This window comes from Hymenobacter sp. M1-2 (assembly GCF_057808495.1).
Window position 1 is genome coordinate 1 of sequence record NZ_JBTYZO010000015.1, and the last position, 56,016, is coordinate 56,016.

Sequence of the window (56,016 nt, forward strand, 5' to 3'; positions counted from 1 at the left end):
GATTTCGTCCAGATTACTCACGAACGCAAAGATAATTGTCCGTACAACCTAGATCCTACTACTAGACAAAAGCTCAGCGGGCAATAGCACGCTGAGCTTTTATTTTTACAAACTAGAGCTAGTCCTCCCTCTCCCGTGGAGAGGGGGCTAGGGGGTGAGGTCACCCGAGGGGCCTTACGCTTGGTTGAAGTGCTTTTTAAGCACTTGCTGCACTTTCTGCCGAGTTAAGGGCTTGTTGAGGAAGCCTTGCATGGGCAACTGGTAGAGGCGGTTGACATCCCGTGGGTTCAGGGGGGTGGTGAGCATGACGACGATTACGGCTTGCGGGTCCGCGAAAGCCGAAGCGGCGTAGGTTTCCAGAAAATCGAAGCCGTTCATGACCGGCATGTTGATGTCGAGCAAAATCAACGGCGGGCAGGCATCTTTTTCGCAGTGCTGGCGAATGAGCTCGATGGCTTCCTGCCCGTTTTCGGCGATGAGCACTTGGTCTGCCACCTGCAACTCTTCCAGCAGCATTCGGTTGAGGAAATTGGTGGTCTTGTCATCGTCTACCAACAGAACACTGGAAAGCTTAGTCATTCAGATACTCAGTACTGGGTTGATAGAGGAGCCGTTTCAGGGCTAAGAAACGTGTTAATCTCAAAATTGGATACAGAAACAGCGCCTGCGCCAACTCATTTTTTGTCGTGAATTTCGGTCACTGGATTCCTGCCAACACTAGCTCAACCAAAGCTGACGCGGCTGTGTACACAAGTCGCTGACCACCAAAACAAAAGCCCACTGGATATTCCAGTGGGCTTTTGTTTTATCATTCCAATCAAGGAGAAGTCTAAGTAAGTCTGTTGAACAAGCTTCACCCAGCCAGGTTCCTCCTGCGTCGGAAGGGCGTGTTACCTTCTCCGACGGGGCTTTTCTTCCTCCTCGTCGTCATCATCTTCGCCGAAGCTGGGCATGGTGAACATCGAGGAGAGTAGGTCCTTGAACTGGGCGCCGGCCGTGAGGCGGTTGCGCGAAATCAGGCTATACTCGGCCAGGCCGTGCAGCAGGAACTCCATCAGGAAGTAAGTGGTGTCGGCGTCCTCGTTGGGGTGCAGCTCCTTTACTACGTCGCGCAGGCCGGGCACTTGGTCGAGGGCAGCGCGGTAGTCTTTGGCGGACGCATCGTGGAGGATGTCGATGGTATTGCCCGCGCCAAACCACTCCTGCACCGTTTTGTAGGGGTTGGGGCGGCTTTTGAGCTTCTTGGCTTTGTCGGGGTCGGGGAAGTAGTTGAGGAAGAGCGTGCGAATGGCTTTGCCCATCAGCTTCTCAGCCACAATGCCAGCTCCCTCCTGCTCACCCTCGTACACCAGCTCCACTTTGCCGGTCACGGCGGGCACGGCCGAGATAAAGTCACCCACGCGGACGTAGGTTTTCTTCTCGCCGTTGATGAGGGCCCGCCGCTCGGCGCCCGCCACCACTTGCTCGTAGGCCGAGATAGTGAGACGCGCCGACACGCCCGACTTAGCATCCACAAACTCCGAAGCGCGGGCCTCTACGGCCACCTGCTCCACGAGGTCGTGAATGATTTCGTTGCTGGTCACGAGGCCCTGCTGCTCCTCGCGGATGCGGGCTTCCTGCTTGGTGATGCGCTTGCCGATTTCGATGCTCTTGGGATAGTGCGTGATAATCTGCGCGTCGATACGGTCCTTGAGCGGCGTCACGATGGAGCCGCGGTTGGTGTAGTCTTCGGGGTTGGCCGTGAACACGAATTGCAAGTCCAGCGGCAGCCGCACCTTGAAGCCGCGAATCTGAATGTCGCCTTCCTGCAAGATGTTGAACAGCGACACCTGAATGCGGGCCTGTAAGTCGGGCAGCTCGTTGATGACGAAAATGCCCCGGTGCGCGCGCGGAATCAGCCCGAAGTGAATCACCCGCTCGTCGGAGTAGGGCAACTTGAGCGTGGCGGCTTTGATGGGGTCGGCGTCGCCAATGAGGTCGGCCACGGATACATCGGGCGTGGCGAGCTTTTCGGTGTAGCGTTCATCGCGGTGCAGCCACGTTACGGGCGTCTCGTCGCCGTGCTCGGCAATGAGGTTCTTGGCGAAAACGGACAGCGGCTGCAACGGGTCGTCGTTCAGCTCGGAGCCGGCTACTACGGGCACATACTCATCGAGCAAGCCTACCAGCAAGCGGGCAATGCGAGTTTTGGCCTGGCCCCGTAGGCCGAGTAAGTTGATGTGATGGCCGGCCAGAATGGCGCGCTGGAGCTCGGGAATAACAGTTTCCTCGTAGCCGAAAATACCAGGAAAGACTTCTTCTTTGCTACGGAGCTTGGTAATTAGATTGTCGCGCAGCTCTTGCTTGACGGAGCGGGGCGTATAGCCACTGGCGCGGAGCTGGCCTAATGTGCGGATGGTTTCGTGCTTCATGGAGAAAAATAGAGGGAAACCGGTTTCCCAACATGCTTAACCGCCCAGGGCGGGTGGAGGTTCAGCCGCGCACTTAGTATGCGCCAGAACCGGCTGGCACTTCAGCTACAGTTGCCGCAGAAAGGCCACCGGGTAAAATCAAAACGGTGCTTGAAAACAGCGGCAGTGCCGCCCGTTTTCAAGCACCGTTTCCTTGAGGCATACGCTTATTGCTCGCTTACCACTAGCTGTGTGGCGCGTCCATCGGCCGTGCGCACTACGTACAGGCCGGCGGCCAGCCCGGTTAGGTCCAGCGTACTGGCACCCGGCTCGTAACGGCGCGCTACCCGTCCTAGCCCGTCAACCAGCTCGGTTGCCATCTTTGGGGCCGCGTTTACCACGCGCACCGACCGGCCGGCCGGATTCGGAAAAACGAGCAGTTTCTGGTCGGCAGCGGCAGTTGCGAGTGCGTCGCTTGTAGTGGATAGAGGCGTGCTGCCAAACTCATACGCACCGGCGTCGGGTTGGCCTACCCGCGGCGCGCCGCGCTGGTCGGTGGCTGGAGCACCCGTCGCCACACCGATATTGATGGCCGGGCTGCCAGCAGGTAGCGCCTGGGTTTGGGTTGGGCCACCGTTGGAAGCCAGTGGCGCCAGGCGCGCATCGGCCACGAGCACGGCGGGGGTCAGCCAATCTTCGCGCTGAGGACCGAATTGGGCATTATAAGTTTCCGGCCACTGGACGTTACCGGCCAGCACGGTCAGGTCAGAACCTTTGTTGATCGTACCGCCGCCATAGGGGTTGGTCTGATTGCCGGTGCCAGTAAGGTTGTTGTGAAAGATGGAGTTGCCAAGCGTCAGCACCCCGCCATTATGGATGGCGCTGGAAAAATCGCCGCCACGGTTACCACTAAACGTGGCGTTCAAAACGGAAGCTCGTTTTTCGTTGCCCCCACTAATGGCCAAGCCACCGCCTAGGCCGACAGTGGCCACGTTGCCCGTAAAGGTGACGTTGCGCACGGTCAGCAGCGTGTTGGTAACCCACACGCCGCCGCCGGCTCCCGGCGTGGTGTTGCGGGCGAAGGTGGAGTTGGTCAGCGTAAGCGGCCCGTTCAGATAATACAAGCCGCCGCCCAGGTCGCCACCGGAGGTCACAGTGTTGTCCTCGAAAGTGCATCGGTCGATGGTGGCGGTGCTGTTTTTGTTGGCGTAGAAGATCAGAGAAGCGGCACCGCCCTGCTTGTTGGCAGTGTTGCGGCGCAGCTGGCAGCCGCACAGGCTCATGGTATTGGTCACGCCGTTCTGATCTATGCCGTCCACGTACACCGCCCCACCAATGCCGCCTTTATCGAAGGTGCCGCCAGTTCCCGTGGCCTTGTTGTCTTCAAACAGACAGTTGATAAAGCGCTGCGCTGAGCCGATGGTACCCACGGCCCCGCCATTGGCGCCGCGGTTGTTGGTGAAGGTGCAGCCCGCAAACACCACGTCGTCGTAGACGATGGTGTGCACCGCCCCGCAACCGTCGGATTGCAAGGCCGGCCCCACGTTGTTGATGAAGCTTACATTAATCACTTGCAGCTTGCCGTGGGCCCGGCCTCGGATGGCCGCCCCGCCGAGGCGGTCTTCGTTGGGGGAGCCGGGCAGAGGGCCGCTGTCCACCGCAAGACCGTCGCGCAGGGTTAGGTTTTGCAGGGCAAACAGGCTGCCATCGGCGGGATTTGCCGCGGCGGCTTTATCGAAGATGCGCACCGTATTGCCACCGCTGATAATGAGCCGGTTCTGCCCGTCAATCGCCACGCGGCGGTTGGGTACCTGCAAAGTGCTAGTCAGCGTGAGCGTGTAAGGCGAAGGGCCGCAGTTGCACGTAATATTGCCGCCCGCATTAATTAAGGTCTGCAAGGCGGCTTGCGTACAACTTGCGGAGGTGCCATTGCCGAAAGTCGCGGCTCCCGTCATATTGATGGGGGCTGGCGCGGGGCACACGGCTGGCTGGGCCTGTGCTACTAATTGGCTACCCAAGGCAGCAAGCAGCAGTAAATAAAACTTTCTCATGATTTCCTTGGAAAGAGGGTGAATGACATGATGCGCTTTCTGGGGCTAAGGTAGAGGTATCTGGCAGATGCAGCGGTTTTCTTCAATAATTCATCAAAGTACATAGCCAGATACCACTTAGTATGAAATAAGATTTTTACAACACAAGCTCCAGCATGCCTAAATCATCTTCTCAGTATAGAAACCCACTGGCCCGATTTGGCTTGCTCTTGCTTTGTGAGAAGCTAGTCGCAGCCACTATAATGTTTCCTATCGGACGGATTGTTGCGGTGGCTTCAGCTGGAAGTTTGGGTTGTGACGGACATAAAAAACCCCTCCAGCCAACTGACCAGAAGGGTTCGAAACTCGCGTAAAGATTATCAGCGACAACGGATACAACGGACTCCGCCCGTCCGCTAGAGAAACCAAGCGCTGTTATAAGGACTTGCGGCGGTTGCGCTTGTAGTCTTCGAAAATTAAGTGGCCGAGGCCTTTCAGGCTGCTGAAGTAGGCTTTGCCCTGATTCACCTCCGTGAACTCGTTGACGAACTGCTGCAAGTACGGGTCCGACGCAATCATAAAGGTGGTGATGGGCACCTTGAGGCGGCGGGCAGCGGCGGCCAGGTTCAGGGTTTTATTTACCACTTTCCGGTCCAGGCCGAAGCTGTTTTTGTAGTAGCCGTTGCCTTCTTTGAGGCAGGTGGGCTTGCCGTCCGTAATCATGAAGATCTGCTTGTTGGGCGTTTTGCGCTTGCGCAGCAGATCGAGGGCCAGTTCCAGGCCGGCCACGGTGTTGGTGTGGTAGGGCCCAACTTGCAGGTAGGGTAGCTCCTTCACCTCAATCTGCCAGGCATCGTTGCCGAACACCAGCACATCGAGAAAATCCTTGGGGTACTTCTGCTTCACGAGCTCAGCCAGCGCCATGGCCACCTTCTTGGCCGGCGTGATACGGTCCTCGCCGTAGAGGATCATGGAGTGCGAAATATCGATCATGAGCACCGTGCTGGTCTGGCTCTTGTGCTCGTTTTCGCGCACTTCCAGGTCGCCTTCGGTCAGCATGAAGTCGTCGCCGCTCAGGCCGTGGTTGAGCTGGGCGTTGCGGATGGACTCGGTCATCGAAATCTGATCCAGCGAGTCGCCGAACCGGAATTCGCGCATGTCGGTGCTTTGCTCGTCGCCCTGGCCAGTGTGTGGCGTGCGGTGGTTGCCCTGCCCCGATTTCTTGAGCTTGCCGAAAATTTCCTCCAGCGCCGATTTGCGAATGTTTTGCTCGCTTTTGGCCGTGATGTTGAAGGCGCCGGCCTCCTGCGGATCTTCATCGATATAGCCCTTCTTTTTGAGGTCTTCGATGAAATTGCCCATGCCGTACTCGTCGCTGGTGAGGCCGTACTGCTTGTCCAGCTCATTCAGCCACGAGAGGGTTTCGCCCACGTCGCCGCTGGTGATGGTGACAAGCTGCATGAATATCTTGAAGAGGGAGTCGAAGCCTTTCTCGGTCGACTCCTCGGGCACGTAATCCCGGAAACGAAAGCCTGCGGACATAAGAAGAAGTAGTGAGCCTGGAAAACAACCGCCGAGGAAAGTTAGTTTTTGGTTTATCGTTTTTGGTTTTTTGTGAGCACGCCGACGTGATGCAATTAGCCTGCGAAAAACGATAAACCAAGGAGGCATCGGGCAAGTAGCCCACGATACACAATAAGCCAAAAACGACCAACGAACAACCAAAAACGACCTATGAAAGCTGTTTGGAAAGATACCGTTGTGGCTGAGAGCGACAACACCGTGGTGGTAGAAAACAACCACTATTTTCCCGCCGACTCCGTGAAGAAGGAATTCTTTGAAGACAGCATCGCGCAGACCACCTGTCCCTGGAAAGGCCGCGCTAGCTACTATTCTTTGCGCGTGGACGGGGAGATAAACAAAGACGCTGCCTGGTACTACCCGGAGCCGAAAGACGCCGCGCAGCAAATCAAAGGGCACGTGGCTTTCTGGAAAGGCGTAAAGATTTTGCCGTAAGCGGCGCTTGCCGTGTAACCTCCTTAGGAGCACAACGGTATGCTTAGCAAGATGCCGGCTGCCAGGTGGCAGCCGGTTTTTTTGCTGTGTTATGAAGAAACTACTCCAGTTTGGGTTTGGCGCGCTGCTTCTGCTGGCCGCCTGCGACGCGCCTCGCTCGGCCACCGAAACATCGGAGCCGGCCACCCTGCGCTCCTCTAATATACCTGGCGCGCCAGCGGCGCGCGTCAGCTTCCGCCGCGAGCTAAGCCAGGGCGACCACCGCTTCGTGCTGCAGACCACCGGCGAAGGCAGCAAGCGCCAGATGCAGCTGCGCGTGGAGAAGGACGGCCGGGAGCTGACCACCACCACCCAAGCCATCGAAGGTACCGTGGCCGATGCTGTGGCGGCCAACCTCAACGACGATAAATTCCCGGAGCTGCTCGTATTCGTGACGGATGCGGGGAGCGGCTCCTACGGGCAAATGCTCGGCTACGAGTTTCTCAATCAGGGTCGCCGCAACCTTTCCCTACCGGAGTTGAATGGCCCCGCCGCGAAAGGCTACCAGGGGCACGACGAATTTCGGGTGGAAGGCCAGCGGGTGGTGCGCACCTTCCCCATTTACCTTGATGCCGACCCTAACTGCTGCCCCACGGGCGGGCGGCGCATTATTCAATACGAGCTTCCCGAGGGCGCGGCTATGTTCCGGCAAGTGGCTTTTACAAGCCAAGTACAATAGGAATTGACCACGAACTGCGTGGCATCGACGCGTACATTGGGTGGCCTTAGCAGCCTTTTGGCTGGAAAATGCAAGACTTGTTTTACTTTATTATTTATATTATTCTTTCCTTAGTTTGTATTCAATCTATAAGACAATGGCTTGCGTAGATATCCCGAATTTCATTTCAGTAGCCTATCCTGAGTGGGCTGCCGTTAGCTTGCTCTCTCCCTTTGAGCTAATAGCGCCGAATCACTCTATCATAGGCTACCTCTTGTCTCACTCTCACACACCCTACATACCAATGAAAGCACCGATTTTCACTCTCCTTGGCGCTTCGCTTCTTGCGGCCACCGCCTGTGACTCCTCGCGCACAGCCGTCGATGATACCTCTACTGCCACTCCTACGGTGGAAAGCACGGCTGCCACGGCGCCGGTCAGTTTCAGCCGGGAAGTAACGCAAGGCAACTCCCGTTTCGAAATTCGCACCACGGGCGAAGGCACCGAGCAGCAACTTACCATCCGCTCCTACCGCGGGGCGGCCCTCACCTCGGACCCAGTGCGCGTAGATGTAACGGGCAGCGTCCGCGACGCCGTATCGGGCGACCTGAACGGCAACGGCAAACCGGAGATATACATTTTCACCGATAATCCGGCGGCCAACGGAGGCTTCTACGGCTACGAGTTCGGGGACCGAGGCTACACGCCCGTCAGCTCCCCCGGCCTGATTACGGGCACTGCCGCCATCGGCTATTCGGGCAAAGACACCTATACGCTGAGCAACGGCATGTTGAGCCGTACCTTCCCCGTGAGCAGCAGCACCGCCGCCGATTCCACCACGCCCGCCACGGCCAGCAGCCGCACTATCACCTACAAGCTAGGTGCCGACGGCAAATGGACCATGGGCCAGGTGATGGACGCCAAATAAGTCGTGAGACCTTAGATAGGAGAAGTGAGACGTACGTGTGAGTATGTACCTCGTACGAGCCGGTTGATGTGCTTGTAGGTGTAGCTCACCACTACCATCCTTCTTTTATCGCTGAAAAGCCCGGCCGTGTGGTTCACGCGGCCGGGCTTTTTTGTGCGGTTGCTAGTGGCTCGTAAGTGCGCAAGTTTCGGGTGGTTGCGGCGGAGCCAAGGCGCTACTTTTGACCTGTTGCCCTACTCACTCGCCATGATCAACTCATCAGCACATTAAGCACACCAACTCATCAGCACATTAGCACATCAAAAAATCAGCACATCACCCGTCGCACTACTCGCCATGACTGACTACCATCGTATTGCCGCCGCCATTGCTTACGTGCAGGCCAACTTCCAAGCCCAGCCCGACCTCGAAGAAATGGCTCGCCAAGCACACTGGAGCCCGTTCCATTTCCAACGCAAGTTTCAGGAGTGGGCGGGCGTGTCGCCAAAGAAGTTTCTTCAGTTTCTCAGCCTCGATTACGCCAAGACCCTGTTACGCCAACATCATTCAGTGGAAGCTGCGGCCTACGAAACCGGCCTCTCCGGCCCCGGCCGTCTCCACGACCTGTTCGTGACGCTCGAAGCCATGACGCCCGGCGAATACCGCCAAGGCGGCGCAGCTCTCACCATTAGCTACAGCTTCGGCGAAAGCCGTTTTGGGCGCTACCTCGTGGCATCTACGGCAAAAGGCATTTGCAAGCTCGATTTCCAGCAGGCCAGTGACGATACCGACGCGGCCGCCGTAGCGGAGTTGCGCCGCGAGTGGCCCCAGGCAACGCTCGTGGCCCAAACAACGCCGTCACACGAGCAAGTAGCCGCCTTCTTCCAGCACGCCGACCCAGTGGGGGCGCCGCTGCACCTGCACTTGAAGGGCACGCCGTTTCAGTTGAAGGTGTGGGAATCGCTGCTGCGGATTCCGGAAGGGCAGCTGGCTACTTACGCTGGTGTGGCGGCCCGGGCCGGGCGGCACAGTGCAGTGCGCGCAGTGGCCAGCGCCGTGGCTAGCAACCCCGCTGGCTACCTCATTCCCTGCCACCGCGTGATTCGGCAAACCGGCGCGCTAGGCGAGTACCGCTGGGGCGCGGGCCGTAAAGTGGCTCTTATTGGCTGGGAAGCTGCTCGCACTTGTGCTACTACCGTGGCCATAAGCTAAAGCTGCGCCGTCGTTGGCAGCTCCAACCATCTGCGTTGGGCACCTCTGTGCTGTGCCCTTTCCTCCCTCTAACCTTTTCTTGTGATGTCAAACTTCAAGATTGTGCCGGTAGACGGCGCCTGGGCAGCGCGCGTGCGCGAAACCCAACAAGATGATTTCGGGCACCAATTGAAGCCCGTAGTAGCCAAAGGCCGCGGGCCGTGCCGGGTGTCGCTGCGGCCGTTCGAGGTGGGCGTGGATACGCGCATTCTGGCGGCTTACTCTCCATTCAGCCAAGCTAGCCCCTACGCTGAAACTGGGCCCATTTTTATTTCTGCGGAAGTCGTGCTGCCTTACCAAGACGTGCACCGGTTCCCACCCGAAATCAAAGCTGACAAGGTTAATTTCCCGCTGTCTCTGCTAGGCTACTCGGCCGCCGAGCACATGGTGTACACGGAGCAAGTAGGCGACCAGGACGTAGACCAGCGCATTGAGCAAGTGTTCAATGCTCACCCAGAAATCGACTTCCTGCACGTGCGCAACTCCGAAGCCTGCTGCTTCATCTGCAAAGTAGAACGCGCGTAAGTTGGTTGGTCGTTTTTGGTTTTTGGTCTGTTCTAATCCAGGTGCCAAAAACGACCAACCAAAATCAGCCTAGTCAATCCACTTGAAGCGGTATTCGAGCTTGGGTACGGGCATCCGGTCGGCGACGCGGCGCAGGCGGTTAGGCAGAGCCATGATATAGTCGCGGGCTTTTTCGGCGGCGCCGCTCAGGTTACTGACCTGGGCAATCTTCCAGTCGTTGATGAGGGTTTCGAGGATGTCGGTGTAATCCTGGCTGGTGTACACGCCCAGGCGCTGAGCGGCGTCGGTGAAGTGACCGAAGGTTTTGCCGACTTCCACGCCTAGCTCGCGCATGTAATGGGCCGGCATCACGATTTTCTTGCGCATCATATCCTCGAAAGCCAGCATCATTTCGGAGGGGTCCACCTCGAAAATCTTGTCGACGAAGGTTTTATAGACGCGGGCGTGGCGGGTTTCGTCGCCGGCTATCATGCCGCAGATTTTGGAGAGCTGGTCGTCGCCGGCTTTGCGGGCCAGGGTGCCAACGCGGCGGTGCGAGAGGTTGGTGGCCGTTTCTTGGTAGCTGGTATAAACGAAAGCGCGGTACGGATCGTGGGCTGTGCCCAGGTCGAAGCCATCGGCAATGAGGTACTGGGTGCTCACCTCAAACTCGCGCATGTTCACGCGGCCCGAGAGGTAGAGGTAGCGATTGAGCAAGTCGCCGTGGCGGTTTTCCTCGGCCGTCCAGCCCCGAATCCACTGCGCCCAACCGTTGTTGGGGTCGCGGTCCAGGTCGTCGAGCTGATGGAACCAGGCTTCGTAGTTGGGCAGGGCTTCTTCCGTGATGGTATCGCCGATGAGCACGGCTACCAGGTCGTAGCTCAGTTCTTTGGCTCGTTCGCGCAACAGCTTCACCTCATCAAAAAAGGTATCGAGGCGGGAATCGGGCAGGAAATCGGACGGTTGCCAGCTGGCTTCCACGCTTTTGAGGAACGAGCCGAGATTTTCGCGTAAAAAGGGTTCGAGGTGCTGAAGGACCTCACCGCGGGAGATGGCAGTGGCGAGCATGGCAATGGGGCAGAAAGAGGGAACGGAAAAAGGGAGGCTCAAAGGTATATACTCACCAACCGGTAATACGTGGATTGCGTGGCGTACCCGACCTATAAAATTTTGGCCTAAAAGCTTATTCTGACGCCGCTACCCGAGGCCGAAACAGCTGCGCTGCCTCGCCGCTGGAATCAACTAGCGCACTAGCGGGCAGGAGCTGAACGCGCGGCTCCGCCAACCGGGCTAGCTCGCGGTTGAGTACGGCGGCTCGGGCGGGCGTCAGTACCCAGACCACCGCCGGCCGCCACGCCAGCCGCCGCAGCGTTTCGGGAAAGTCACGAGTGCCTGTTAGCTGCTGCCGTAGCGCCGCTTGCGAAGGGTGCAGCGTGATCCAGCCAGCCACAGTAAGCCGCCGTGCCTGGCTTCGAGGCCCAGCATCCTGGCTGCGAGTTGCGAGGCCTTTCTCGTTGAAGGGAGATTCGGCTTTGTAAGTGGATTCCCAGGTATCTGACACCACTACTTCAACGGGTGGGTTGTGCTGCCCTACCAACTCTTTCAGCCGCTGCCGTTCCGTGCGGTTATGTTGCTGCTCCTGCGTGAGTGTACTACGGCGGTGCCACGTTTTATAGGTGTACGGTACGGCGGCTACAGCCAAAATTATCAGCAGCACTCGTACCGTTTGGGGCGGCAAGGCGGGCCGCGTGAGCACGAAGGCCAAATTGCTAAGCGCCCATAAATCAAGCAGCGGCAGCGCCAGCCGGGGCGGTAATTTGAGCACGGTGCCGAGGCCCAACAGCAGACTTACCGCTGCAACTTGTACCAGCCAAAACCCTCGGTGTGGTCCGGGCTGGCGCGCAACCAGCGCGGCGCTGGCCGCCAGCAATAGGAGCAGCGCGAAATAGTCGCGGGCTAGCATGCTGACGGTCTGGGCGAGCTTGGCCGGGGCAATGTTCCTGAGAAAATACGTGGGCGAGGGCAGCAGCACGACCCGCTTAAAAAAGGCTTCGTTGACAATAGTCGAATCGGCCAGCATCCAGCGACGAGTGGCGGCCAGGCCCAGACTATCGGTTGAATTCAAAGGTTGAGGAGATGGCGCTGCCAGCTGGAAATCCAAGAGATTGGACTTGAGCACGTCGAGGCGGCGGAAACTGACGGCGGTGGGGTTCCAGGTGAGGTTGAGATATAGTGCCCCTACCAGCGCCCAAACTACTGCCCCACTCAATACCGGCAGGGCCCGACGACCAGCTAGCCACCATGCTCCCGGCGTAGCAGCCAGCAGCCCTAGTACCGCCGCGCTGGGCCGAATCAGCCAGGCCAGTCCGAACGCCAGCAGCCCGACCACGAAGGCGCTCCGTAGTCTGGTTCGTTGCGCGGCGAAGAGCACGCCGGCCCCGGCCAGCAGCACCGGCACGCGCACGTAGTTGAACCACAATCCGTGCTCCAGCCACGTCACGCCCCAGAAAAGCAGCAACACAAGCACCACCGTCCATCGGCCCGCGTGCGGCCGCAGCAGCCGGGCCAGCACCGCGCCGGCAAGCACAGTGGCGGCGTAAAGCAAGCTGTAAAGTGTGAGGCCGTACCAGGGCACCAGCGGGTAGTGCTCGTAAAGCCAATGCCACAGTGCCGCGTATCCGTGGAAGTAGAGATGCAAATCGGCCACCGGTGCGGCGGCCGTTACGCCCCGCAGCAACGCTACAATGGCGAGGTCATCATTTGTTTCGCAGTAAAACCCCAGCAGCACCCCGCTTCCGAGCAGCAAGACCAACGGCATCAGTAGCAGAAATACGCGGCGCATTCAGTTAGGTGACAGGTTTTGGATGACAGGTGACAGGTAACAAGTGACACGTAACAGGTGAAGTGGTAGAAGGTGGTTAGGGGAAAAGGTGAAGTGGAAGATAATAAGGAGCTGGGTGCGGAAGTAAAGGTAGCGGACCGCCTAAGCTTACGATGAACTTGTTTCCTAGAGCGGTAGCCGTTAGCCTTGCAGGCGCATCAAGGTGCTTTGCGAGTTCAAGAAGTGAAGTATCTCCTTACCACTTCGTGTTCAATCACCTCCTACCTATTCCTTCCTTTTATCTGCCACCTTCTTACGTTTCACCTGTTACGTGTCACTTGTTACCTGTCACCTCACAACCTACCACCCCTTTGACTCAACGCTGGCTCTCTCGGCTCCCGACATTGGCCTTGCTGCTAGTGCTGGGCTTTACGGTGGTTTTTTTCGGGCTGACGCACGAAGGGCTGTACGACCTCGACGACTACCTCTACGCCCGCTACGCGCACGCGCTAGCCAGCGGCACTTACCGTCCCCTCCCCGATCCGCAGCACCTACTCCACGACCCACTACAGGAGCGGCTGCTGGTGTTTGGGCCCGTGGCGGGACTGTATCGGCTGCTGGGCATTAATATCATCAGCACCACGCTCTGGCCACTGCTTTGTACGCTGGGCTGCGCCGTGGTTATCTGGGCCTTGTATCGGCGGCGCGAACCGGTGGTGGCGGCCGGCGCTACGCTGCTGTTGGGGCTGCACTACTTCACGCTCAACCTCAGCACTTATCTCTACCCCGACAACGTGCTCATGTTCTGGTGCCTGGCTGGGGCGGCTGCGCTGCTGGTTGGCCGGCGCGCTGGACAAGAGCAGCCAACGGCCTGGGGGGCGGGGTTTGCGGCACTTAGCCTCGCGGCGCTGCTGAGCAAGGAAACCATCGTCTTCTACCTGCCTTTTTATCTAGGGTTGTTGGGGCTGGATGCTTGCAGGCGGCGGCACGGGCGGTTCTGGCGGGCGGCACTGCTCACGGGTGCAGGCCTGTTGGGAGCCTATCTACTCTACTACCAACTGCTGACGGGCGACATCCTGTACCGCTACCACATCATCGAGCAAACTAATGCCTACATGAGCGACGGAAGCTACGTGCAGGGCCGCGCCGGGCAATTACTGAGCCGTGTAACGTGGGCGCCGCTGGGATTTTTTGTGGGGCTGGGCATGGGAGTGATGCTGGTACTGGCCGCCGCAGCTGGGTTGCTCAGTCGACAAGCTGCTTCCTCTTCTTCCGCTCAAAATGAGGCGCACGATGAGGCGCGTTTCTGGCTATGTCTGGCTGCTACCACGCTGGCCTTCTACTGGTGGGGTAGCACGTCGTTACAGGTCTACAACCCAATTTCCTTGCAGCCGCGCATGCTCACGCCGCTGCTGCCGCCGCTGGCGCTAGCGGCTGGTTTCGGACTGCGCAGCCTCTGGCACACCGGACGCGGCGCGGGGCTGCTGGGGGCGCTGCTGCTAGGCTTCGCGGTCTGGATGCGGAGTGGCGTTTCGGTCCTGTACGGGGGCTTGGGACTATTTTTGGTGACGGTTGGCCTCGCGTCTCGCACCAGGTTAGCGGCGCGCTGGTTTAGACCGGGCACCACGCATTTCGCGACGGTGCTGTTAGGTGTGTTAGCGGCGCTGCTGCTCGGGCGGCCGCTACACTTCATGCGAAAGCCCACTGTGTCGTCGCACTTCGCGCAGACGCGGGTGCTGCGAGAGCACCTACAAGCCCCGGCGCGCGGCGTGGTATTTACCGATGACTTTCTGCTGCGCAACCACGATTTCTATTACGGCTTCCAGGTGCCCGCCGGCCTGCGCTTCGAGCGTTTCGCCCGCCGCGACTCGGTGCGAATGGTACCCGGCGAAAAAGCTTGGCTGCTGCTCAATCGCAGCACGCTCAGCAACGAAGAGCTAACCCGTATGCTCATCCACTACTCCGCCGATTCCATGCTCACCTGGTTCCCGCAACGCCGGCTGGTAGCGCGGGACGGCAAGGTGGAGTTGTATGAGGTGAATGAAGAATGAAGATTGAGTAAATGGGTGGAGGGCGTACAGCCGCAGCGCGGCGACATATCGGTAGTATATTTCGGTATTGAAAAATGTAAAGCCCCGGCGGGGCGGCACCAATCGTTAGGTGTCGCCCCGCCGGGGCTTTGCTCCTTTTATATCTGGCAAGGCTACCGATATGTCGCCGCGCTGCGGCTATGCATCGCCATCCGCTCATTTACTCAATCTTCATTCTTCATTTTCCCAGCTGCCGCAGCTTTAGATACGCCCCGATTCCGCGCTCCAGCAGCTGCACTCCTCCTACCTCGCGCAGCAGCTTGTACAATTCGCGGGCCTGGGGGAGGCTGCCGAAGCGGGCGGCTTGGCGTAGCTCCCAGCGCACCCGCATGGCCAGGGCGGCGCGCTCCTGCGGGGTGCGGCAGAGCGCCAAGGCTTTCCGGCAAACGCGGATAGTGGAATCCAGGAGCGGATCGAGAGGACGGTAGCCCTGGGCTGATTTGGAACGGGGATGCAGCCGTTTCTGGGTTAGCACTTCATCCTGGTAGTGAAACTGCCAGTCGCGGGAGGCGCGCACCCAGAAGTCGAAGTCTTCGTAGGCCAGGGTTTCGTCGTAGCCGCCGAGAGCGAGCAGCGTGGCCCGGCGCATCATCATGGACGGCGCACTGATGAAAAAGCGGCTCAGCACGTCCTCAAACACCCAGCCCGACGCGGGCCGGGGCTGCAAGCTCCCGGCGGCATCGGGGCGGTGAAACAGACGTTGGAAGTTACCGGCTTCATCGAGCAGCCCCAGGTTGCCGTAGAGCAAGCCATAACTGGCATCGAGCTGCTGAAACTGCGCCACCTGCTGGGTTACACGCTCGGGCAGTAGGATGTCGTCGGTAGCGAAATCAATCACGTACTCGCCTTCAGATTGAAAAAAAGCCCGGTTGAAGGCGGCGCAATTGCCCACGTTCTGGGGCAGAAACACGGTCTTCCACTCCGGGTGGGCCGCTGCGTATTCGCGCAGCACCGCCAGGCTATCGTCGGTGCTGCCATCATCCACCAAAAACACTTCCAGCCGCGGATACGTCTGAGCCAGAATGGAATCCAGCGCCGGCCGCAGAAACCGCGCGTGGTTGTAGCACAGCGCCACGATGGTAACCAGCGGCAATGGATTGAGGATAGGCGAGGAGGCGGTTGGCAGCATGGCGCGAAGATAGACGCCCCCACCCGACCACGAAAGCCGCGCAATGGCTTCGGTAGCGGTGGGCGCGCGAGGCTCCGGTGGCTGATCTTATAGCGCGGAAATCTGTTCCGCGACGAGCAAAGCGAGTTCCTACGCGGGGGCACGAATGGCGCTCTGCCGGATACTCGCTTCGCTCGTGCGCGAAGCCGGAGCTTCGCGCTACTGTTCACGCAGCCTAGTAGGTGGTGCGGCGGAAGCCCCAGCGTTGCAGCTCGGCTTGGTAAGTGTCGGGGAAGTTGGCTTCGAGCAGCAGCACCAGCGCTTTGAGGGCTTTGCGCACGGTGCGCCCGCTCTCGTTTTTGTTGCCGGTCTGCTTGGCAACGGTACCGGCCAGCTCGCCGGTTTGCTCCATGAGGGTAGCGTATTCGGCGGCGCGCGGCGCCCAGTAGGTGGCGCCGAATGGTCGGCCGACAAAGCTACTGCCCTGCACCTTCGCTACCAGTATCTTGAGGGCTTCCAGCCGCTCGCCCCGGTCGGTAGGCAGGCTGGAACCGCCTTTTTTGCGCCGCTTCAGCCCGTAGCCGGGGTACTGGGCTTCGGCGGCGGCTTTGGTGAGGGTTTCTTCCAGCACGTAGGCTTTGAGAAAGCGCAGTCCCTCGTCCAGTTGGTCGTCGAGTTCTTCCAGCCGCTGCACCTGGGGCGAGCGGTTGGCGGCAGCGGCCCGCTTGCCGGATAGCTGCTGCTCAAACGCGGCTACGGCTTCGGCAAATGCGGCCTGCGGGAGCCAGCGCAACGTGAGCGTCGGCTCCGTGGCCCAGGTGGCGGCGGCAGTCCGCGCCACTTCGAGCAAGGCGGCATCGGTACGGGGAACGAGCAGCTTGCGGGCAGCTACTGGGCTGGGAGCGCCGGGCTCGGCGGCAGAGTTGAGAATGTCAGGCATACGGAAAAAGAGTAAAAAGTAAGTGAAAAAAGTACCACCGGAGCACCCCTAAACGTACGCAATATGGTGCAGCTTCGGAAACGACCCTGGGTTAGTTGTCGCGCGGGAGCCAACGGGCTAGTGCGGGCCGCCCTACCTTGGTGCGCCACGTGCGGGGCCCAGTGGCGCGCCGCCCCGGTTCATCGCGCCAGACGCAGAGGCCTGGAGCGGCGCGCCACTAGGCATTGCACGTGGTACAGCGGCTTGGTGCGCGCCGCCCCGGTCCGCTGTACCAGGTGCAAGGGGGTGGGGCGGCGCGCCGGGGCACGTTGCGTTGGATGCTAGGCGGCGGTGCGGCCCGCCGCTGGGCGCTGCACCAGGCACACCGTGGCACACCTAGACTTAAACACTCGTTGAAACAGGATGTCTTCGACGTGTTGCTACCCGCTACTCATCTTCCTCAAAAATCTTGACCACGGCCTTAGTTAGCGGCACGGTGCGGAAGCCGTTGCTGAGCGTGAGCGTGGCTTTGCTGTAGGCTTTGTCTACCTCCACCCGCAGCGTGAGCGGTTCCTTAGGGTGGTGCTGGCTCACAGTCTGAAAGGCCGCTAGCGTTTCGGCTTCATCGAGCGAATCGATGCGTACCTCGTGCTTTTCGTCGTACTTGTTCCGCACGAACAGGCCAAATTCGCTGGGCACGGCTTTGGGCGTGGGTTGGAGGAGGTGGTCTACATATGCAGCCTTCGCTTCTTTCGTGTTGGCAGCAGGGTAGCTGGTGTGCTCAGCGTTGACGTAGTAAATCCAATGATGGTAGAGCTGTAGCGGCTCGGTCTGCGGCCGGCTCTGTGTACCCACCTGTTCCACCACCTCTATTTTCCAGGGGTATGTTTTCAGGTATTCATCCCATTGCCGAGTACTGAGCGTGCCCGTGCGGATTTCCTCTTGCACGTGTGCCGGCATTTTGGCCCGCTCCTGCCGGATCATCCGCTCCCGATTCGCTGGGCCGTACTGCTGCTCAAACTCGGCACTCGTAAAGGGCACTTCCCGGCCCTGATACCGACCAATAAGCACTTGGTTACTGCCTCCGAGCCACACTACGGCTACTCCCTTGGGCAGCATACATACTGTTAAGTCATTATAAGATTGCTGCTCCTGGTCATCCGCATTATAATAGCCCGTTTTGAGCAGTTCGTAGATGTGGCGTTGGGGCATGGCCCAGCGCCCTTCATAGAGCTTGTTCTCCGGGAAAGAAAACCAGCGCAGGTACAAGCTGTCGGGCGCGGGCTGCGTCACGTCGCCCACCATCGTCATATGCGCCGTACCCCAATCCCCTTCCAAAAAGCCGGGCGAGACGGTGAACGTCTTGCCGGCCGAGGTGCGGAACACGCCGTAGAAGTTTTCCATCGGGTAGCCCTCGGCGGCGGCGGGCGAAGCGCCCAGGTCGAATTCTTCGGTTTGGTACGGCTCCATGCGCGGTTGGCAGCTAAATAAATACAGGCTGATTACCCCAGGGGCCAGCCAACGAATTAAGGAAGTGAACATGGCGGAAAAACAGAAGGCTTACCCCGGCAGCACGAGCCGGGTGGGCAGTGTATGAGTGTCGTCGAGGCGGTACTCGAAGCCAATATCGCTGTTCCAGGACAGGTGCAGGTAATGCTGGCGCAGCCACTTGTACTCAACTGTAGAAACCGGCGCCACGTGCGGCCCGCCCGACGCGTGCGCCAGCGCGAACTGTTCGAGCTTGGTTTTGATGGGGTGCAGCTTCGAGCCGGCATTGATGATGTACTTGATACCCCGGTCCTGCTCGGCGTTGGGGTTCTGGAACACCATGCCGCCCTGCTGGGCAAATTTGAGCATGATGGACAGGGCCACGTACTGGTATGAGTTGGGCACGGTGCGCACCCCCTGGCCCTGGAAGTGCAGGACGCCGTCGCGGTCGGTCCAGTGCTTATACTTCGATTGCCCCGGGCCGTACCACCCCCGGTCCTGGAAGAACCGGAATACGCTTTCGACGGTGTAGTACCGCTCTTCCTCCACCTCAAAAGCATAGCCGCCGCCCACGTCGGAGTGCGCGCCGGGCAGCAAGATTTCCACGCCCGCTCCCCGGCGCAGAGCCGAGGCAATATCGGTACGCGAAAAGTTGAGGCGGTATTCGTCGGCGGCGGCCAGGTGGGCTACTTTCAGCACCCGCGGGTCGTCCAGAGCCATGTGTAGCTCGGGCTGGTCGTTACGGAACTCCCGGTCCGAATGCACCGCGTGGCTGGCGGCCTTCGCGGCCCAGTCCTCGTCGCCGGGCTCGTCGCCGGTTTCATCAAACGACGACACGCAGTCGAACAGGCCGACGAACTTCACGGTTACAACCGAAGATGGGATGCCCAGGCGTGCGCATAGGTTGCTGGCCCGGCCCCGCGAATCGGACAAGCGGGCCAAGAAGTGTCGCGCGGCGGCAGCGCCCCGGCTGAATCCAGAAGCGTAAACTGTCAGTTCTTCGATGTACTCTTTATCAGGCTTCATGAGCCCCCCTTCATTATTTTATCTGCCAACCGCTGAATACCATCCGTCACCCGGTCTACTATGCCGGAGGGGCCAGCGCCAAACGCGCCGCCGTTCGTGTCGTCGTCGTCGTCGTTGTTGGTGCCGATGCCTTCGATGTAGATGGACGCAATACGTGCCCCCGGCTCCTTCTTCTTGTGCATGAGGTAGAGCAGCGCCACGTTGGAGTAGTACTGGACGTAGCTGTCGCGGGTGCTGTCCGATTTGAAAAAGCCCGGCTGCATATACTCAGGGTCTTTCAGGCGCTTGGTGATGTTGTTTTCGTTATTGCCCGTCCCATCGAAGAAGATGGCCGCCGTAATCTTGACGCCGGTTTTCTTCTCCCGTTCTTTTTCCTTTTGGCTCTTGCCCACCACGGCCTTGCCCTTACCGGGCTGCTGGCTGGCGGCTATGCGGTGAAATGTAGTGCTCATAGCTGTTCGTCGGTTTCACTGTTGAAATCAGGCGCGGCGGGCGGGGGCAGGAGCAGCACGGGGGCCAGCTCCATAAACGTGGTGCGGCTTTCCTCGAACTCGGCGGCCGACGGCGGCGCGGGCACGGCCACTTGCAGCGTGTTGAGGATGCTCACTACCCCGCCCACGGCGCAGCGGATGGTGCTTTTTTCGAGCAACGGCTGTCCCTCGGCGGCACCTATCGCCACGCGCTCATGCACGTTCTCCCAGAGCAGCAGGGCCGGCACGCAGGGCTGGTTGTTTTTGAGGGCGCAGGTGCCGAAGGGCACGAACAGCTTGTCAAGATGGGTAGCCCAAAGCTGGCCGTGCAGGTACACGGTTTGCTGGCTCGTCACTTGTAAAGGGCTGGGCACGGTGCCCTTGTCGCAGCGGCAGGGCGCGCCGTGGCATACATATTCCTGACCTTCCTGATTCTGGCTCATAATGCTGGTGATGATGGGATGGAGTAAATAGTGAGGTAGTATTCTTTGTGGTACTGGTCGTGGTAGGAGCAGCGCACCGTCAGCTCCACGGCCAGCGGCTGGCCCGTGCTCTTCTGGAAGCGGTGCGTAGCTTCGTACTCGAATCGTACGGCGGCGGGGTCGGGAGCCGTTTCGGCGCCGAGCTTACCCCGGATGTAGTCAGCCACGGCGGCCAGGTTGGTAGCCACGGGGTCGATAGTGCTGGTGAGGCGCAGCTCGGCTTGTTGGGCGCTCGGCTCGGCGGGCAGCAGGCGCAGCGTTTCGGTGAAGCGCAGATCGAGCCCATCGAAGAACTGCGGAAACGAGCGGGGCCGCGCGTAGAGGCTGTTCGTCTCGAAAGGCTGCTGATAGAAACTGCCTGGTAAGGCAGCGTAGAAATACGTGTAGCCCAACGACGGCCACAGGCCCGCCGGCTGGGTAAGCTGCTGCTCCACGCCCGCTACCAACGCGTCCAAAATGTCGGATGACTCAGGATACTCCCGCGCCAGTTCCTCCCGGATGCGTGCCCACTGCTGCCGGATGGCCGCAGGGTTGAGCAGCCGTAGCCACTCACCCGTAGGCGCGGCTTCCAGCCTCAGATCAGCATAGAGCTCTGCCAGCAGCAGTCCTATCTCATCAAAAGAAGTGATATCAGGCTTTTTTAAGCGTGGGGGCTCGGCCCGCACTATTATTAGCCAGTTAGGGCCGTGTTCAGCTGCGCGTAGCCAGACGGTTCTTTCCAGCCCTGAGCGCCGGTCCGTTCCAGCCACAGTTTCTGTCCAGCCCGAATGCACGGTATACCGCGCTTCGTCCAGCCACGGTTGCAGTTCCAATAAGACCCGTTGGGTGATTAATACTGGCTGCGGATTGGGCTTAATGGCCCAGCCGCTGAGCGTAGTTATTGAAATACCCTCCACGAAATGAATAATTAAAGTACTATCCCTTGAAAAAACAGCTTCCTAACTGACCAGCATATTACATCTTAACTCTGTGCAAAACAAAACAATATTCTAATAAACTGATTCTTCTCACCGCCACCATTGCCGGAAGTACCAGCCGCACCAGAGCAGCAGCACGCCGTGGCGCAGGGCTGAAGCCCACACCGCGCCCAGCAGCCCCAGGCGCGGCAGCAGCAAGGCCAACACCCCGGCATACAGCACCGCCGAAGCCGCCTGCACCGCCACGTAGCGCCCCACGCGGGCTTGCGCCGTGAACACCAGCACTAGCGGCCAGGCCACGAACCGCAGTCCGTCGCCGAATAACTGAGGGCCGAGCAGGTAAGCGGCGGCACCGAAACGAGCCTCGAAAAACAACGGCAGCAGCCAGTGACGCAGTAAGTAGAGTACACTTAGCCCTACCGCTAGCAGCGGCACCAGCAGGCGTAGCACCGTGCGTACCCAGGCCCGCTGAGCGGCGGGCTGGGCCGCCAGCGCCGCCAGCCGCGGATAGTACACGCTGCTCATCACGGCTGCCATCACCATCGTGTAGTTTTCGGAAAGCTTAGCAACGGCTTGCCAGAGGTCGGTTTGGGCGAGGCTGAACTGGCGAATCAGCGCCTCCCGCACCACGAAATCCACAGCCTTGCCGAAGAGTAGCAGCCCCACGGCCATCAGTAGAAACCGGCTCAGGCCTCGCAGGGCCGAGTAGCTGAGTCGGCCCTGCAGCGGCGGCAACAACCCCGCTCGGCGCGCCAGCACCCACGCCGGCAGCAGCGTAACGCCCTGCGCCAGCAGATAGGCCAGCAGCGCGTTCGTGGCTAAGCCGCCCGTCAGTAATACGGCTCCCACAGCCGCTGGCCCGAGCAGGCTTAGCCCAACCGTGAGGCCGATATAGGCCCGCAACCGGCCCGCTGCCAACAGTACCGTACTCAGCAGCGCGTAGGCAATGAGCAGCCCAATGCCTAGCCCAAACAGCATCACCCAAACTGCGGTAGGCGCGAATATGCTTACCAGCGGGCCGGGCGCGAGCAGCAACGCGGCCAGCCCGAGCAGCAACGCGGCGCCATTCAGAGCTATGGAGGCGCCCAGCCAAGCCCGGTAGCGCCCCGTGCCCGGCCGTAGGGGAGCCAGATATTTCACCACGCCCACGTGCGTGCCGTCGTTGGGCAGCGTGGTGAACAGGGCCATTAGGTTCTGGAAATGGGCCAGCAGCGTGAGGCCACCCGGCCCGCCGTAGACGGCCAGCAGCTTGCCCAGCAGCAACGCCCCCACCGCCCGCGCGCCTACCGCCACCCCCGAGCCCAAGGAGCCGCGCACGAAACGCCCCCACCCCGGCGCGGACGCGGGTTCGGTAGGAAGAGGTGTTTCGATGGGCTGCATGGCCGTAAAAGTAAGCCCCAACCAGTTCTGCAGAACTGGTTGGTTTTCGACGCGGGTAGCCACCAACTCGCGCATACGTTAGGGTCGGTTCAGGAGCAGAGATTACCAACCCCACGCAGTCGAACTAGCCACAGTCCGGCTTCTACCGTACATTGGTCTGGCTTACTTCTGACTATGGAACCTTCTATGCCTTTGCTGGCCGATGAGCCCCTCGGCCGACCAGCCCCACCCGCCGCCGACATGCGGCCTTCCATCGCCGACCGCGCCGCCACGCAACAGGCCCGCGAGCAGCAAGTAGGTCAGCGCCCCGGCACGCTCATGATCCGGGAGGGTTCTTTTAAGCCCCGGCTATTCCTGCTTTCTTACGACGAGAAGACCTGCACGGAGCGCGAATACACGCACTACGATGAGCTATGGGCCGATTTCCAGGCTCGCCCGGCTCTACGCCACTGGGTTGATGTGCGCGGCTACAACGACATGGCCCTGATGGAGCGTCTCATGCGCGACTTCGAGCTGCACCCACTGCAAATGGAAGATGTGCTCGGCGACTACCAACGCGCCAAGGTGGATGTGTTCGGCGACAACCGGCTGTTCCTCGTTTCGCGCATGACGGAATTCACTACTCTGCTCGAAATCGACGACGACCAGCTTTCCATTTTTACTGGTCCCAACTACGTGCTCACTTTTCAGGATGACTACAACGACTGTCTCGACTCCATTCGGCAGCGCATCCGCTCCGGCTTCAGCCAAATCAAGCGCAAGCCCCCGCTCTACCTTGCCTACGCCCTCACCGACGTGGTGCTCGACCAGTATTACCCCACTATGGCGGCCATCGGCGACTACATCGAGAAGCTGGAAGACCGGATTCTGCAAGACCGCCCCGACCGCCGCGTGCTGACTCGCATTCTGCGCATGAAAAAGGACATCATCCGGTTCCGGCGCTTCGTGTATCCCGAACGGGAGAAGATTGCCGAAATCCTGCGCATGCCCGACGACATCGTGCCCGAAGAAATGAAGGTGTACTTCCGCGACTGCTACGACCACGCCATTCAGGCGCTGGACCTGGCCGAGAGCTACCGAGAATCCGTCAGCAGCCTCGTGGACCTATTCATGTCCAACCAAAGCAACCGCATGAACGAGGTAATGAAGGTGCTCACCATCATCAGCTCTATCTTCATTCCGCTCAGCTTCGTGGTGGGCCTGTACGGCATGAATTTCCAGCGCGAAAACCCCAAAGGCGGCATCAACCACCTCAACATGCCCGAACTCTACAGCCCCTGGGGCTACCCCATTCTGCTAAGCGTGTTGTGCCTGATAGTGGCCGGGCAACTAGTGTATTTCTATCGTAAAGGCTGGCTCACGAATAAATAAGCTCCAACTGCTCGGTGGTGGATTTCTTTGGCTTAATACCGGCGCACTTTCAACAATCCTTCCCTTGTTCGAACCAATGAGTTCTTCAGCCTCTTTTGCCTTTATCAAGTCCGACAAGAAAATCATCAAGATATACTTTCACGACATTACCATTATTCAAGGTTTGGGCAACTACGTGCAAATCTCTCTACTCAACGGGCGTAAGTATATCTATTATAAGGCTCTCAAAAGCTTGCTTGACAAGCTGCCGGCAGAGTTCATGCGCATCCACAATTCCTACATCGTTAACCTGCACAACACCGAAGCGGTAGAAGACAACCACGTGGTGATACAGGACACGCGCATCGCCGTGAGTAAAAGCTACCAGCAGTGCTTAGCCAATAGCCTAGCTAAGCTTATGCTCTGACTCTGCAAATCAAACAGATAAATTATTGAACCGTCGACATAACAAGCAACCGAAGTGGCATAAATAAGTGGTTGGCGAGCGGGACGTGGTCGTATTTAGCGAAAACTTTCAACCACATACCCTTATGACAATGCTCTCGCGGCCAGCTTGGCTAGTATGGCTTAGCATCAACGCTTGTTTGGCTCAGCAACCGAAACCCATGAAAAAATCCACCAATTTCCCGCTCAAAACCGATGTAGCGACCATAGATGGCATAATGAAGGCTTCATACGAAGTGGTATCGGGCGAGGCCGGCGCCCCGCGCCAGTGGGAACGAGATTTGTCGCTTCACAATCCCAATGCCTTGTACTCATATCGCCAAGGTGGCGAAGGGCGGCAGGTTACTATGCCATTGAAAGACTTCCATAAAGCTACCGATACCATGGTAGCCACAACGGCATTTTACGAACGCGAAATCAACCGTGAGGTGCGGGTGTTCGGCAACATCGCGCACGTGTGGAGCACTTACGAAACCAAGTTGGCGAAGAATGGGCCGGTGGTACGCCGCGGCATCAACAGTGTACAGCTTTACTTCGAAGATAGCCGGTGGTGGATCGTCTCATGGACATTTGACCGCGAGCGAAATGCCAACCCCATTCCTGCTTCGTTCGATCCTCACTAAGTACAAGCTATTCGCTCATCCTCCATCCCACCTCACCCCCATTTGCGCGGGTCGGTGGTGGCGGCGGGGACGTGCTGGGGCTGGCCTAGCACGGCGTAGACTTGTTGCAGGCGCTGTTCTACGGTGCCGGTGAGGAGCGTGTAGGGAATTTGGAGCAGGTCGAGCTGCATGGCCACCATGCCGTGGTGGAAGTCGCGCACGGATTCCGGGTCGCGCCAGCCGTCATCTTCGTACGGAATGTCGGGAGCGCAAAGGAAGGTGTGGAAGTAACGGTTGCGGCACTCAGCGGCCAGGGCTTGCAGCTCGGGGGCGCAACGAGCGTAGTAGAAGTAAGAAAACTGCGCCGTAGTGGCCGCATTGGTGTCCACGAACAAGAAATGACGGGCGTGCGGTACGGCTTCGTCCTCCAACTCGCGGTGACGATGCGCGATGTAGAGCAGGTCGTCGAAATCGGTGGCGCCGTTCTTTTCCTCGTGCAGCGTGCGGCCATACTCGTGTACCCACACCGTGCCGTAGGCCGCCGCCAGGGCCTTGCTCAAGGTCGATTTGCCGGTGCTTTCGGCCCCCATCAAGACAATCTTGCGGATGAACTGCGGGGAGTGAAAATGCGCCTGCACCACCGGGTGCAGATACTCGGCGTGCCCGTACAAATCTTCCCGAATCTGGGAGCCCGAAATAGGCACTGTAGTGCGCGGCGGGTCCACGGCCACGTAGGCGGCGCCAATATGAGCCGCGAAGCCAGGACCATATTCCTCACTGGCGAACACCACATCGGGCTGCACGGGTTGCTGCCGAAGCCAGCGCCGCACGAACTCGCGTTGCGTGTGCTCGTCCGCCTCATTGAGGGGCACCGGCAGCTGGTTTACGGGCAAGGCCACCACGTGTAGCACCGCGTCGTTGATACGCGGCAGCGTGCCTGGCTCAGCACCCGCGGGCGTATAGATTTGCCGAATCCAGCCGGCGCGGGTTTCGGCGTTCATGGTCGCCGGGTCGGGGTTGGAATAGACCAGCACGTACAAATCTTGCACTTGGGAAGCCGCCTGCTCCAGCAGCAGCTGGTGGCCTTTGTGGAAGGGCAGAAACTTACCCACAACCAGCCCAATCGGCCAGCGGGAAGCAGCGAAGGAAACAGAAGAAGCCAAGCGAGAAGCAATTGACGACGGCGCTTTGACCGTCAGAAAACGAAATATCCTGATTTGTGGTCCAAGGTAAGAGCTTTGCTACACTATAGGTAGAAGCTAGCTTTTTCCTTGAAAAATTCCGCGCATCATGCCGAGCCTAGTTAGGGACGACTGGTCTGTCGACCAACTCGCGGCTTTCACGCGGGATGCTTTGCCTGATGCTCGACGGAAACAGCGCCAACTCGTCAGATGCTTCGGCTACAACACCAGCCAAACTCTATTTCAGCCTCAGTTCCGTACGGCGCAGCTCAGAGCCCACGGTTCGGTAGAGGTGGTAGGTATTGGTGGCGGCTTCGTAGTCGAGACCTACTTCTGGGGCGCTGCTGTCGAAGGGCTGGCCGCCCAGCAACCGGCCTTGCCAGTCGTAGATATAGGCCTTGCGCGGCCCTGGCTCAGTAAGGACGTACACGCGCCGGCCGCCGCCAAAGTCGAAATACTGCACGGGTTTGGCGCCGGAAGTCAGAAACTTCTGCCCTAGCAACCGCCGGCCAGTTGGGTCGAACAGTTCAACCTGCCCGCCTTGCTCGCGCGCTATCACGTAGGAGCGCCGCTGCTGGTTGGGGATGAGCCGAAACAGCGAATTGCGGCTCCAGGTGGCTATCCGGCGCCGGCCCACCACGTCACCCCCCAAAGAAAACGTGACTCGCTCGCCGTGCTGGTTCACCACCGTGAGGCGCGTGCGGTTGAGGGTGGGGCCTACTGTTTCGACCAGTGCCTCACTCTGGAGCCGAGCACCTAAACTGATGGGGAAGCCCGGATATGTAGCGCCTTGCTGGTCGAAGGCATACACGTAGCCGTTTTCGAGCAGCACCACCACTACGTCGCGCCCACCCACCACGAGGTAGAGCGGCGGCGCGGCCAGGTTGAAATCGAGGCGTTTGGGTTGCCAGTCGGGATACACCGTGCCATTGGCGTCGTAAAGAAAAAGGTTGCCCCCACCCCCCGTGACCAGCAGGCGCGGTGCCCCCGCCGCCCCCACCGGCGACACGCTCAGGCCCGTAGCCACCACGGAATCGGGTAGATTGAGCGGGAAATTAACCGCCGAATGACCCCGGGTATCAAGAAAATGAAGCTGGCTGGCCGTAGCCAATAGATAGCCCGGCTGGCCTCCTACCGTCTGGCGGTGCACGCGGCCCACCAGCGGGCCAGGCAGGCTATCGGACCAGGCCACCACGTTTTCGGGCGTTATGTAGTGCAGCACCCGGGCCGAATCTTGCACCAGCACTCCTTGCCGCGCAGTTCCCGACACCGACACCAGAACCGGCGCACTCGCCAACACCGTCTTGAACGACAATACGCTGCCGGTGCCCGTACTGCCCTGCGGCTTAGCTATGGCCGGCCCCACCTGCGGATGGCGCAACAGCAGCTGAGTGAAATATTGCGCGCCGGGCTCTTGCTCGTTGGCGGCGGGCACTAGCTGCAAGGCTACCTGGGGAAACCGCTTGAACAACGCTTCATTCCGCAGCAACCCAGCGCGGCGCTCCTCCAGCATCCCGCGCAGCAGCAGGTTCCAAGCATTGCGCGTGTCGAGCACTACGCTCAGGCGGGCCAGCGGCTGGGTTTCCTGCAAGAAAGCCACCTGCGTAGGCGAGCGGGACCATACCTCCCCCGCCGACACGTCTTGCAGCCAACTCCGCAAGGCCGTGGCATCGTCCGCAAACACCACGTAGCTTCCCACTACCGCCACCACCGGCTGCCGAAAACCAGCAAACAGCGGCCCGAGCAGGCGGGCGGGCAGTTCGGGCACGCCGGTTTGGTGAATCTGGAACCCTCCTACTCGCTCGAACGAAGGGCTAGCGCCCACGGCCCGCCGCAGTTGCCCCAGCCACCGCGCCTGCTGCGCGGGCCGGGCGCACCACACCAGCGCCAGCCGGCCCGGACTCACGCGGGCCGAAGCCGGAGCCAAATAGGCCAGCGCCGCCTCGCGGCTCATGCCGGCCGTGAGGCTGTCGAGAAGAGGGCTGATGGACGCGGCTAGGGTGTCGGGGCGGCCGACGGGGCGCGGGCCGCGCAACGCCTGGGCGGGCCCTAGGCCGAAATGCACTAGCAGGGCCGTACGTAGACTGAGCACTTCGGCCATGCGTAGACGCTGCACCGGCTGCCCGCGCAGTTGCTCGTGCAGGCTACCGGAGGCGGTTTCGGGGTTGGCAAATCCGTTGAAAGCAACTTTGTTGCCGGCTAGTTTCATTTCCATCTGGCCGTTGCGAGCCAAGCTAGTGACGTTGCTAATGCCCGGCCCCACATCGGACCGAAAAAACACTCCTAGCAGTTGTGGCAGTCGGCGGTAGTTTACCAGCACGGTTGCATCTAGGTCGCGCAGCCGGAAGAAATCCGTGCTTTGAAAATCGGCCGCCACAGTGGGTTGGTCAGGGTCGGCTAGCCGCCGTACCACGGCTTCCACTAGGGTAGAGCTAGGGCTGATTAACAGGTGGTTGCGGTAGTTGAAAAACGTGAGCCCCCGGCCGGTGCCCACTTCCTCCACGACCGTGAGCAGCGTGCCTTCGTAGTCGCGGGTAGCAACCCGAAAATGCGCGTCGCGGCGTAGGGCGTCCACGAGGGTGCGTACCTGCCGGTACTCGCGCACACTGCCCACCGGAATTTGCAGCAGCACATCGAAACTGCCGGGCCTGGTCACGTGCACCGAAGTCAGCACATTTTTCCGGCCCAGGAAACGCAGCACCACGTTGCGGCCGCCCGTCAGGCTGTCAATCAGCACCATGTTGTTTTCCAGGTTCTGGAAATAGCGCACAGTGGTGAGGTTGTCCCAGAGCTGGGTTTCCTTGAGGTGGCGCACCAGCGTGGGATGGTCGCGGGTGGCGGCTACCAGCACCGCATCATCGGGCACCAGCGCCCAGGGGTCGACGGGCACGGCCGCCACGGTACGGCGGTAGTACACGTAAGAGGCCAGCATCGCCAGCAGCAACAGACCCGTAAGAAATACCAGTAGCTTTTTGGACATGCAACGGTGCCGGAGACGGGCGGCAAAAATAGCTATTTGGCGGTAGGTGATAGATACGCTGCCCGTAATACGACTGAATGCTGCCCGCTGCCTATTTCGAGCTGATGTTTCGGCGGGCATTTACCTACAGTGTGGGCATTACGTCACGGCCTAGCGGTTGGGCAAACTCCTAGCAGCCCGGAGCCGCGCCAAGGATACCGTTGAGCGTAAATCTCCTTCACCTCCCGCATAGCTAGCTTCACGACGCAAATCTGCGCTGAAACCCCGACCCCGCAACGACAACCATCTATAAACTGTTTCGGACATTCCGTGCCCCAACTTGCGGTGGATTTACAGCTTCCCACCGCAGACACGCTCTTTCCTACTGCCCTCGTTGATATGAGCTTTCCAGTCAGCGTCGAAACGCACCTTCCGCGACAAGTCGCTGAGCCAGACTATCGCGCACGTTTTTACGCTAACGCAAAAAAGGTACTCTCTTCATAAAATAAATTCACGGTGAAATTTCTTTCCTTAATTCTACTCGCCTTAATTTTCAGCTTTTATCAAAGCGAAACCGAACCACCAGCACAAATTAAGGCTGTACCCTTAGACCAGTTAGTCTTGGGAACTTGGCAATCATTAGAAGACAAAGATTCAAAAATCAAGATTGACGCAACAACCTACACGGAATACTACCAGGGTGTAAAACCGTCCGTATTAAAGTATAAACTAACCAACTTTTGCCAGTGCGACAATGCTGAAACATCTATCCGTTCACAGAAGAAAGATCTTTTAGTTACGCGGGATGAGTCAAGCTGCTATTGCTACGAAATAATAAAGGCGGATACCAAATACCTCGAGCTTGGATATTCTGGTAGAGGACCAACTCTAAAATTTAGAAGAGTAAAATGATTTATAGACGGACTCCTCAGCACAATTTTCTATATCTATTACGATATAGCTCACATTCAAACGCAGCAAATACCACCGATACGTTCCTTCACTAAGAGATAGCCAGCAGCTTGCTGAAGATACTTGTCATGGCGGCCCGCTACTTCAAGCGGGCCGTTTCTTTTCTATCTTCCCGGCCCAAATCCCGTTTTCTCTTCCCTATGTCCGAACAACAAGGCCATTTTCAGCGGGCCATTACGCTCTTCGACGCCATCATGATTGTGAGCGGCAGCATGATAGGCTCCGGTATCTTTATCGTTTCCGCCGACATTGCCCGCACGGTAGGTTCGGCAGGCTGGCTGCTGGTCGTGTGGCTGATAACTGGTTTTATTACCCTGGCCGGAGCCGTGAGCTACGGCGAGTTGGCGGCCATGTTTCCGAAGGTAGGCGGGCAGTACGTGTACCTGCGCGAGGCGTACAACAAGCTGGTGGCCTTCCTGTATGGCTGGACGCTGTTTCTCGTGATTCAGACCGGCGTGATTGCGGCGGTGGCCGTGGCATTCGCGCGCTTTGTGGGCGTGCTGGTGCCGTGGTTTGCCGAGACGAACGTGCTGTTTGAGGTGGGTCCGTTCAAGTTTTCTACCGTGATGCTGCTGGCCATTCTCATGCTGGTGGGCCTGACGTGGGTGAACTCGCGCGGGGTGCGCGGCGGCAAGCTCATCTCCAACATCTTCGGCAGCACCAAGCTAGTGGCTCTGGCTCTGCTTATTCTCTTTGGGCTGGCGCTCGGCATCAACGACCAAGCCGTGGGCCTCAATTTCCACGATATGTGGAACGCCGTCCGCTACAATGCCGAGGGCCAAGGCGTGCCGCTCAGTGCCTGGGGCCTGGTAGGCGCCATCGGGCTGGCCATGACCGGCTCCTTGTTCAGCTCCGATTCCTGGAACAACATCGGCTTTTCGGGCGATGAAATCGTGCGGCCTGAGCGCACCATCGTGCTGAGCATGGCCATTGGCACGGGCATCGTAACGGGGCTGTACTTGCTCATCAACCTGGTATATCTGCTGGTGCTGCCGCTGCACGGCGACCCAGCGGCCGCCGCTACCGACGTGATGAGCCGGGGCATTATGTACGCCGCCAACGACCGGGTAGGAACCGCCGTGGCCGAAAGTGTGCTGGGCCGCATTGGGGCCGGCTTCATGGCCATCCTCATCATGATCAGCACGTTCGGGGCCAATAACAGCATCATTCTCAGCGGAGCCCGCGCTTATTACGCCATGGCTAAGGATGGCTTGTTTTTTCCGGGCCTCGCGCGTCTTAATAAAGCTGGCGTGCCGGGCGTGGCGCTGTGGGCGCAGTGCTTGTGGGCCTGCATTCTTTGCCTGTCGGGCTCCTACGGGCAGCTTTTGAACTACGTAATGTTCTCGGTAATTCTGTTTTACGTCGTCACCATCGTGGGCATTTTCATTCTGCGCCGCACCCGACCCGATACGCCCCGCCCCTACCGCGCCATCGGCTACCCGGTGATTCCGCTGCTCTACGTGGTGTTGGCGTCGGCCTTCTGCATTATCCTCCTCGTGTCGCCCACCACGGCGCGTGACTCCGGGCTGGGCCTGCTGCTAGTGGCGGTAGGTGTACCGGTTTACTTCCTGTTCGGGAAGCGGTTCGGCGACAAATCCGTGCCGGAGTAAAAGCTATAAAGCTTTGGCTACATGCCTTTGATAGCCCACCATTTAAACGGTACCAAAACAAAAGGCCGCCCCGGATGAACGAGGCGGCCTTTTGCTTGTGCAAAAGTTGAGTTACAGTAAAGGCAGCAGTTCCAAGTAAGCGACCTTGCTGCAAGCGAAAGATGCTTACTTATCAGAAGCGGCTCTAACTTCTTGCTTCTTAGTTCTAAGCTCTTACTTCCGACGGCGCTTGCTGCCGGCGGCGGGCATTAACGTCACGTTGATGGGCTGGGCACCACGGGTGCGGACTTCCTGATCTTCGTAGCCGCCGTAGCCGTACACGAGGGCATTTTCGCCGGCCGGGACTTCCAAGGTGTAATTGCCGTTGGCATCGGTGCCGGTACCTTTGCGCGAGCCTTTCACTAGCACGGTGGCCCCCGCTAGCGGGCGGCCATTCTCATCCATAATACGGCCCGACAGCACCACATTGGCGGGAGCCTCTGCGGGGGCAGCTTCCGGTTCGGCTTCCGTAGAAGTAGCCTCCGCTTCCGGCTCGTTCGCCATTGCTACCGACTCGGTAACGCGGGTATCGAGGCTGGCTTCCGCTTCCGGCCGCACAACAGGTTTTGCGACTTTGTCGGTAATGGTGGCTATAGGAGCCGTTACGGCTGCCGTTTCTTCTGGCTTGGCAGCAGCCACGGCGGCGGTATCCTCTACGGGGCGCGTACCCGTTACGCTGGCTTCGCCGAGCATTACGGAGGGAATAAGCGTGGTGACGACACGCCGCCCCCCTGAATTCGGTAGCAGAATATAGCCCACGATAGCAAGCACCAAGAGGGCCCCGACAATAACAGCTAGGCGGCCATTTCCAGAGGAAAGATCTTCCTCTTCGTGCAGCAGAGCACCTTCTTCTTCGGGTTCAGGTTCGGGAAAAGTAGATTTTGAGGGCATGGGTAAAGAGTAAGAATGGTGAGAAATGCAGAGCAAACCGTCAGCAAAATGCCCAATTGCCGACAAAAAGTACTCAGCAGAAGGCGGATTGACCACGGGTTCCTAAAGATATAGCATAAGCTTGATTCCATCCTAACAATTTACTGTCCCACTGTGGTGCTATGACCTTTTATTCTTGAAAGCTACGCAGCCTACTTCTAGAAACTGGCAACAAAAAGCCCCGCTTCACATGAAGCGGAGCAAATTGAGCTATTTGAAGAAACAGCTAAGCAACTCAGTCCTCTACGGGCTTGGCGGGGCCGGTGGGTTCGTCGTCGCCGAATTTCTGGTCGCGGGTGCGTAGCTGATGGTCTAGTTCGTAAGTGCCTTCCGCTTCGTAGCCGGGACCTTGCTCCTTGCTCGGGTCGTTGACGTGGTCGTTAGCGCCGTAAGGCTCGGTGTCGCTGCCGCCGATGTGCAGGTTTTCGAGCTGGTCCATTTGGCCACTACGCTGGGTGTAACCGCCTGGGCCCTGGTTACGGTGGGCAGAAGGGTCGTCGGCGGTTTTGCCGTTGCTCAGCAGGCTTTTCACTTCCTGTTCCTTTTCCTGCTGCTCATTATGCGGAGTGGGCTTATCTTCGGTGATACGGCTATTCTCTTTGTCTTCGTCGTTGACTTCATCGGCGGCGCCGAACAGTTTGTCGAGTATCATGGCGGTGGGGATTGAAGGTGAATTAGTTGCCTTCCATCTTACGCGCCAATGAGGGTGAAGTTGTAAAGCGCCGGATTCGGCACGCCTACTTCCGCTCGTTCAGGCTCCAGTCGTAGGAGTAGAAGTCGGTGGTGTAGGTGGCCGGAATAGGCTGACGGCCGCGATACTGGTTGATGTAGGCCAGCGTGGACTTGCCAGTGGCTTTGAAATCAGCTTCATACCACTTAAATATCTCCGAAACCAGCACCTTGTTTGCACTCTTATCGACGCGAATGAATTGGGGATTCTGGAGCGCACGTTGAGTTTGGTCGGTGAGTTGGGCGTCGAGAGTGGCTGGCAGATAGGCTTCGCGCCGCAGACGCGGGCAGCCCAGAGCCCCGCACACCAGCGCGAAGTGAATGCGCGGGTCGGCGTAAGGTTTGCGCAATTTGTTCGTTTCCAAATCGTTGAGCGTCATCTTCTCCCCCGCCACGGTGTATTCCTTTTTGTCGAAGAAACCGGGCACTTTCATCACCGAAGTCAGAGGGTAGCTGTCGGCCACGGCTCCTATAACCAGCAGGTTGTAGGCGTTCAGGTAGAATGCTTTGCGCTCGGCGGGGCTGGCCTTGGCAGCGTCGAAGGTATTTACCTGCTGGAGCAGCGTTTTCAGCGGGGCGGCGTCGCGGGTCAGGGCGGCGTAGTTGACTAAGCCGTCGGCCGAAACCACCTTCTGATAGTAGGCCGTGACATCTTCGTGAAAGGTTCGGGTTACCTTGGCGGCTTCCGCTGCTGTGCTGCACAGCAGCGCCAGCAACAACAGGCCCGCGGCCCGACCAGCAAACCCTGCCCGAAACCAGGCGCCTATGAATGAGTTGTGTAGCATTGTAGAGTTTAGGTTGGGCGGGGCAATGGTGCCGTCGGCCGCGCTTCTGGCAAACATAGCACCACCGGCGCGGGCAAGTCTCACGGCTCCGTGACATTTTCCGCTCACCTTTACGAAATTCACCGGCTGGCCGGGTTTCCTTTTCCCCGCTTCCTTTTCTTATGCACCTGGTTATCATCGGCAACGGTATTACGGGCGTCAGCTGCGCGCTAACGGTGCGCCGCCTACTCCCCGAAGCGCGCATCACGCTGGTGTCCGACGAGACGCCGCATCACTATTCACGCACGGCGCTCATGTACGTGTACATGGGCCACCTACGCCCCCAGGACATCAAGCCCTACGAAGACTGGTTTTGGGCGGAAAACCGGCTGGAGCTGGTATACGCCACCGCCACCCGCCTCGATACTGATTACAAAACCGTGGTTCTGAACAACGGGCAGATGCTCCACTACGACAAGCTACTGCTGGCTACTGGCTCCGTGAGCCGCACCCATAACTGGCCCGGCCAGGAGCTAGCCGGCGTGCAAGGGCTGTACTCCCTGCCCGACCTGGAGCAGATGCACCGCACCACGCACGGCATTGCGCAGGCCGTGGTAGTAGGTGGCGGCCTAATTGGGGTGGAACTGGCCGAGATGCTGCACTCGCGCGGCATTGCCGTCACGATGCTCGTGCGCGACGCCCGGTACTGGGGTTCGGTACTGCCAGCCGCCGAAGCGGAACTGGTAAACCAGCAGCTTCAGGAGCACCACATTGACGTGCGCTACGGGGCAGAGCTGGCCGAAATTCTAGGCGATGCCGATGGTCGCGTCCGAGCCGTACGCACGGCGGCCGGCGAGGAAATAGGCTGCCAATGGGTAGGATTGGCTATCGGCGTGACGCCTAACCTAGCGCTGGCCCGCACTTCGGAAGTGGAAACCGACCGGGGCATTCTAGTGGACGAGTGTTTGCAAACCAACGTGCCCGATGTGTACGCCGCCGGCGACTGTGCCCAGCACCGGCAGCCGGGCGCGGGCGAAGTGCCCATCGAGCAGTTGTGGTACACCGGCCGCATGCAAGGCGAAACCGTGGCGCATACTATCTGCGGGCAGCCTACGCCCTACCGGCGCGGGCCGTGGTTCAACTCGGCCAAGTTTTTTCAGCTCGAATACCAGACTTACGGCCAAGTGCCGGCCCTGCCCGTGGCGGGCGAAGAATCGTTTTACTGGCAGCACCCCAACGGCCGTCACGCCTTGCGCATCAACTTCCAGCCACACGCGGGCAGCGCCGTTACGGGCGTGAATGCCATGGGCTTCCGCCAGCGCCACGACGTGTGGGAAGCTTGGCTGCGGGCCGGCACGCCGGTACGGGAAGTGCTTCACCAGCTCCGCAAGGCCAATTTCGACCCCGAATTCTTCCGCCGCCACGAATCCGACATCCTCCGCAGCTTCAACCAACAGCTTGCGTCAATGAAGAACTGATACTTTCTGATGGGCACTGTGAGCGGCTGAAAGTGGTTGTCATTTCTACTCCCCAACCTAGCTGTTCCTAAAGATTAGTTTTAGGCTATTACCTCGTATGAAGAAGGACGCAGAATTCCTGCTCTGTTTGAAATAAGAATGAAGTCTGAGCCATTTTTGCCTTTTTAATCATGGCCTCCTTCTTCATTCCTCATTCTTAATTCCTTGCCTGTGGATTTCTCCAAACTGTACCGCCCCAGCGCCCTCAATAGTTTCCAGTTCATTGCCGTAACGGGGCTCATTATGAGTGCTGGCGCGCACCTGCTGCTGCATTTTCTGGCGCACCGCGCACTGCCCGGCTACAACTGGCTGTACGTCTGCTGGACGGCTCTTTACGTGGTCGGCTCCTTGCTCAATCTCTTCGGCAAGCCCGATGAGGATCATCACCATCATCATTAGGCTTCTCGCTCGTACTTGGATCTTTTAGCGTTGCACTGCTTCAGAAGCTGACGCGGCTCACTTGAGCACAAGCCAAAAGGGCTGAAAATTCTCGGCCCGTCAATCAACTCACTCATCCGCCTTTCTCATGGCTTTCTCTTCCGATCTTACCCTGACGCGCCCGCCCGTACCCGACACGACGGCCACCGAGAAAACCTTGCTCACGGCCATTGCCCTGGGTTTGCTGGCGCTGCTGAGCGTGGCCTTCGATAGCGATGCCTACCGGGCGCGGCTCAGCTTCTGGGCCGGGACGCTGTTGCTGAGCGGCGGGACGCTGGGCTGGGCCTGGTACAAGTTTGGGCGCAAGCCGGCCGGGGTGCAGCAAGACAATCTGTGGCTGCGGGGCAGCACCAGCCGCGGCGCCATCGCCTGGGTCACGGCGGTGGTCCTGACGGGTTTTTACGTGGTGCTTTACTGGTTCAGCAGCGACAATGGACAGGGCAATTTTGGGCCTTTCAACCAGCTTGTGCACGCTCTCGACCCGTTCAGCCAGTGGCTGCGCCAGCGCCCCGCCGACCAATGGTTTCTGTACGGCACGTTCTACACGCTGGCCGTGCTAGTGATGGGCGCCCGCGCTATCTGGAAGTATCGGCACTCCCCCTACCAACGCATTCGCACCACGTCGGTGATGTTCTTTCAGCTGGGGTTTGCCTTCCTGCTGCCTGGGCTATTGCTGGCTTTTCAGAAGCCCGAATACTACTTCTCCTACTTCTGGCCCCTCAAGTACGACTACCTGTTTCCGGGCACCATGAGCTATCTACTCAAGGATGGCGGACCCGGTTTGGGCGTGTTCCTAGTGTTCTGGAGCGCCGTGATGTCGCTCGTAGCGACGCCGATACTGACGTACTTTTTCGGGAAGCGGTGGTACTGCTCGTGGGTGTGCGGCTGCGGCGGCCTCGCCGAAACCGCCGGCGACCCTTACCGCCACCTTTCCGACAAAAGCCGCGCTGCCTGGCGCTGGGAAGTGCGCATCATTTACTCCGTGCTAGCACTCATTGTGTTGCTCACGGTGCTGCTGTGGCTGGGCGCTTCGGGCGCGGTGCCGGCTTTGCAAGTTGTGACCGAGCCGCTGTCCAAATTCTATGGTTTCGCTATCGGGGCCGTGTTTTCGGGAGTGATTGGGGTGGGCTTCTACCCGCTGATGGGCAGCCGGGTGTGGTGCCGGTTTGGGTGCCCGATGGCGGCCTACCTAGGATTGCTGCAAAAGCATTTCTCCCGCTTCCGCATCACCACCAACGGCGGGCAATGCATTTCCTGCGGCAACTGCTCCAACGTCTGCGAAATGGGCATCGACGTGAAACAGTACGCCCAGCGCGGTGAGCCTATCATTCGAGCTTCCTGCGTGGGCTGCGGCCTGTGCTCCACGGCCTGCCCGCGCGGCGTGCTCAACCTCGAAAATGGCCCGCGCGAAGGCCGCTACCAAGGCTCTCAACTCATCCACGCCGACAGCCTGCGCATCTTGAGCTAGGTTAGTAGATAAGACTAACTAGAGCCACGGCGAATGTCACGAAAGCCAAGTATTTCCACTGTTTCAGCAGTAGGCCGATACAACATGATTGCGTGGGCATTTACTTTACCACGCACTCACGCACATCCGGCAGGCGTACGGAACGCCGATAAATGAAAGGGTTTTGCGTGAGTAACTCGAGTTTTTGCGCAACTGCTTCCAGCAGATTCAGCTTGCTCTGGCCTGAGCCTTGGGCCGCGGCATAAATGGCTAGTTCCTCCAGTTGCTGAGTTGCCGTGCGGGTGATAATGAGCCGGTAGCTCACTTGCGTAAACGCTCTAGCACTGCTTGGGCATCTTCCACGCGGCCAGCATCAGCATCGGCAATACTTTGTTGTAATAATGCTTGTTCTTGTGGCGTCAGTTCATCCAAAAAATCAGCAGTGCTAGGTACTTGAGTTGTCAATAAGACGAGGGCCGCTTGTAAGACCGCAGGGTCCTCTATTTCGTTGATCACCTGATGTAATTCCGCTTTGAGTGTGGAATTAGCGTCAGTTTGGGCGATAGTAGGAGAAGACATAGGAGTGGCTTTTCTCAGGACTGAGTGTTCTTTAAAGATGCGTAGCCGCGGCAAAGTTTCCAGTACCAGTGTCTTGCGCGGGTTACCGCTTGAAATCCAGCGGGCCTTTGGGTTTCAGCCAGGGGGAAAGGAGGGCGTAGCTGAACAGGTAGTCGGAGTCGGGCTGCATGGCTTCGATGACGTGCGGGAAGCCGAAGTCGTAGTATAGCATGAGCCCCAAGGGCGTGAGGGCAAAGTCGTAGAAGCCAGGGTCGTTGCCTTCTAGCTGCACCGTTTGGGTGCTGTCGTTCCAGTAGAGCCGGCGGCGCACGTCGGTTAGCATGTCGGCATCCAGTTGGGGGTACTCGTTGGGTAAGGCGCGCAGGTGGTCGGCTATGCGGCGGTTGATGGACTGCTGCCAGCGTTGGCGCAAGGCCAGCGTGTCGGTGAGGAAGTCGCGCACTTCCAGCAGGCGGCCGGTTCGCAGATCGAAGGTGGCGTGGCGGGTGGAAGACGAAGGGTACGCACCCATGTAATCGGCCGTAAATTCCACCGAAAGCAGCCCGTAGTCGTTGTAGAGCACTTCGTAGCGCGACCCGACAAACCCACTTTGAGCTTTGGCTTTGTACTCGGTACGAGCTTGTTGCAGGCCGGCTTGCGCGGTGAGTGGATAGGGCACTGATTCCAGGTCCTCTCCTAGCGCCGCATCGGTCAAATCCAGATTGATGCGGGCGGCCACGGCGGCATCGGGTAACTGCACCTGTGGCACCACGAAACGGCCGCCAACCGTGTCGCTCACGCCTACCACTACGGCCCGCTGGACTTTAGGCGCAACGGTGGTGGGCTTCTTGGTTTTGCTGGTAGTGGGCCGGGGCTGCGTCGGCTTGGGAGAAGCTAGCCGCTGAGCTTGCACCGTCGTAACCAGCAGCAATAGCACCGGTAGTAGCCAGTGTAAACGTGTTTCACTCATAGACGCTCGTTCGAAAACGGGCGCAACTTACGGTTTAGAACGCAAAGGTCAACCTTCTAGCCAATAACTGCGCTACGACTCCTTCTTTGGCTGTTTTGGTACTCGAATCTTTTGCATTATTTGACGAAGACCAGCAGCACCGACAGAAACTGCGAGGTAGATTCTGAGGGCAGAATGGGTCCTACTTGTCGAGCAGCTGGCTATGCCCCTAATTGCGCGGAGTCTGCTGGAGTAACTGGCGAGCAAGCCAGGGCTTTCTGCAACTCCTTGCGGTATTCGGGCAGCACGGGACCAGCCGCAATCACCACCATCGCAGGGTAGTCAGACATAGCTTTCGATGGCCGGCACATTCCACCACCCATGAGCAACCGGCGGCCTATGTATAGTTTCAACTTTCCTACCAGAATGGCCAAGCTACGCTCCTTATCGCCGTAGCTGCCTATATATACTTCTACCGGTTGGTTGGTTAGCAACCAAGCCGTAATACCGTGCCCCAGCTCGTGCACCACGACTACCGCGACGTGGCCCGAAAGCAGGAACAGAAGTAAGCCGAACAGCGTGAAACAGGCAACTAACACAACAAACTGAGCAAGGAACTTCTCTTATTTCCGCGTCCCATCGTCGGCGGCTCGCTGTTTTAGCAGCAGCTCTATCGTGCGGGTATCTTCGTCGCTCCACACCACGCTGCGCACGTCGTCGAGGCCGAGCACGGTGTGGCCGTCTGGTTCGCCGTATTGGGTGTACACTTCCAGCAGCAGCTCATCATCGGTGAGGCGCGCAACGTAGCCGTAGAGGTCATGGCCGCCGGCGGTTTCGACTAAGATTAGCTGCCGCGCTTCCTGCGCCCGCTGAAGCAGGGCGGGCACAGTGAGGTACTGCTTGTCGAGACCATCGGGCGCGGCGGGCAGGCCATACACGGCCTCCGGGTTGTGCTCCTTGAACTCGATAAGCCGCACGTACTTATCATCGAAATGCACCTGCGACACGGTATCCAGGCCGATGGTACGGACGCCGGTCAGCAGCCCTTGCCGCGTGATGGTGCGCAGCACGAGCAATTCCGGGTTGAAGCTGAGCACGTAGCCCAAAAACATGCCCCCGCTGGTCTGCAACGACACAATGCGCCGACTGCGCTGGGCCCGCTGCAACATATCAATCAATAAAGCACCCATAAAATAAGCGTGGCTAAGTAGCGAACTGATGAGAACAACACCAGACTTACCGTCAATTTTTGTTTAAGCGGCCGTCAGTTCCGACAGCACTTTCTTGGCGGTAGCCACGTGGTCGGTGGCCTTCTGCATGGAGTTGAAGATGTAGCGGATGACGCCTTCTTTGTCGATGACGAACGTGACGCGGCCGGGCAACAGGCCGAGCAGCGCGCGGGGCACTTCGTAGAGCTTGCGCACTTGGCCGCCCGCGTCGGCGAGCAATGGGAAAGGCAGGCGGTGCTTCTGAGTGAACTTCTGGTGCGAGGCTTCCGAGTCGGAGCTCACGCCTACGACTTCGGCACCTAGATCCTGGAAATCCTGGTACTGGTCGCGGAACGAGCAGGCTTCGGCAGTGCAGCCGGGCGTGTCGTCTTTGGGGTAGAAATAGAGCACAATGGCGCGCCGGCCGCGCTGCTCACTGAGGCGAAACGTATCGCCGGTGGTGGTGTTGAGGGTGAAGTCGGGAGCTTGGTCGCCTACTTGGAGCATAAGTCAGGAGGAGTGAGGCGCGGCGGGCGCCCGGTGATACAAGCCGCACAATACGGCCCCGAAAGATAGCCCAAAACCGGCCGCGCAGACCGAAAGTTTGCCGCTGCCTGGCGGCCGGACGGTTTCGTGATGTTTGACTAATCCCAACCGTGCATCTTTGTACTTTGGAGCGAACCTGTTTCGGTGGCTCCTTCCTCTGGCCCGTTCAACGCTGAGTGGCTCCCGCCGCTCCTACCATGCCCCTGATTGACGTTATCATTCCTGCCTTCAACGAAGAGCAGTCCATTGCCAAAGTGCTGGCTGAAATTCCGGCGGGTCTGGTGCGGGAGGTGATTGTGGTGGACAATAATTCTTCGGACCGCACTGGCGCCGTGGCCCAGGCTGCTGGCGCTACCGTGCTGCGCGAGCCCCGCCCCGGCTACGGCCACGCTTGCCTGGCCGGTATGGCCCACAGCTTCGGCCGCCCCGCCGCCGAGCAGGCCGACATCATCGTATTTCTTGATGGCGACCATTCCGACTACCCCGAAGAAATGCCGCTGCTGCTGGCTCCCATCCTGCGCGACGAAGCCGATATGGTGATTGGCTCGCGGGCTTTGGGCGAGCGGGAATCCGGCGCCATGCTGCCCCAGCAAATCTTCGGCAACTGGCTGGCCACCAACCTACTGCGGCTATTGTACGGGGCCCGTTTCACCGACTTGGGGCCGTTCCGGGCCATTCGGCGGGAGGCCCTGCAACGCATCGGCATGAAGGATACCACCTACGGCTGGACGGTGGAAATGCAGCTCAAAGCCGCCAAACTCAAGCTGCGCAACGTGGAAGTACCCGTACGCTACCGCCGCCGCATTGGCGTAAGCAAAGTATCGGGCACGGTGCGCGGCACGCTCGGCGCCGGCTACAAAATTCTGTGGACGATTTTCCGGTACTTGTGAGTGCTCCTTTTTGCCTGGCTTAGTTCGTCAGTTAGCGCCGCTTGGTGGTTTTTAGCTCCTTGTTTCTTTAAGTAAGTGATGACATATAAAAAGGCTCAACGTCGCCGGCAAAGTGTTGCTTCGGCATCGTCTGTCTCACATCTCATGTCTCACTATCTCAGGTCCGGTACCTAATGTATTTCCTTGAAATCACGCTGCTGGTACTCTACGGGCTGTGCCTGGCCTTTGTGCTAGGCTTCAGCCTGACGCAGTTTCAGCTGACGCGACTGGCCCGGCGAGCCTACCAGCGAGGCTTGGCGCCGGAACCGGAACCGCCCCTAGCGTGGCCCAACCTAACGGTGCAACTACCGCTCTACAACGAAGTATTCGTCGCCGAGCGCCTCATCGACGCCTGCGCGGCCCTCGACTATCCCACCGACCGGCTACATATTCAGGTTCTGGACGACTCTACGGATGAAACCCTGGAGCTGGTGGCGGCCCGCGTAGCCCACCACCGCGCCCAGGGCCTGCGCATCGACCAGGTGCGCCGCCCTAGCCGGCAGGGCTTTAAGGCGGGCGCGCTCCGCCACGGCCTGAAGCAAACCGACGGGGAGTTGATTGCCATTTTCGACGCCGACTTCGTGCCGAAGCCGGATTTTCTGCGCCGCACGGTGCCCTACTTTCACGAGGCGGGCCTGGGAGTGGTGCAAACTCGTTGGGGCCACCTCAACGAGGAATATTCCCTGCTGACCGAGTTGCAAGCCTTCGGGCTCAATGCCCATTTCTACGTGGAGCAGGTGGGCCGCACGGCCGGCGGGCACTTCATCAACTTCAATGGTACGGGCGGCGTGTGGCGGCGCAGCTGCATCGAAGACGCCGGCGGCTGGCACACCGACACGCTCACCGAAGACCTGGACCTGAGCTACCGCGCGCAACTACGCGGCTGGCGCTTTCGCTACCTGCCACACGTGGTAGCGCCCGCCGAGCTGCCCGCCACCCTCGATGCGCTGAAGTCGCAGCAGTTTCGCTGGACCAAAGGCGCGGCCGAAACCGCCCGTAAGCACTTAGGGTCGGTGCTGCGCTCCTCCGAGTCGGCCGCTACCAAGCTGCACGCTACGTTCCATTTGCTCAATAGCAGCGTATTCGTGGCCATACTGCTGATGGCTGTGGTGAGCGTGCCGCTGGTGTTCGTGCGCGCCCACCTGCCGGAGTTGAAGCCGTTGCTGCGAGTGGCGTCGGTGTTTCTGCTGGCCTTCGTGCCACTCATTTACTACTACTTCACGGCTTGGCGGCTCGATAAACCCGCGGCGCCAACCTGGCGGTTTGCGCCGGAATTTGTGCTTTTTCTGTCGATGTCGATGGGACTGACTTTGCATAACGCGCGGGCGGTGCTGCTCGGCTATTGGGGGCAGCAGTCGGCCTTTATTCGCACGCCCAAGCTGGGGCTGGTACGGCGGCAAGGCGGCTGGCGGGGCCGCCGCTACCGCACCGGCGACTTACTCGACGGCCTCACCTTCACCGAAGGGCTGCTCACGCTCTACTTCGGTTTCGGCACCGTCGCCGGCCTTTACTTCAACGACTGGGGCCTCATCCCTTTCCACCTCATGCTCACGATAGGCTACGGGCTGATTTTCCTGTACTCCGTGCGGCATCGGGCGTAGCACTCAAGCAGCCCGCGCGTCAACGACTGTCTGCATGTCCCCATTACTACCCGCACACCTACGGCACGCCGCACTGCTGCTTTCAGCGGCGGCGTATGCGGCACTGGCCTATGCCACGCCGCGGGCGGAGTTTGGGCAGTTGCTGGCCTTGTTCGGCGTGGCGTTTGCCGCCTATATCTATCTGCTGAAAACCAAGCTCCCGCTCCGCATTGGTTTGCTAGCCGCGCTGCTGTTCCGGTTGCTGTGGCTCTCCGCCCTCCCCGCCCTCTCCGACGACTACCACCGTTTCCGCTGGGATGGTCTGCTAGTAGCGTCCGGCACCAACCCCTTCCAATACCGCCCCGACGAATTAGTTTCTGACTCTCTGGCACCTAGTCTGAATGTGCAATCGGAAGCCGCCAGCCACGAACAACCGACAACTAACAACCAGCAACTAACAACCCTCTATCCCAGGCTCAATTCGCCGCATTACTACTCCGTGTATCCGCCCGTGGGCCAGGCGGTTTTTGGGTTGGCTTTGGGGGTTTTTCCGGCCCATGAGCGGGGTGCGGTGCTGCTGATGCGGCTGGTGCTACTGCTGGCCGAAGCCGCCACGGCGGGGCTGCTGCTGGCACTGCTGCGGCATTTTAATCTCCCACCACAACGGGCCTTATGGTACCTGCTCAACCCGCTCGTGGTAGTGGAGCTGACCGGCAATCTGCACTTTGAGGCGCTGGTGGCAACTTTTCTGCTGCTGGCGGTGTGGCTGCTGGTGCGCGGACGCTGGCAGTGGGCGGCGGGAGCCCTCGGGCTGTCTGTTGGGGCGAAGCTGCTGCCGCTGCTGGTGCTGCCGCTGCTGGTGCGGCGGCTCGGCTGGTGGCGCTTCGTGGGGTTTGGCGCTCTTTTGGGGCTGACGGTGGCACTGCTGTTCGCGCCGTTTGTGTCGGCGGAGCACGTGCGCAATATAGCGCGCAGCCTCAACCTCTATTTTCGCAGTTTCGAGTTTAATGCCAGCTTCTACTACCTGCTGCGGGCCGGCGGCTATTGGCTCACGGGCTACAACCAGATTGCTCGCATCGGACCGGCGCTGGCGCTGCTGGTGATAGGTGTTACGGGGGCTCTAGTTGTGAGTGAAAAACGCCCTGGCTGGGCTACGCTGCCTCGCGCGCTGCTGCTGCTACTCACGGCTTACTATCTGCTCGCTACCGTGGTGCATCCGTGGTATCTCACGCCCCTCGTGCTGTTGAGCGTTTTCACGCCGTATCGATACGCGCTGGCGTGGTCCGGGCTGGCGGTGCTTTCTTATGCGGCCTACCAAACCTCCGCCTACACCGAAAACCCGTGGCTGCTGACGCTGGAATACGGTGGGTTGCTGCTGGCTATGGTCTGGGATTGGCGCCGGACAAGAACGGCTACTCTAGCGCCACCAGCGCCAAGCAGGCCATAGCCACCGTAAGCGCCACGGCCCGTAGTCCGATAACGCTATCCCAACGCCGTTGCAGAGCCCGGGCGTTGGCGGGCGTTTTCTGCTGCTGCGCCGCGGCCGTTTGCGCCGCATTCACGGGCTTGGCCACGGTCAGGTAGGCGCCCAACTGCACGGCCAATCCGGCCAGCGCGGCCAGCGCCGTTTTGCCCGCCACGCTTCCCGTGCCCAGCACCACGACCAGCCCGGCCGTCGACAATAGCCCCACGGCTCCTACCACCGCCATGCGCCGGTCAGCCACGGCGTGCAGATGGCCCATGACGTGCGTTAAGCTGGCCTCTTCGGCCCGCTCCAAAGCCAGCCGGCCCACCAACGCAAAGAAAACGTCGGTTCCAAACACGACCCCAACACTGAGCAAGGCCACAACCTTCACTGAATCAACAACTAGCGTTTCCATAACAGTCTCCAGGTGAATTTAAGAAATGACTTCTGCTGGAGTAGCGGCCGGGGCGGCACTGCTGGGAAGGGCGCCGAGCTGCTGGAAGAACTCCAGGGTGTTGAGTTCGTCCCAGTGCTCTACAAAGCGGCCATCCTGCACCCGCCATATGTCAATTGAACGCATTTCCACGGGCTGGCCCGTTGGGGAGTGACCCAAAAAAGGTTTGATGAACGTAGCCCGGTACGTGAAGCGGCCAATTACGGTGTCGCCGTCCTCGTACACGGCTTCGGCCGTCACAATGGTATCCGGGAAGGCTTCGAGCCAGTGAGCGAAAAAGTCCTGCACACCTTGCTTGCCAGGGGCGGCAAATGGGTTGTGGTTGCGGTATTCCGGGTGAATAAATTCGTCGAACAGCGCGACGTTGCGAGTGCTCAGGGCCTGAGCAAACTGGTAGGCTAACTGCTGGTGGGCCATCTTCTTAACGGGTAAGGTGAAAAGATGAAGCAAAGCTAGAATTGGCCCGAGCCCCAGTCATGCACCTGAGTTAACAAATGCCCGCCCGACGTCATCTACCCGCCCGTGGCCGCCCGACGCCTGATCCGGCTCAACGACTGCGGCTGCACTCCTACGTAGGAGGCAATGTAGTACTGCGGCACGCGGGGCAATAAGTCGGCATAGCTGCGCAAAAACTGCTCGTACCTTTCCTGGGGTGAGTCTTGATAGAGCGACGTAAGCTGGCGCAGGACATCAGTGAAAATCATTTCGGCCACCAGCCGCCCAAACTTTTCTCCTTCCCGCACTTCCCGATACAGCACTTGCAGGTTGGCGTGCGAGATGCTGAGCAGTTGCACGTCTTCCAGCGCCTGAATGGTGCTGACGCTCGGCTGCGCCGGCAAGAAGCTTTGGTAGTCGCAGATAAACTCGCCTTCCCGCCCGAAGTAGTACGTGTACTCCTGTCCTTCGCGGGTCCGGTAGCTACGCAACAGGCCTTGCCCAATGAAGCCTACTTTGCGGCATACCTCGCCTTCGCGCAGGAAGAAATCCTGCTTGTTTAGCCGTTCGGCCACAAACAACGATGGCACAAATTCTTCTTCTTCCGGCGTGAGCCGCACAAAACGCCGGATGCTGGAAAGCAACTGATCCGTCACGGGAGTCACTATTAGAGGTTCCCTTAATGCGTCCAGTAGGCGTAGCGGCTGACTTTCTTCAGACGCAGGTTGCGGCCGTCCCAGGTGGCCTGGCGCAGCAATACATTAGGGTATTTCTGCGCAAACCAATAGGTGCTTTCCTTGTCGGGCGCCAGCCGGACGCGCACTTGCCAGGCCGGCTCGGGCGTATCGCCAGCAATGGCTGGTTGCACCCGAATTTCGGCGGCGTAGATGGTAGGCGGCGCGGCTTTGCTGGTTTGCTGTAGCTCGCAGATGCTGGCTTTGAACGTGGTGGCGTTGGCAAAGCGCAGGCTTCGTAGCGTGTAGGGCAGCGCGTCTTCGAACAGCAGGTCGCGGCGCAACTTACGCTGACCGGCGCCTTGACCGTCCCAGTACGAGTTGTAGGTTTCCACGTATTGCAGGCCGTCGTCGAGGAAGGCTTTGAACGTATTGCCGCACCACTCCTGCGAGGAAGTTGTGAGTTTGTACAGGCTCGCCGGACTTTCGCGCCGGAAAAACAGCGAGGTCAGGAAATGGTACGGGTACTGGTCGGTTTCAATGCGGCAAAACTGGTTCACCTTCATCACCGGAAACAAGTCCTGGCGCTGATAGTCGTCGGTTTTGACGTGGTACTGCCCGTTAAACTCCTCTTTCACCGTCACCTGCACGTACTCGAACTTCCGCACTCGGTCGTAAATCATGCGCTCCGCATCGTAGACGGCTACTTCCGCCAAACCGTCTTCCCAGAGCCGGTCCATGGCCCACTGCGGATTGAATTGCGGTTCCAGCGCGCGCAGAGCACTAGGCGGCGCAACTGGCGGCCCCGAGCTGTCGGGTTGCTTTTTGTCGGCATCAGTGGCCGAGCAGGCGGCTAGGCACGTGGCCAGGCCGCTAGTTACTAAAAGGAGGCGCGCAACGAGGAAAGGCATGGCAGCAGGTCGGAGGTGGAACTCAATATTACGCCGAAACCCGACAGCCGCCGCCTACTCTTGGTTGCTTGTAGCCGCCCGCCAAGCGGCTAAGTCGTCGGCGTCGTCCACGTCGCGCAACACGGGTAGTTGGCACACCGTCAGGCCTAGCCGGTCGGCATCGGCCAACGTGTGCGCCCGCACCGAATCGGTGCTCCAGGATTTGTTGACAAACAAATCTTCATACAACTCTTTCATCCCCAATAAGTAGTAGCCGCCATCTTCCGCTGGCCCCAGCACTACGTCGTGCGTAGCCAGCGCCGCGTAGGCGTCGCGCAGCAGTTCCTCGGTAAGGCCGGGGCAGTCGGTACCAATGATGAGCACCGCCGTAGCGCCTTGGGCGAAAGCGCGGGAAAAAGCTGCTTGCATTTTGGTGCCTAAGTCGCCGGGAAACTGGAGCAACTGTTCGTAGCCGGGCCAAGGGTCGGGCTTGGTGTCTGCGCGGGGCGCCTCCGCCAGCCACACAGTTTTGCGAGCTGCCAGGTTTTGCGTAGCGGCTCGGGTGTGGGCCAGCAACTCCCGGTATACTTCCAGTGCCGCTTCATCGCCAATGCCAGCCGCCAGCCGCGTCTTGACGCGACCTAACTCTGGGTGGCGAGCAAAAATAAGCAGATGAGGTTCAGCTTGAGACGTCATTGGAAAGTGAGGTCAAGTATTAGAGATTAGATAGTGAGATATGAGACAGACGATGCTCGATTAACAGTTGCAACATTATGCTCTCTTATCTACGCCCTATTAGTTATTTGTTTGTCAGGTTTGGCTAGCCACACGTTTGTCTCATATCCCAGGTCTCACCATCCCATGTCCCATGTCACTCATATACCTTGCGGCCCTGCGTCAGCCAGGTGCTCCAGAGGGCCGAATACGGATGCACATCCTGCGTCCGTCCTTGCGCGTTATAGATGGGCCGGCCTTCATTCACCCACTGAAAAATACCGCCGTAGAGGTTGCGCACGTCCCGGAAACCTAGCGCCCTGAGCCGCTCCCCCACCCGCTCGCTGCGGTAGCCGACCGAGCAATACACCACCACCGTCTGGTCGCGGGGCAGGTCCTGGAAAGTCGCCTTTTCGAACGTGCCGAAATCCACGAAACGCGCGCCTTGTAAATGACTCACACGGAACTCGGTGGGTGTGCGGGTATCGAGTAGAACGACTGAGCCGGGTTTGTCGCGTATGGTGACAGCCAGCGCAGTTGGCTGCACCAGCGGCACTGTCCCCCTATAAAGCGTCTTCAGCAATCGGTCGTAAGCCGTTGTCTGCTGGCCCTCCTGAGCGCGTCCGTAGCCGCAAGCGCCGAGCGTAAGCAGCCACAGCGACGAAAACGTCAGCCCCATCCGCCGTAGAAAATCAGGTTTCCGCATCGGGTTAAGAGAATGAAGAATTGGGAATGAGGAAGGAAGAATTATGAGTGGTGGTCAAGGTGTTGAAGATGAATTCCAACCAAACTAGGACGTTGCCGCCGGCGCAGTGAAGATGCCTCCTGCACAACGCGTACGCAATTCCATCTTCCTCATTCTACACCCGCTGGCTAGAGATACGACAACCACCAGTACGTGTGACGCTGCTTGTAGGCCTGATACCACCGACACGGCCAGTACAGGACCAGCACCACCGCCAGCCACACCGAATAGGCCCGCAGCAAACTAGGCTGATACGCTAGCGGCCACTGAGGCGCTGGCGTAACTGATAGGTTGACTGGCTGCCCGAAAGCAAGGCGCGTCCAGAGCCAGGCCGCGCCACTGATGAGCAGCAGGTGCAGCAGGTAGTAGAAAAACGGCACCTGCCCGTAGGTGCGTAGCCAGCGCGCCGGGCGGCTAGCGACTCCTTCGGCCACACTGAGCAGCAGCAGGGCTACCCCTAGCGTCAGGCAGCAGAACAGCAGCGAGGGTGGGTACTTGCTCACGTTCAGAAACGAGAGCACCGTGTAGAGCCCGCCGCGCGGCTGCACGCTCCAGGGTTGCGGGTCGCCGTACCAGTTGGTGGCTCGCAGCCCCACAAACAGCACCAGCAACGCCGCCCCCGCCAGGCGCAGCCGCCGGGCACGCTCGGGCAGCGGCAGTCCAAACCAGGGCCCGACGAGGTAGCCAGCCAGCATCACGCCCAGCCAGGGCCCGACGGAGTAGGCTACCAGCAGCGGCGGCAAGCCGGGCAGTGGCAGCACAAAAGGGCCGTTGTGCAGCAGAGCCCAGCCCGCATTGGCCGCCGTAACGGGCTGCAAAAACGGCAGCGCGTCGTGGCCTAGCAAAATGAGGACGGCCAGTCCCACCAGCACCGGGCGCGGTAGCCAGAGCAGCCCGGCCAACAGCACCATACTCCCGCCGATAGCCCAAATAATCAGCAGTAAGAACAAGCCATAGCCCCATTGGAGCACGCCGCTGAAGACCACCAACTCCAGCCCAATCAGCCACAGTCCGCGCGTGAGCAAGAAGCGGCTCGTGGCCCCGCGGCTACCGCGCCGCTGTTGAGTTAGCCAAATACTCACGCCCGAGAGAAATACGAATGTGGGAGCGCAGAAATGGGTAATCCAGCGGGTGAAGAACAGCAGGGTTGTGGTCTGGGTCAGGTCGTCGGGTTTGAAGGGCGTGTAGCTCCAAAAATCACGCACGTGGTCGAGGGCCATAACGACCATCACCAAGCCGCGCACGATGTCGATGGCCTGGACGCGGGTGAGGCGTGCTACTGGTGGCTTGGGCTTGGTTAGGGTAGCAGTCTGGAGCATGGGCAAGAATAGATTCGCCGCGTAGGGCTGTCAATAGCCTCCGTTTTACCTAATGTGCTTGCTGAAGATTTATTGTATTGCTGATTTTTATACCAGCTTGTAAATAATTTCTACTATTTCTGTTTGTCGCGCGTTTGCAAAACCTTTGTCCGTGCCGATTTTTACGAAATCGCATTTTTCTAAGACTTTTTGCGAACCTAGATTGTCAAACGCGACTCGCCCAAAAATAGGTCTTGTACCTTCAATGGTCAGAAAATCCTTAAGTGCTGTTGTCGCAATACCTTTCCCCCAAAATTTTCTATCTATCCAATAAGTAAGTTCGGCATCACCTTCTATTTCAAATTTTGCAATACTACCTACGATAGTTTCATCAATTAAAATTGTCTGCATATTTATTACTGGGTCATTCAGATGCCTGGTGTATTTTTCAAAATATGCTTCTTTGTCGGCAGTGTCTTTTGAAGTAAAAGCAGCTAAGTAATTTGCCTCTTCATCCAGTTGAAACTCGAACAAAAATTCTAAGTCGGATTTCTCGGTCCGTCTAAGTTTACATTGATTGTTCTGCATCGTGCTGGATTTATTATTCATTTGTGCTGCCGGGTGCAACGACCAATAACCAGACAGCCACTAGCCGCCGCAGGCCAGGTAACTGTTGGTCGGATAGTGTTGACAGGCGTAGACCAAGCGTAGACAGGCCAGCGGGGCCGAAAAGTATTTACAGGCGGCAACAAGATACTTTAATACTGAATACGCGTCTCGGCTAGTACGTTTTGCCGTGCTGGGAACCGCTGAGAGGCAATAGGTAGCGGGTACCAGAAGCCTTTTTTGCTCTGGCCTTATACATCAGTATGATAGGTAATAACGACATAACATCAATGCCAAACTTTCAACCAAAACACTGGTCTGAGTTCACCAAAACAGAGGGTTGAGTTGGAAATGGATGTGAATTTGGCAGAAATGGGCCAAAGAAAAGGGCCGGCGGAAGGAAACTTCCGCCGGCCCTTTTCTTTGGCTGTCTAGTCTGCTAGAGCAGGTTGCCCATCACGGCCATTGTAGCAAGTGTAGGTGTGGGGCTGCCGCCTTCGTTTTCCACCGTCATGGCGAAAGCCTGGGCGCTGGCAATGTCCTTCATCTGTTGCAGGCTGTCACCGGCTACAGTGGTGGCGGCCAACACGCCGGCGTCTACGGGCTTGCCGTTGTCGAGGGCCCAGAGTTGGTACTGCTTGCCGGCAGGGGGCGCGGGTAGACTATGCACATCCACGTACACGGCTTTGGTGGTCGGGTTGTACAGCACCCGGGCTTTAGCCGTGGGCGCGTTGGGCGTACCAGCCAGCGCTACGCTCTTGAAATCCACGTTGCGGAATATGGCTAGCTCCTGCTCTTGGCTGCTGAGGCGCTTTTCGGAGGCTTGCTGCGTGGCCGCGAACTGCGCTTGGTTCCTCTGGGCCACTACCAATTCCGACTGCGTGTGCTGCAAGCGATTGTAGAGCACATAATTGCCACCTAGGCTCAGTAGCAATGCTACCGAAGCCGCCATCATCCAGCCGAAGCCGCCGCGCGACGTTTCTTTATAGGTCGGTTCGGGCGCGCTGCTGATGGGCCGCACCACGGGTTCGGGCGCAACAGCCATTGGCGGCGTTTCGGGGCGGGTGTCCGCGGCCGGTGCCACTTGCATAATAGGAGTAGGTTCGTGGCCCCGGATGGCTTGCTGCCAGCCCGCCAACACTCGCTCCCGCATCTCGGGTGGCGGCGTAATGGCGTGCGCCTCGGCGTAGGTGTCGAGGCCACTGACAATGGCATTAAGTTCATGCCGGATTTCGGGGTGGGTGGCCGCCAGGCGTTCCACTTCCGTACGTTCTACCTCGGGCAACACGCCAAGTGCGTATTCCTCCAAGATGCCTGATTCGATGTACTGCTGAATGTCCACGGCTACCGAATCAATTTTGAAAGTACTTTGATAGCCGCCCGGGCGCGGGTTTTCACCGTGCCCAGAGGCAAATTCAATTCTTCGGCGACCTCGCTTTGCGTGTAGCCTCCGAAGTACAGCATATCGACAACCTGCTGCTGGTCGGGGGAGAGTTTTTTGGTCATTTCCTGCAAGCCGATGTGCTCGGGCCGGAACGTGGGCGATGCGGGCTCACGTACTGCGGCGCTGTCCTCAAGTGGCTGGGTACGAGTACCTACGCGGTACTGTCGAGAGCGGATTTTGTCGATTGCCAAATTTCGACACACGTTCATCACCCACGTAAACAGCCGGCCTTTGCTAGCGTCGTAAGAGGCAAAAGAGTTCCAGATCTTGACCATGCCTTCTTGCAGCACGTCCTCGGCTTCTTCCTCTTTCTTGACGATGCGCATAATGACGCCGTAGAGCGCCGCGGAATATCGGTCGTAGAAAAGAGTCATGGCGGCCTCGTCGCGGTTGCGCAGGCGCTGTACGAGTAGGTCTTCTCCGTCAGATACGGGTGATGTGGCTTCGGGGGGAATGACAGTCACGGGGAGTTGGGTATGGTACGGTGGGAAGTGAGCCGGAACCCGCCGACAAGCGAAAGTACACTACACGAGTAATTGTTCGCGCTCCGACCTTCATAAATTCCGCTTATCTCGGCGATATGGTCCGCAACCTCCGTGCTACGGTGGCGTTTCATGGGAAGTTGCGCAAATAGATGAGTTTGCCAGTTTCCTTGTGCGATACTTGTGCAATAAAGGGTTTTCTGGATTTTAACTCGAATCGCCGCTTCCTCCCTAAGCCGGCCGTATTATAGGCTGTTGCCGAAAAACTCTCTCCCTGCTTCCACCTGGCACCTTCTACCCACCCTTCTCCTAGTTCTCATGCCTATCGAGTCCTTCAATCCGTACACCGGCCGCGTGCTGCGGCGGTTTCGCGCTTTCTCCTGGCCTAAAACCGAACGTATTTTGACCCAAAGCCACCGGGCCGCCGCCACGTGGCGCACCACTTCTTTCGCCGAGCGGGCCCGCCTTATGCACCGCGCCGCCGAACTGCTGCGTGAGCGGCAAGACGAGCTAGCCCGCCTCATGGCTATAGAAATGGGCAAACCGATTGTAGATGGCCGCGCCGAAGCCGAGAAGTGCGCCCTCTGCTGCGATTACTACGCCGACCACGCCGAGGAATTCCTGGCCGACGACCTGATCCAGACCGAAGCGCAGCGCAGCTTCATTGCGCACGAACCCATTGGCGTAGTGCTGGCCGTGATGCCCTGGAACTTCCCGTTTTGGCAGGTGGTGCGCTTCATTGCGCCGGCGCTGATGGCGGGCAACGTGGGCCTGCTCAAACACGCTTCCAACGTGCCGCAGTGCGCACTGGCACTGGAAAGCATTTTCCACGATGCTGACTTCCCGCCCGCCACGTTCCGGGCGCTGCTCGTGGGCTCCGATATGGTGGAAAAACTGATTGGCGACGACCGGGTGCGGGCCGTGACGCTGACTGGCTCGGAGCCGGCCGGCGCGCAGGTGGCCGCTACGGCGGGCCGCTACATCAAGAAAACCGTGCTGGAGCTGGGCGGCTCCGATGCCTTCATCGTGCTGGCCGATGCCGACGTGGACCAAGCCGCCAAAACGGCCGCCCAGGCGCGCATGATCAATGCTGGGCAGAGCTGCATTGCGGCCAAACGCTTCATCGTAGAGAAGCCTATTCTAAAGGAGTTCATCGCAAAGATGAAGACGCACCTGCTAGCTTTCCGCCCCGGTGACCCACTATCCGAAGACACTCAATACGGCCCCCTCGCCCGCCCCGACCTTGCCGACGAGCTAACCGAACAAGTAGACGACTCCGTGAAGCAGGGCGCGAAAGTGGAACTGCACGGCGGCCAGAGCCAGCCCGGCACCGCTCTGTTCCGCCCCATGATTCTGAGCAACATCAAGCCCGGCCAACGTGCTTACGCGGAAGAATTGTTCGGCCCCGTCGCCCTCATCCTGGAAGCCAAAGACGCCGACGATGCCGTGCGCCTCGCCAACGATTCCCGCTTCGGCCTCGGCGGCTCCGTCTGGACCAAGGACGTGAAGCGGGGGGAGGAACTGGCGCGCCGCGTGGAAGCCGGAGCGGTGTTCGTGAATAGTCTGGTGAAATCGTCGCCGGAAATGCCGTTTGGGGGCGTGAAGAAGTCGGGCTACGGGCGCGAGCTGTCCTACCTCGGCATTCGGGAGTTCGTCAATCAGAAATCCATTTGGATAGCGAAGGAGGAGAAAGCCGCGTCGAAGAAGAAGAAGGTGGAATGAGCCCGCTGTCATTGCGAGGAGGCACGACGACGCAATCCTTCCTCTCACTGCGCAAAACCTACTGAAGCAGCAAGCCCTTGCCATCCGTGTTGGCGTCAAGGGCTTATCTTATAAGTGAAGCTCTCAGCTCATAGAGGAAGGATTGCGTCGTCGTGCCTCCTCGCAATGACAATACCTCAGCAATAGCCCAGCACCTTATACGTCAGGTAGCCGGTTATTTCGTGGAGCAGCAGGCTCCAGCGGCTCAGGGCTTCGGCGTCGGGCAGGAGCCAGTAGTCGGGGGTGGCGGTGCGGTTGGTGGTGCGGAAGTCGGCGGGGAAGGGCGTGGGCTCCAGGCCGACGCGGCGGAAACAGCCCAGCGCCCGGCGCTGATGGAAAGCCGACGTAATGAGTACTACCGACTTGATTTCGGGGTGGCTGGCTAGTAGCTCTTTGGTGAAAAGGGCGTTTTCGCGGGTGTTGCGGCTACGGTTTTCCACCAGAATATCCTGGCGCGGCACGCCGGCCAGCCGCAGCAGCGTGAGCAAGTCGCGGGATTCGGTGTGGGCCACGTCTTGCACGGCACCCGAGCCGCCCGAGATAATGATGCGCCGGATGCGGCCCGCCCGGTAGAGCCAGAGCGTGTGCGTAAGCCGGTCGGCCCCAGGCCCCAGGTACACCCTATCGTGCGGCGACTTGTGCACCTGCGTAATACCCGTGAGCAGAATGCCCGCGTCGTGGCCGCTTACTTCTCGCAACGGCACCGGCGGCAGTTCCCACGCTAATAAGGCTTCGTTGACCAATGCGCCGTTGGTGCCTAGCAGAAATAGCACCAGCGTACCCAGCAGCAGACGCCGCTGTCGGTTCGGGCGGCGCGTGAGAAGCGCCGCGAGCAGCAGCGCCACCAGCCACAGCGCTGGCAGTAGCAGAAAGTCGAGCAGCTTGGAGAGTAGAAAAAACACAGTCGAGTGCTTGGTTGTGGGCACGCAAGATGGCGCATGCCATTTTAAGGGATCGGCTAAGGCTATAGTTAGAAAATAGCTCCCCTCCTTTTTTCAAGGAGGGTGGCCACAGGCCGGGGTGGTTGACTAGAGCTAGAAAACTAGCGCTAGTAGTCGTTCAACGGTCTTACCACCCCGGCCTGCGGCCACCCCTCCTTGAAAAAAGGAGGGGAGTTGAAAACTAGCTGTAACCTCTAACTCCGGGCTTTGAAGCTGCTACCGGAATAGCAGGAGCATAAGCAGTAGCGCGACGAATAGAGCAATAAGAGCCCACACGTCTTTGGGCAAGCGGATGCGGCTCATGTGGTGACTGGCAAGAATGCGTGCAGCCGCCGCAACATATCTACTACTTCCTGCTCCGTGGTCAGCGTGTCGCACTCGAGTAGGCGGCCCTGGCAGTACGACACGAAAAAGGGCGCTATTTTCTCCTGCATCATCTTTTTGGCCACGGGATTTTCATCGGCGTTCAGCCGCAGAAATAAGATAGGCTTGAATTCTTCCTTCCCTGCAAACCGCTCGAAAGGCGGCGCCAGCAACTCACACGTTTCGCAGTTCAACGATGTGAACTTGACAAACACCTTTAGGTGCTCGTGCGTGAGCCGGCGTAGCTGCTCATCGTCGGCATCATGAACCTGTTGGCTTTCAGTGGCTTTCATAGCAGCATCACGACATTACACCTTGCCAGGGAGACAAAGCTTGTATTCGTTCTATAAGAGCATACGGGCACCAGTCGCAAAGCAGACGGCAAGCTGGCCAAAACACTTCCTTTCCAGGCGGCTTGCTGATGAGCAAAATGGGTAGTCGAAAGGCTACTTTTTCAGCATCATCTCCCGAATAT

At 59.1% G+C, this 56,016-nt stretch carries 55 protein-coding genes (1 of these 55 only partly in view); 17 read left to right on the forward strand and 38 right to left on the reverse strand.

Features of this window, described 5'->3' with window-relative positions; genetic code table 11:
* Positions 1–174: 174 nt before the first annotated feature.
* From ACYSMN_RS15175 to ACYSMN_RS15190, 4 genes are all read right to left on the reverse strand, one after another.
* Positions 175–579: a response regulator gene (locus ACYSMN_RS15175; RefSeq protein WP_488924752.1), complete on the reverse strand. Its 405-nt coding sequence runs from the start codon at positions 577–579 to the stop codon at positions 175–177.
* 311 nt (positions 580–890) lie between these two features.
* A complete protein-coding gene (locus tag ACYSMN_RS15180; RefSeq protein WP_488924753.1) occupies positions 891–2,411 on the reverse strand; it encodes a sigma 54-interacting transcriptional regulator in 1,521 nt (506 codons plus the stop codon).
* 206 nt (positions 2,412–2,617) lie between these two features.
* The gene (locus ACYSMN_RS15185; protein WP_488924754.1) at positions 2,618–4,441 is read right to left on the reverse strand and encodes a choice-of-anchor Q domain-containing protein; all 1,824 of its coding nucleotides are present in this window, start codon (positions 4,439–4,441) and stop codon (positions 2,618–2,620) included.
* A gap of 414 nt (positions 4,442–4,855) precedes the next feature.
* Positions 4,856–5,962, reverse strand: a complete 1,107-nt coding sequence (locus ACYSMN_RS15190) for a vWA domain-containing protein (RefSeq protein WP_488924755.1) — start codon at positions 5,960–5,962, stop codon at positions 4,856–4,858.
* A gap of 192 nt (positions 5,963–6,154) precedes the next feature.
* Here ACYSMN_RS15190 and ACYSMN_RS15195 point away from each other — a divergent pair, with 192 nt between their 5' ends.
* From ACYSMN_RS15195 to ACYSMN_RS15215, 5 genes are all read left to right on the forward strand, one after another.
* The gene (locus tag ACYSMN_RS15195) at positions 6,155–6,436 is read left to right on the forward strand and encodes a DUF427 domain-containing protein (protein ID WP_488924756.1); all 282 of its coding nucleotides are present in this window, start codon (positions 6,155–6,157) and stop codon (positions 6,434–6,436) included.
* Positions 6,437–6,527: 91 nt separating this feature from the next.
* Positions 6,528–7,154, forward strand: coding sequence for a hypothetical protein (locus ACYSMN_RS15200; protein WP_488924757.1), 627 nt, complete (start codon positions 6,528–6,530; stop codon positions 7,152–7,154).
* Between the two features lie 283 nt (positions 7,155–7,437).
* Positions 7,438–8,061 (forward strand): hypothetical protein, encoded by a 624-nt coding sequence (locus tag ACYSMN_RS15205; protein ID WP_488924758.1) that lies wholly within the window; start codon positions 7,438–7,440, stop codon positions 8,059–8,061.
* 336 nt (positions 8,062–8,397) lie between these two features.
* Positions 8,398–9,252, forward strand: a complete 855-nt coding sequence (locus ACYSMN_RS15210) for a methylated-DNA--[protein]-cysteine S-methyltransferase (protein WP_488924759.1) — start codon at positions 8,398–8,400, stop codon at positions 9,250–9,252.
* 84 nt (positions 9,253–9,336) lie between these two features.
* Positions 9,337–9,816: a DUF1203 domain-containing protein gene (locus ACYSMN_RS15215; RefSeq protein WP_488924760.1), complete on the forward strand. Its 480-nt coding sequence runs from the start codon at positions 9,337–9,339 to the stop codon at positions 9,814–9,816.
* A 69-nt stretch (positions 9,817–9,885) separates the two neighbouring features.
* On the opposite strand, the gene ACYSMN_RS15220 is transcribed toward ACYSMN_RS15215, so the two are convergent.
* On the reverse strand, positions 9,886–10,863 hold the full coding sequence (locus ACYSMN_RS15220) for an acyl-ACP desaturase (RefSeq protein WP_488924761.1): 978 nt from the start codon (positions 10,861–10,863) through the stop codon (positions 9,886–9,888).
* 115 nt (positions 10,864–10,978) lie between these two features.
* A complete protein-coding gene (locus ACYSMN_RS15225) occupies positions 10,979–12,637 on the reverse strand; it encodes a hypothetical protein (protein ID WP_488924762.1) in 1,659 nt (552 codons plus the stop codon).
* A 350-nt stretch (positions 12,638–12,987) separates the two neighbouring features.
* Between ACYSMN_RS15225 and ACYSMN_RS15230 the strand changes: the two genes are divergently transcribed.
* Positions 12,988–14,667: an ArnT family glycosyltransferase gene (locus ACYSMN_RS15230; RefSeq protein WP_488924763.1), complete on the forward strand. Its 1,680-nt coding sequence runs from the start codon at positions 12,988–12,990 to the stop codon at positions 14,665–14,667.
* Between the two features lie 217 nt (positions 14,668–14,884).
* Here ACYSMN_RS15230 and ACYSMN_RS15235 read toward each other — a convergent pair whose 3' ends face one another.
* From ACYSMN_RS15235 to ACYSMN_RS15270, 8 genes are all read right to left on the reverse strand, one after another.
* Entirely contained in the window at positions 14,885–15,835 is a 951-nt protein-coding gene (locus ACYSMN_RS15235) for a glycosyltransferase family 2 protein (protein ID WP_488924764.1), read from the reverse strand.
* A gap of 214 nt (positions 15,836–16,049) precedes the next feature.
* The gene (locus tag ACYSMN_RS15240; protein WP_488924765.1) at positions 16,050–16,754 is read right to left on the reverse strand and encodes a hypothetical protein; all 705 of its coding nucleotides are present in this window, start codon (positions 16,752–16,754) and stop codon (positions 16,050–16,052) included.
* A gap of 426 nt (positions 16,755–17,180) precedes the next feature.
* Positions 17,181–18,275, reverse strand: a complete 1,095-nt coding sequence (locus ACYSMN_RS15245) for a DUF2931 family protein (protein WP_488924766.1) — start codon at positions 18,273–18,275, stop codon at positions 17,181–17,183.
* Positions 18,276–18,293: 18 nt separating this feature from the next.
* Positions 18,294–19,247: a phospholipase effector Tle1 domain-containing protein gene (locus ACYSMN_RS15250; protein WP_488924767.1), complete on the reverse strand. Its 954-nt coding sequence runs from the start codon at positions 19,245–19,247 to the stop codon at positions 18,294–18,296.
* Positions 19,244–19,699, reverse strand: a complete 456-nt coding sequence (locus ACYSMN_RS15255) for a hypothetical protein (protein WP_488924768.1) — start codon at positions 19,697–19,699, stop codon at positions 19,244–19,246. The genes ACYSMN_RS15250 and ACYSMN_RS15255 overlap by 4 nt, the downstream gene beginning before the upstream one ends.
* The gene (locus ACYSMN_RS15260; protein WP_488924769.1) at positions 19,696–20,160 is read right to left on the reverse strand and encodes a DUF4280 domain-containing protein; all 465 of its coding nucleotides are present in this window, start codon (positions 20,158–20,160) and stop codon (positions 19,696–19,698) included. Before ACYSMN_RS15260 ends, ACYSMN_RS15255 begins: the two co-directional genes overlap by 4 nt.
* Complete coding sequence (locus ACYSMN_RS15265) at positions 20,157–21,095, reverse strand: hypothetical protein (RefSeq protein WP_488924770.1); 939 nt, start codon at positions 21,093–21,095, stop codon at positions 20,157–20,159. Before ACYSMN_RS15265 ends, ACYSMN_RS15260 begins: the two co-directional genes overlap by 4 nt.
* A gap of 111 nt (positions 21,096–21,206) precedes the next feature.
* On the reverse strand, positions 21,207–22,571 hold the full coding sequence (locus ACYSMN_RS15270) for an MATE family efflux transporter (protein WP_488924771.1): 1,365 nt from the start codon (positions 22,569–22,571) through the stop codon (positions 21,207–21,209).
* Between the two features lie 99 nt (positions 22,572–22,670).
* On the opposite strand from ACYSMN_RS15270, the gene corA reads away from it, so the two are divergent.
* The 3 genes from corA to ACYSMN_RS15285 all read left to right on the forward strand — a co-directional run bounded on the left by corA (position 22,671) and on the right by ACYSMN_RS15285 (position 24,934).
* Entirely contained in the window at positions 22,671–23,867 is a 1,197-nt protein-coding gene (corA, locus tag ACYSMN_RS15275; protein WP_488924772.1) for a magnesium/cobalt transporter CorA, read from the forward strand.
* Between the two features lie 76 nt (positions 23,868–23,943).
* Complete coding sequence (locus tag ACYSMN_RS15280; protein ID WP_488924773.1) at positions 23,944–24,273, forward strand: LytTR family transcriptional regulator DNA-binding domain-containing protein; 330 nt, start codon at positions 23,944–23,946, stop codon at positions 24,271–24,273.
* A 199-nt stretch (positions 24,274–24,472) separates the two neighbouring features.
* Positions 24,473–24,934: a hypothetical protein gene (locus ACYSMN_RS15285; RefSeq protein WP_488924774.1), complete on the forward strand. Its 462-nt coding sequence runs from the start codon at positions 24,473–24,475 to the stop codon at positions 24,932–24,934.
* Positions 24,935–24,966: 32 nt separating this feature from the next.
* Here the strand turns inward: ACYSMN_RS15285 and ACYSMN_RS15290 are convergent, their stop codons facing one another.
* Positions 24,967–26,076, reverse strand: a complete 1,110-nt coding sequence (locus ACYSMN_RS15290) for an AAA family ATPase (protein WP_488924775.1) — start codon at positions 26,074–26,076, stop codon at positions 24,967–24,969.
* Between the two features lie 256 nt (positions 26,077–26,332).
* A complete protein-coding gene (locus tag ACYSMN_RS15295; RefSeq protein ID WP_488924776.1) occupies positions 26,333–29,074 on the reverse strand; it encodes a hypothetical protein in 2,742 nt (913 codons plus the stop codon).
* Positions 29,075–30,165: 1,091 nt separating this feature from the next.
* Between ACYSMN_RS15295 and ACYSMN_RS15300 the strand changes: the two genes are divergently transcribed.
* Entirely contained in the window at positions 30,166–31,635 is a 1,470-nt protein-coding gene (locus ACYSMN_RS15300) for an APC family permease (RefSeq protein WP_488924777.1), read from the forward strand.
* Between the two features lie 213 nt (positions 31,636–31,848).
* On the opposite strand, the gene ACYSMN_RS15305 is transcribed toward ACYSMN_RS15300, so the two are convergent.
* From ACYSMN_RS15305 to ACYSMN_RS15315, 3 genes are all read right to left on the reverse strand, one after another.
* The gene (locus ACYSMN_RS15305) at positions 31,849–32,565 is read right to left on the reverse strand and encodes a carboxypeptidase-like regulatory domain-containing protein (RefSeq protein ID WP_488924778.1); all 717 of its coding nucleotides are present in this window, start codon (positions 32,563–32,565) and stop codon (positions 31,849–31,851) included.
* Positions 32,566–32,839: 274 nt separating this feature from the next.
* Positions 32,840–33,256 (reverse strand): hypothetical protein, encoded by a 417-nt coding sequence (locus ACYSMN_RS15310; protein ID WP_488924779.1) that lies wholly within the window; start codon positions 33,254–33,256, stop codon positions 32,840–32,842.
* 85 nt (positions 33,257–33,341) lie between these two features.
* A complete protein-coding gene (locus ACYSMN_RS15315) occupies positions 33,342–34,175 on the reverse strand; it encodes a DUF547 domain-containing protein (protein ID WP_488924780.1) in 834 nt (277 codons plus the stop codon).
* A gap of 104 nt (positions 34,176–34,279) precedes the next feature.
* Between ACYSMN_RS15315 and ACYSMN_RS15320 the strand changes: the two genes are divergently transcribed.
* The 3 genes from ACYSMN_RS15320 to ACYSMN_RS15330 all read left to right on the forward strand — a co-directional run bounded on the left by ACYSMN_RS15320 (position 34,280) and on the right by ACYSMN_RS15330 (position 37,520).
* Positions 34,280–35,575 (forward strand): NAD(P)/FAD-dependent oxidoreductase, encoded by a 1,296-nt coding sequence (locus ACYSMN_RS15320; protein WP_488924781.1) that lies wholly within the window; start codon positions 34,280–34,282, stop codon positions 35,573–35,575.
* Positions 35,576–35,785: 210 nt separating this feature from the next.
* Positions 35,786–36,013: a hypothetical protein gene (locus tag ACYSMN_RS15325; protein ID WP_488924782.1), complete on the forward strand. Its 228-nt coding sequence runs from the start codon at positions 35,786–35,788 to the stop codon at positions 36,011–36,013.
* Between the two features lie 127 nt (positions 36,014–36,140).
* Positions 36,141–37,520, forward strand: a complete 1,380-nt coding sequence (locus tag ACYSMN_RS15330) for a 4Fe-4S binding protein (protein ID WP_488924783.1) — start codon at positions 36,141–36,143, stop codon at positions 37,518–37,520.
* A gap of 100 nt (positions 37,521–37,620) precedes the next feature.
* Here ACYSMN_RS15330 and ACYSMN_RS15335 read toward each other — a convergent pair whose 3' ends face one another.
* The 6 genes from ACYSMN_RS15335 to ACYSMN_RS15360 all read right to left on the reverse strand — a co-directional run bounded on the left by ACYSMN_RS15335 (position 37,621) and on the right by ACYSMN_RS15360 (position 40,721).
* A complete protein-coding gene (locus ACYSMN_RS15335; RefSeq protein ID WP_488924784.1) occupies positions 37,621–37,824 on the reverse strand; it encodes a type II toxin-antitoxin system RelE/ParE family toxin in 204 nt (67 codons plus the stop codon).
* A complete protein-coding gene (locus ACYSMN_RS15340; protein WP_488924785.1) occupies positions 37,821–38,078 on the reverse strand; it encodes a hypothetical protein in 258 nt (85 codons plus the stop codon). Before ACYSMN_RS15340 ends, ACYSMN_RS15335 begins: the two co-directional genes overlap by 4 nt.
* 82 nt (positions 38,079–38,160) lie before the next feature.
* Positions 38,161–39,027 carry a hypothetical protein gene (locus ACYSMN_RS15345; protein WP_488924786.1) on the reverse strand — a complete coding sequence of 289 codons (867 nt, stop codon included), beginning with the start codon at positions 39,025–39,027 and terminating at the stop codon, positions 38,161–38,163.
* Between the two features lie 200 nt (positions 39,028–39,227).
* Positions 39,228–39,605: a zinc metalloprotease gene (locus tag ACYSMN_RS15350; RefSeq protein ID WP_488924787.1), complete on the reverse strand. Its 378-nt coding sequence runs from the start codon at positions 39,603–39,605 to the stop codon at positions 39,228–39,230.
* Positions 39,606–39,629: 24 nt separating this feature from the next.
* Positions 39,630–40,196 (reverse strand): hypothetical protein, encoded by a 567-nt coding sequence (locus ACYSMN_RS15355; RefSeq protein WP_488924788.1) that lies wholly within the window; start codon positions 40,194–40,196, stop codon positions 39,630–39,632.
* A gap of 63 nt (positions 40,197–40,259) precedes the next feature.
* Positions 40,260–40,721 carry a peroxiredoxin gene (locus tag ACYSMN_RS15360; RefSeq protein WP_488924789.1) on the reverse strand — a complete coding sequence of 154 codons (462 nt, stop codon included), beginning with the start codon at positions 40,719–40,721 and terminating at the stop codon, positions 40,260–40,262.
* A 236-nt stretch (positions 40,722–40,957) separates the two neighbouring features.
* Between ACYSMN_RS15360 and ACYSMN_RS15365 the strand changes: the two genes are divergently transcribed.
* From ACYSMN_RS15365 to ACYSMN_RS15375, 3 genes are all read left to right on the forward strand, one after another.
* Positions 40,958–41,650: a glycosyltransferase family 2 protein gene (locus ACYSMN_RS15365; protein WP_488924790.1), complete on the forward strand. Its 693-nt coding sequence runs from the start codon at positions 40,958–40,960 to the stop codon at positions 41,648–41,650.
* 173 nt (positions 41,651–41,823) lie between these two features.
* Positions 41,824–43,290: a cellulose synthase family protein gene (locus ACYSMN_RS15370; RefSeq protein WP_488924791.1), complete on the forward strand. Its 1,467-nt coding sequence runs from the start codon at positions 41,824–41,826 to the stop codon at positions 43,288–43,290.
* Positions 43,280–44,716, forward strand: coding sequence for an MptA/MptB family glycosyltransferase (locus ACYSMN_RS15375; RefSeq protein ID WP_488924890.1), 1,437 nt, complete (start codon positions 43,280–43,282; stop codon positions 44,714–44,716). Before ACYSMN_RS15370 ends, ACYSMN_RS15375 begins: the two co-directional genes overlap by 11 nt.
* On the opposite strand, the gene ACYSMN_RS15380 is transcribed toward ACYSMN_RS15375, so the two are convergent.
* The 10 genes from ACYSMN_RS15380 to ACYSMN_RS15425 form a co-directional block, all read right to left on the reverse strand.
* Positions 44,682–45,149 carry a hypothetical protein gene (locus ACYSMN_RS15380; protein ID WP_488924792.1) on the reverse strand — a complete coding sequence of 156 codons (468 nt, stop codon included), beginning with the start codon at positions 45,147–45,149 and terminating at the stop codon, positions 44,682–44,684. The two genes, ACYSMN_RS15375 and ACYSMN_RS15380, sit on opposite strands and share 35 nt — an antisense overlap.
* An 18-nt stretch (positions 45,150–45,167) precedes the next feature.
* The gene (locus tag ACYSMN_RS15385) at positions 45,168–45,605 is read right to left on the reverse strand and encodes an ester cyclase (RefSeq protein WP_488924793.1); all 438 of its coding nucleotides are present in this window, start codon (positions 45,603–45,605) and stop codon (positions 45,168–45,170) included.
* A gap of 95 nt (positions 45,606–45,700) precedes the next feature.
* The gene (locus ACYSMN_RS15390; RefSeq protein ID WP_488924794.1) at positions 45,701–46,279 is read right to left on the reverse strand and encodes a Crp/Fnr family transcriptional regulator; all 579 of its coding nucleotides are present in this window, start codon (positions 46,277–46,279) and stop codon (positions 45,701–45,703) included.
* Between the two features lie 23 nt (positions 46,280–46,302).
* Complete coding sequence (locus ACYSMN_RS15395) at positions 46,303–47,208, reverse strand: hypothetical protein (protein WP_488924795.1); 906 nt, start codon at positions 47,206–47,208, stop codon at positions 46,303–46,305.
* Positions 47,209–47,262: 54 nt separating this feature from the next.
* On the reverse strand, positions 47,263–47,883 hold the full coding sequence (locus ACYSMN_RS15400) for a TIGR04282 family arsenosugar biosynthesis glycosyltransferase (protein WP_488924796.1): 621 nt from the start codon (positions 47,881–47,883) through the stop codon (positions 47,263–47,265).
* Between the two features lie 175 nt (positions 47,884–48,058).
* Entirely contained in the window at positions 48,059–48,607 is a 549-nt protein-coding gene (locus ACYSMN_RS15405; RefSeq protein ID WP_488924797.1) for a rhodanese-like domain-containing protein, read from the reverse strand.
* 167 nt (positions 48,608–48,774) lie between these two features.
* A complete protein-coding gene (locus ACYSMN_RS15410; RefSeq protein ID WP_488924798.1) occupies positions 48,775–49,965 on the reverse strand; it encodes an acetyltransferase domain-containing protein in 1,191 nt (396 codons plus the stop codon).
* An 87-nt stretch (positions 49,966–50,052) separates the two neighbouring features.
* Entirely contained in the window at positions 50,053–50,553 is a 501-nt protein-coding gene (locus ACYSMN_RS15415; RefSeq protein WP_488924799.1) for a GNAT family N-acetyltransferase, read from the reverse strand.
* A gap of 436 nt (positions 50,554–50,989) precedes the next feature.
* The gene (locus ACYSMN_RS15420; protein WP_488924800.1) at positions 50,990–51,892 is read right to left on the reverse strand and encodes an anti-sigma factor; all 903 of its coding nucleotides are present in this window, start codon (positions 51,890–51,892) and stop codon (positions 50,990–50,992) included.
* A gap of 2 nt (positions 51,893–51,894) precedes the next feature.
* Positions 51,895–52,458, reverse strand: a complete 564-nt coding sequence (locus ACYSMN_RS15425) for an RNA polymerase sigma factor (RefSeq protein ID WP_488924801.1) — start codon at positions 52,456–52,458, stop codon at positions 51,895–51,897.
* A 336-nt stretch (positions 52,459–52,794) separates the two neighbouring features.
* Here ACYSMN_RS15425 and ACYSMN_RS15430 point away from each other — a divergent pair, with 336 nt between their 5' ends.
* The gene (locus ACYSMN_RS15430; RefSeq protein WP_488924802.1) at positions 52,795–54,198 is read left to right on the forward strand and encodes an NAD-dependent succinate-semialdehyde dehydrogenase; all 1,404 of its coding nucleotides are present in this window, start codon (positions 52,795–52,797) and stop codon (positions 54,196–54,198) included.
* A gap of 176 nt (positions 54,199–54,374) precedes the next feature.
* Here ACYSMN_RS15430 and ACYSMN_RS15435 read toward each other — a convergent pair whose 3' ends face one another.
* The 3 genes from ACYSMN_RS15435 to ACYSMN_RS15445 all read right to left on the reverse strand — a co-directional run.
* Positions 54,375–55,139: a YdcF family protein gene (locus ACYSMN_RS15435; RefSeq protein WP_488924803.1), complete on the reverse strand. Its 765-nt coding sequence runs from the start codon at positions 55,137–55,139 to the stop codon at positions 54,375–54,377.
* A 338-nt stretch (positions 55,140–55,477) separates the two neighbouring features.
* Complete coding sequence (locus ACYSMN_RS15440; RefSeq protein WP_488924804.1) at positions 55,478–55,834, reverse strand: thioredoxin family protein; 357 nt, start codon at positions 55,832–55,834, stop codon at positions 55,478–55,480.
* 153 nt (positions 55,835–55,987) lie between these two features.
* Positions 55,988–56,016 carry the 3' portion of a DUF885 domain-containing protein gene (locus ACYSMN_RS15445; protein ID WP_488924805.1) on the reverse strand. It continues 1,747 nt past the right edge of the window, so the window shows 29 of its 1,776 coding nt (coding positions 1,748–1,776); its start codon lies beyond the right edge, outside the window — the gene reads right to left on this strand; it ends in the stop codon at positions 55,988–55,990.

Coding starts and splice junctions, on each gene's coding strand:
- ACYSMN_RS15195 (WP_488924756.1), top strand. CDS start 6,155: ATGAAAGCTGTTTGGAAAGATACCGTTGTGGCTGAGAGCGACAACACC.
- corA (WP_488924772.1), top strand. CDS start 22,671: ATGGAACCTTCTATGCCTTTGCTGGCCGATGAGCCCCTCGGCCGACCA.
- ACYSMN_RS15245 (WP_488924766.1), bottom strand. CDS start 18,275: ATGTTCACTTCCTTAATTCGTTGGCTGGCCCCTGGGGTAATCAGCCTG.
- ACYSMN_RS15200 (WP_488924757.1), top strand. CDS start 6,528: ATGAAGAAACTACTCCAGTTTGGGTTTGGCGCGCTGCTTCTGCTGGCC.
- ACYSMN_RS15220 (WP_488924761.1), bottom strand. CDS start 10,863: ATGCTCGCCACTGCCATCTCCCGCGGTGAGGTCCTTCAGCACCTCGAA.
- ACYSMN_RS15355 (WP_488924788.1), bottom strand. CDS start 40,196: ATGGGTGCTTTATTGATTGATATGTTGCAGCGGGCCCAGCGCAGTCGG.
- ACYSMN_RS15405 (WP_488924797.1), bottom strand. CDS start 48,607: ATGCGGAAACCTGATTTTCTACGGCGGATGGGGCTGACGTTTTCGTCG.
- ACYSMN_RS15240 (WP_488924765.1), bottom strand. CDS start 16,754: ATGCCTGACATTCTCAACTCTGCCGCCGAGCCCGGCGCTCCCAGCCCA.
- ACYSMN_RS15330 (WP_488924783.1), top strand. CDS start 36,141: ATGGCTTTCTCTTCCGATCTTACCCTGACGCGCCCGCCCGTACCCGAC.
- ACYSMN_RS15415 (WP_488924799.1), bottom strand. CDS start 50,553: ATGAATAATAAATCCAGCACGATGCAGAACAATCAATGTAAACTTAGA.
- ACYSMN_RS15250 (WP_488924767.1), bottom strand. CDS start 19,247: ATGAAGCCTGATAAAGAGTACATCGAAGAACTGACAGTTTACGCTTCT.
- ACYSMN_RS15380 (WP_488924792.1), bottom strand. CDS start 45,149: ATGGAAACGCTAGTTGTTGATTCAGTGAAGGTTGTGGCCTTGCTCAGT.
- ACYSMN_RS15185 (WP_488924754.1), bottom strand. CDS start 4,441: ATGAGAAAGTTTTATTTACTGCTGCTTGCTGCCTTGGGTAGCCAATTA.
- ACYSMN_RS15365 (WP_488924790.1), top strand. CDS start 40,958: ATGCCCCTGATTGACGTTATCATTCCTGCCTTCAACGAAGAGCAGTCC.
- ACYSMN_RS15270 (WP_488924771.1), bottom strand. CDS start 22,571: ATGCGCGAGTTGGTGGCTACCCGCGTCGAAAACCAACCAGTTCTGCAG.
- ACYSMN_RS15345 (WP_488924786.1), bottom strand. CDS start 39,027: ATGAGTGAAACACGTTTACACTGGCTACTACCGGTGCTATTGCTGCTG.
- ACYSMN_RS15205 (WP_488924758.1), top strand. CDS start 7,438: ATGAAAGCACCGATTTTCACTCTCCTTGGCGCTTCGCTTCTTGCGGCC.
- ACYSMN_RS15340 (WP_488924785.1), bottom strand. CDS start 38,078: ATGTCTTCTCCTACTATCGCCCAAACTGACGCTAATTCCACACTCAAA.
- ACYSMN_RS15320 (WP_488924781.1), top strand. CDS start 34,280: ATGCACCTGGTTATCATCGGCAACGGTATTACGGGCGTCAGCTGCGCG.
- ACYSMN_RS15295 (WP_488924776.1), bottom strand. CDS start 29,074: ATGTCCAAAAAGCTACTGGTATTTCTTACGGGTCTGTTGCTGCTGGCG.
- ACYSMN_RS15255 (WP_488924768.1), bottom strand. CDS start 19,699: ATGAGCACTACATTTCACCGCATAGCCGCCAGCCAGCAGCCCGGTAAG.
- ACYSMN_RS15235 (WP_488924764.1), bottom strand. CDS start 15,835: ATGCTGCCAACCGCCTCCTCGCCTATCCTCAATCCATTGCCGCTGGTT.
- ACYSMN_RS15260 (WP_488924769.1), bottom strand. CDS start 20,160: ATGAGCCAGAATCAGGAAGGTCAGGAATATGTATGCCACGGCGCGCCC.
- ACYSMN_RS15300 (WP_488924777.1), top strand. CDS start 30,166: ATGTCCGAACAACAAGGCCATTTTCAGCGGGCCATTACGCTCTTCGAC.
- ACYSMN_RS15395 (WP_488924795.1), bottom strand. CDS start 47,208: ATGCCTTTCCTCGTTGCGCGCCTCCTTTTAGTAACTAGCGGCCTGGCC.
- ACYSMN_RS15370 (WP_488924791.1), top strand. CDS start 41,824: ATGTATTTCCTTGAAATCACGCTGCTGGTACTCTACGGGCTGTGCCTG.
- ACYSMN_RS15280 (WP_488924773.1), top strand. CDS start 23,944: ATGAGTTCTTCAGCCTCTTTTGCCTTTATCAAGTCCGACAAGAAAATC.
- ACYSMN_RS15440 (WP_488924804.1), bottom strand. CDS start 55,834: ATGAAAGCCACTGAAAGCCAACAGGTTCATGATGCCGACGATGAGCAG.
- ACYSMN_RS15430 (WP_488924802.1), top strand. CDS start 52,795: ATGCCTATCGAGTCCTTCAATCCGTACACCGGCCGCGTGCTGCGGCGG.
- ACYSMN_RS15410 (WP_488924798.1), bottom strand. CDS start 49,965: ATGCTCCAGACTGCTACCCTAACCAAGCCCAAGCCACCAGTAGCACGC.
- ACYSMN_RS15215 (WP_488924760.1), top strand. CDS start 9,337: ATGTCAAACTTCAAGATTGTGCCGGTAGACGGCGCCTGGGCAGCGCGC.
- ACYSMN_RS15180 (WP_488924753.1), bottom strand. CDS start 2,411: ATGAAGCACGAAACCATCCGCACATTAGGCCAGCTCCGCGCCAGTGGC.
- ACYSMN_RS15400 (WP_488924796.1), bottom strand. CDS start 47,883: ATGACGTCTCAAGCTGAACCTCATCTGCTTATTTTTGCTCGCCACCCA.
- ACYSMN_RS15310 (WP_488924779.1), bottom strand. CDS start 33,256: ATGATACTCGACAAACTGTTCGGCGCCGCCGATGAAGTCAACGACGAA.
- ACYSMN_RS15360 (WP_488924789.1), bottom strand. CDS start 40,721: ATGCTCCAAGTAGGCGACCAAGCTCCCGACTTCACCCTCAACACCACC.
- ACYSMN_RS15315 (WP_488924780.1), bottom strand. CDS start 34,175: ATGTTTGCCAGAAGCGCGGCCGACGGCACCATTGCCCCGCCCAACCTA.
- ACYSMN_RS15225 (WP_488924762.1), bottom strand. CDS start 12,637: ATGCGCCGCGTATTTCTGCTACTGATGCCGTTGGTCTTGCTGCTCGGA.
- ACYSMN_RS15190 (WP_488924755.1), bottom strand. CDS start 5,962: ATGTCCGCAGGCTTTCGTTTCCGGGATTACGTGCCCGAGGAGTCGACC.
- ACYSMN_RS15305 (WP_488924778.1), bottom strand. CDS start 32,565: ATGCCCTCAAAATCTACTTTTCCCGAACCTGAACCCGAAGAAGAAGGT.
- ACYSMN_RS15285 (WP_488924774.1), top strand. CDS start 24,473: ATGAAAAAATCCACCAATTTCCCGCTCAAAACCGATGTAGCGACCATA.
- ACYSMN_RS15385 (WP_488924793.1), bottom strand. CDS start 45,605: ATGGCCCACCAGCAGTTAGCCTACCAGTTTGCTCAGGCCCTGAGCACT.
- ACYSMN_RS15175 (WP_488924752.1), bottom strand. CDS start 579: ATGACTAAGCTTTCCAGTGTTCTGTTGGTAGACGATGACAAGACCACC.
- ACYSMN_RS15210 (WP_488924759.1), top strand. CDS start 8,398: ATGACTGACTACCATCGTATTGCCGCCGCCATTGCTTACGTGCAGGCC.